The sequence below is a fragment of the Thiothrix eikelboomii genome (assembly GCF_900167255.1).
GTDB lineage: Bacteria > Pseudomonadota > Gammaproteobacteria > Thiotrichales > Thiotrichaceae > Thiolinea > Thiolinea eikelboomii.
Genome location: NZ_FUYB01000004.1, coordinates 230,687 through 278,739 on the forward strand (window position 1 = coordinate 230,687; position 48,053 = coordinate 278,739).

The 48,053-nt window shown below is 46.8% G+C and carries 43 protein-coding genes (1 of these 43 cut by a window edge); 19 read left to right on the forward strand and 24 right to left on the reverse strand.

Annotation, left to right across the window (positions count from 1 at the left end; all coding sequences use genetic code 11):
- Nucleotides 1–777: the 5' portion of an AAA family ATPase gene (locus B5D50_RS06870; RefSeq protein ID WP_078921845.1), read on the reverse strand. It extends 216 nt beyond the left edge of the window; 777 of the gene's 993 nt are visible here — the first part of the coding sequence; the start codon lies at nucleotides 775–777; its stop codon lies off the left edge, out of view.
- Nucleotides 778–1,002: 225 nt separating this feature from the next.
- On the reverse strand, nucleotides 1,003–1,194 hold the full coding sequence (locus tag B5D50_RS20745) for a DUF5131 family protein (protein ID WP_143594279.1): 192 nt from the start codon (nucleotides 1,192–1,194) through the stop codon (nucleotides 1,003–1,005).
- Between B5D50_RS20745 and B5D50_RS06880 the strand changes: the two genes are divergently transcribed.
- Together B5D50_RS06880 and B5D50_RS06885 are read left to right on the forward strand one after the other, a co-directional pair.
- Complete coding sequence (locus tag B5D50_RS06880; protein WP_078921846.1) at nucleotides 1,172–1,444, forward strand: HVO_A0114 family putative DNA-binding protein; 273 nt, start codon at nucleotides 1,172–1,174, stop codon at nucleotides 1,442–1,444. The two genes, B5D50_RS20745 and B5D50_RS06880, sit on opposite strands and share 23 nt — an antisense overlap.
- Nucleotides 1,445–1,493: 49 nt before the next feature.
- Entirely contained in the window at nucleotides 1,494–1,871 is a 378-nt protein-coding gene (locus tag B5D50_RS06885; RefSeq protein ID WP_234975822.1) for a helix-turn-helix domain-containing protein, read from the forward strand.
- Nucleotides 1,872–1,987: 116 nt separating this feature from the next.
- On the opposite strand, the gene aceF is transcribed toward B5D50_RS06885, so the two are convergent.
- Nucleotides 1,988–3,310: a dihydrolipoyllysine-residue acetyltransferase gene (gene aceF, locus B5D50_RS06890; protein WP_078921847.1), complete on the reverse strand. Its 1,323-nt coding sequence runs from the start codon at nucleotides 3,308–3,310 to the stop codon at nucleotides 1,988–1,990.
- 12 nt (nucleotides 3,311–3,322) lie between these two features.
- Entirely contained in the window at nucleotides 3,323–5,986 is a 2,664-nt protein-coding gene (gene aceE, locus B5D50_RS06895) for a pyruvate dehydrogenase (acetyl-transferring), homodimeric type (protein ID WP_078921848.1), read from the reverse strand.
- Nucleotides 5,987–6,190: 204 nt separating this feature from the next.
- Between aceE and rnt the strand changes: the two genes are divergently transcribed.
- Nucleotides 6,191–6,832 carry a ribonuclease T gene (gene rnt, locus B5D50_RS06900; protein ID WP_078921849.1) on the forward strand — a complete coding sequence of 214 codons (642 nt, stop codon included), beginning with the start codon at nucleotides 6,191–6,193 and terminating at the stop codon, nucleotides 6,830–6,832.
- The gene (locus tag B5D50_RS06905) at nucleotides 6,833–7,435 is read left to right on the forward strand and encodes a DUF938 domain-containing protein (RefSeq protein WP_078921850.1); all 603 of its coding nucleotides are present in this window, start codon (nucleotides 6,833–6,835) and stop codon (nucleotides 7,433–7,435) included.
- A 236-nt stretch (nucleotides 7,436–7,671) separates the two neighbouring features.
- Here B5D50_RS06905 and folK read toward each other — a convergent pair whose 3' ends face one another.
- The 11 genes from folK to B5D50_RS06960 form a co-directional block, all read right to left on the reverse strand.
- Nucleotides 7,672–8,169 (reverse strand): 2-amino-4-hydroxy-6-hydroxymethyldihydropteridine diphosphokinase, encoded by a 498-nt coding sequence (gene folK / locus B5D50_RS06910; RefSeq protein ID WP_078921851.1) that lies wholly within the window; start codon nucleotides 8,167–8,169, stop codon nucleotides 7,672–7,674.
- Nucleotides 8,166–9,437: a polynucleotide adenylyltransferase PcnB gene (gene pcnB, locus B5D50_RS06915; protein WP_143594280.1), complete on the reverse strand. Its 1,272-nt coding sequence runs from the start codon at nucleotides 9,435–9,437 to the stop codon at nucleotides 8,166–8,168. Before pcnB ends, folK begins: the two co-directional genes overlap by 4 nt.
- 134 nt (nucleotides 9,438–9,571) lie before the next feature.
- Complete coding sequence (gene rimI, locus B5D50_RS06920; RefSeq protein ID WP_078921853.1) at nucleotides 9,572–10,036, reverse strand: ribosomal protein S18-alanine N-acetyltransferase; 465 nt, start codon at nucleotides 10,034–10,036, stop codon at nucleotides 9,572–9,574.
- Between the two features lie 17 nt (nucleotides 10,037–10,053).
- Nucleotides 10,054–10,812 (reverse strand): uracil-DNA glycosylase, encoded by a 759-nt coding sequence (locus B5D50_RS06925; RefSeq protein WP_234975823.1) that lies wholly within the window; start codon nucleotides 10,810–10,812, stop codon nucleotides 10,054–10,056.
- A gap of 6 nt (nucleotides 10,813–10,818) precedes the next feature.
- Nucleotides 10,819–12,366, reverse strand: coding sequence for a 2-isopropylmalate synthase (locus B5D50_RS06930; RefSeq protein WP_078921855.1), 1,548 nt, complete (start codon nucleotides 12,364–12,366; stop codon nucleotides 10,819–10,821).
- A 386-nt stretch (nucleotides 12,367–12,752) separates the two neighbouring features.
- The gene (locus B5D50_RS06935) at nucleotides 12,753–14,216 is read right to left on the reverse strand and encodes a YncE family protein (RefSeq protein ID WP_078921856.1); all 1,464 of its coding nucleotides are present in this window, start codon (nucleotides 14,214–14,216) and stop codon (nucleotides 12,753–12,755) included.
- Between the two features lie 155 nt (nucleotides 14,217–14,371).
- A complete protein-coding gene (gene pssA, locus B5D50_RS06940) occupies nucleotides 14,372–15,217 on the reverse strand; it encodes a CDP-diacylglycerol--serine O-phosphatidyltransferase (protein WP_078921857.1) in 846 nt (281 codons plus the stop codon).
- Nucleotides 15,218–15,434: 217 nt separating this feature from the next.
- Nucleotides 15,435–16,331, reverse strand: a complete 897-nt coding sequence (locus B5D50_RS06945) for a hypothetical protein (RefSeq protein ID WP_078921858.1) — start codon at nucleotides 16,329–16,331, stop codon at nucleotides 15,435–15,437.
- Nucleotides 16,332–16,494: 163 nt separating this feature from the next.
- Nucleotides 16,495–16,998 (reverse strand): DsrE family protein, encoded by a 504-nt coding sequence (locus B5D50_RS06950; protein ID WP_078921859.1) that lies wholly within the window; start codon nucleotides 16,996–16,998, stop codon nucleotides 16,495–16,497.
- 133 nt (nucleotides 16,999–17,131) lie between these two features.
- Complete coding sequence (gene cysS / locus B5D50_RS06955) at nucleotides 17,132–18,514, reverse strand: cysteine--tRNA ligase (protein WP_078921860.1); 1,383 nt, start codon at nucleotides 18,512–18,514, stop codon at nucleotides 17,132–17,134.
- 63 nt (nucleotides 18,515–18,577) lie between these two features.
- The gene (locus tag B5D50_RS06960) at nucleotides 18,578–18,994 is read right to left on the reverse strand and encodes an OsmC family protein (RefSeq protein ID WP_078921861.1); all 417 of its coding nucleotides are present in this window, start codon (nucleotides 18,992–18,994) and stop codon (nucleotides 18,578–18,580) included.
- Between the two features lie 114 nt (nucleotides 18,995–19,108).
- Between B5D50_RS06960 and B5D50_RS06965 the strand changes: the two genes are divergently transcribed.
- The gene (locus B5D50_RS06965; protein WP_234975824.1) at nucleotides 19,109–20,053 is read left to right on the forward strand and encodes an alpha/beta hydrolase; all 945 of its coding nucleotides are present in this window, start codon (nucleotides 19,109–19,111) and stop codon (nucleotides 20,051–20,053) included.
- Between the two features lie 84 nt (nucleotides 20,054–20,137).
- Nucleotides 20,138–21,253, forward strand: a complete 1,116-nt coding sequence (locus B5D50_RS06970) for a GGDEF domain-containing protein (RefSeq protein ID WP_143594281.1) — start codon at nucleotides 20,138–20,140, stop codon at nucleotides 21,251–21,253.
- 87 nt (nucleotides 21,254–21,340) lie between these two features.
- On the opposite strand, the gene B5D50_RS06975 is transcribed toward B5D50_RS06970, so the two are convergent.
- Together B5D50_RS06975 and B5D50_RS06980 are read right to left on the reverse strand one after the other, a co-directional pair.
- Complete coding sequence (locus tag B5D50_RS06975) at nucleotides 21,341–21,790, reverse strand: ArsI/CadI family heavy metal resistance metalloenzyme (RefSeq protein WP_078921863.1); 450 nt, start codon at nucleotides 21,788–21,790, stop codon at nucleotides 21,341–21,343.
- Entirely contained in the window at nucleotides 21,787–22,101 is a 315-nt protein-coding gene (locus B5D50_RS06980) for an ArsR/SmtB family transcription factor (RefSeq protein ID WP_234975825.1), read from the reverse strand. Before B5D50_RS06980 ends, B5D50_RS06975 begins: the two co-directional genes overlap by 4 nt.
- Before the next feature lie 137 nt (nucleotides 22,102–22,238).
- Here B5D50_RS06980 and htpG point away from each other — a divergent pair, with 137 nt between their 5' ends.
- Entirely contained in the window at nucleotides 22,239–24,128 is a 1,890-nt protein-coding gene (gene htpG / locus B5D50_RS06985; protein ID WP_078921865.1) for a molecular chaperone HtpG, read from the forward strand.
- A gap of 83 nt (nucleotides 24,129–24,211) precedes the next feature.
- On the opposite strand, the gene B5D50_RS06990 is transcribed toward htpG, so the two are convergent.
- Nucleotides 24,212–26,161 carry an SLC13 family permease gene (locus B5D50_RS06990; protein ID WP_078921866.1) on the reverse strand — a complete coding sequence of 650 codons (1,950 nt, stop codon included), beginning with the start codon at nucleotides 26,159–26,161 and terminating at the stop codon, nucleotides 24,212–24,214.
- Nucleotides 26,162–26,364: 203 nt separating this feature from the next.
- Here B5D50_RS06990 and B5D50_RS06995 point away from each other — a divergent pair, with 203 nt between their 5' ends.
- Nucleotides 26,365–27,033, forward strand: coding sequence for a response regulator (locus B5D50_RS06995; protein ID WP_078921867.1), 669 nt, complete (start codon nucleotides 26,365–26,367; stop codon nucleotides 27,031–27,033).
- Nucleotides 27,017–28,270 (forward strand): sensor histidine kinase, encoded by a 1,254-nt coding sequence (locus B5D50_RS07000; RefSeq protein ID WP_078921868.1) that lies wholly within the window; start codon nucleotides 27,017–27,019, stop codon nucleotides 28,268–28,270. The genes B5D50_RS06995 and B5D50_RS07000 overlap by 17 nt, the downstream gene beginning before the upstream one ends.
- 55 nt (nucleotides 28,271–28,325) lie before the next feature.
- On the opposite strand, the gene B5D50_RS07005 is transcribed toward B5D50_RS07000, so the two are convergent.
- Nucleotides 28,326–29,429, reverse strand: coding sequence for an agmatine deiminase family protein (locus tag B5D50_RS07005; RefSeq protein WP_078921869.1), 1,104 nt, complete (start codon nucleotides 29,427–29,429; stop codon nucleotides 28,326–28,328).
- An 18-nt stretch (nucleotides 29,430–29,447) separates the two neighbouring features.
- Complete coding sequence (locus B5D50_RS07010) at nucleotides 29,448–30,563, reverse strand: agmatine deiminase family protein (RefSeq protein ID WP_234975826.1); 1,116 nt, start codon at nucleotides 30,561–30,563, stop codon at nucleotides 29,448–29,450.
- A gap of 562 nt (nucleotides 30,564–31,125) precedes the next feature.
- Between B5D50_RS07010 and murA the strand changes: the two genes are divergently transcribed.
- The 6 genes from murA (at nucleotide 31,126) to tilS (ending at nucleotide 37,764) form a co-directional block, all read left to right on the forward strand.
- The gene (gene murA, locus B5D50_RS07015) at nucleotides 31,126–32,385 is read left to right on the forward strand and encodes a UDP-N-acetylglucosamine 1-carboxyvinyltransferase (protein WP_078921871.1); all 1,260 of its coding nucleotides are present in this window, start codon (nucleotides 31,126–31,128) and stop codon (nucleotides 32,383–32,385) included.
- Between the two features lie 3 nt (nucleotides 32,386–32,388).
- Nucleotides 32,389–33,036, forward strand: a complete 648-nt coding sequence (gene hisG, locus B5D50_RS07020; protein ID WP_078921872.1) for an ATP phosphoribosyltransferase — start codon at nucleotides 32,389–32,391, stop codon at nucleotides 33,034–33,036.
- Nucleotides 33,033–34,100 carry a 3-deoxy-7-phosphoheptulonate synthase AroG gene (gene aroG / locus B5D50_RS07025; protein WP_078921873.1) on the forward strand — a complete coding sequence of 356 codons (1,068 nt, stop codon included), beginning with the start codon at nucleotides 33,033–33,035 and terminating at the stop codon, nucleotides 34,098–34,100. Before hisG ends, aroG begins: the two co-directional genes overlap by 4 nt.
- A 9-nt stretch (nucleotides 34,101–34,109) precedes the next feature.
- Nucleotides 34,110–35,408: a histidinol dehydrogenase gene (hisD, locus tag B5D50_RS07030; RefSeq protein WP_078921874.1), complete on the forward strand. Its 1,299-nt coding sequence runs from the start codon at nucleotides 34,110–34,112 to the stop codon at nucleotides 35,406–35,408.
- Between the two features lie 125 nt (nucleotides 35,409–35,533).
- Nucleotides 35,534–36,490: an acetyl-CoA carboxylase carboxyltransferase subunit alpha gene (locus B5D50_RS07035; protein ID WP_078921875.1), complete on the forward strand. Its 957-nt coding sequence runs from the start codon at nucleotides 35,534–35,536 to the stop codon at nucleotides 36,488–36,490.
- The gene (gene tilS / locus B5D50_RS07040; protein WP_078921876.1) at nucleotides 36,490–37,764 is read left to right on the forward strand and encodes a tRNA lysidine(34) synthetase TilS; all 1,275 of its coding nucleotides are present in this window, start codon (nucleotides 36,490–36,492) and stop codon (nucleotides 37,762–37,764) included. Before B5D50_RS07035 ends, tilS begins: the two co-directional genes overlap by 1 nt.
- Here tilS and B5D50_RS07045 read toward each other — a convergent pair.
- Nucleotides 37,761–38,603, reverse strand: coding sequence for a sulfurtransferase (locus tag B5D50_RS07045; protein WP_078921877.1), 843 nt, complete (start codon nucleotides 38,601–38,603; stop codon nucleotides 37,761–37,763). The genes tilS and B5D50_RS07045 overlap by 4 nt on opposite strands.
- A gap of 152 nt (nucleotides 38,604–38,755) precedes the next feature.
- On the opposite strand from B5D50_RS07045, the gene B5D50_RS07050 reads away from it, so the two are divergent.
- Entirely contained in the window at nucleotides 38,756–40,198 is a 1,443-nt protein-coding gene (locus B5D50_RS07050; RefSeq protein WP_078921878.1) for an OmpA family protein, read from the forward strand.
- Between the two features lie 110 nt (nucleotides 40,199–40,308).
- Nucleotides 40,309–43,374, forward strand: a complete 3,066-nt coding sequence (locus B5D50_RS07055; RefSeq protein WP_078921879.1) for a hypothetical protein — start codon at nucleotides 40,309–40,311, stop codon at nucleotides 43,372–43,374.
- Here B5D50_RS07055 and recG read toward each other — a convergent pair whose 3' ends face one another.
- Nucleotides 43,375–45,477 carry an ATP-dependent DNA helicase RecG gene (gene recG, locus B5D50_RS07060; protein ID WP_078921880.1) on the reverse strand — a complete coding sequence of 701 codons (2,103 nt, stop codon included), beginning with the start codon at nucleotides 45,475–45,477 and terminating at the stop codon, nucleotides 43,375–43,377.
- Nucleotides 45,478–45,584: 107 nt separating this feature from the next.
- On the opposite strand from recG, the gene B5D50_RS07065 reads away from it, so the two are divergent.
- Nucleotides 45,585–46,196 carry an RNA polymerase sigma factor gene (locus B5D50_RS07065; RefSeq protein WP_078921881.1) on the forward strand — a complete coding sequence of 204 codons (612 nt, stop codon included), beginning with the start codon at nucleotides 45,585–45,587 and terminating at the stop codon, nucleotides 46,194–46,196.
- A complete protein-coding gene (locus tag B5D50_RS07070; protein ID WP_159448594.1) occupies nucleotides 46,196–47,398 on the forward strand; it encodes an SUMF1/EgtB/PvdO family nonheme iron enzyme in 1,203 nt (400 codons plus the stop codon). The genes B5D50_RS07065 and B5D50_RS07070 overlap by 1 nt, the downstream gene beginning before the upstream one ends.
- Nucleotides 47,399–47,404: 6 nt before the next feature.
- Here B5D50_RS07070 and B5D50_RS07075 read toward each other — a convergent pair whose 3' ends face one another.
- Both B5D50_RS07075 and B5D50_RS07080 read right to left on the reverse strand, forming a co-directional pair.
- On the reverse strand, nucleotides 47,405–47,680 hold the full coding sequence (locus B5D50_RS07075) for an ankyrin repeat domain-containing protein (protein WP_078921883.1): 276 nt from the start codon (nucleotides 47,678–47,680) through the stop codon (nucleotides 47,405–47,407).
- A gap of 121 nt (nucleotides 47,681–47,801) precedes the next feature.
- A partial coding sequence (locus B5D50_RS07080; protein ID WP_234975827.1) for an IS1 family transposase occupies nucleotides 47,802–48,053 on the reverse strand: 252 nt, incomplete at its 5' end.

A 48,053-nucleotide genomic window follows, 5' to 3' on the forward strand; every position in this document is an offset into this window, starting at 1 on the left:
GTTTTTGAACAGAGTGATGATCTCTTCCTCTCCGGGTAGCTCATACCGAATCACGTCATCAAACCGCCGGAACAGTGCGTGATCAAGGATCTCCATATGATTAGTTGCACAAACAATCAGGCTATTGGAGTGATCTTGCTCAATCATTTGCAGAAAGCTGTTCAATATCCGGCGTGCTTCACCAACATCATTGCTTATGCTTCTTTGTGAACCTAGTGCATCAAACTCGTCGAAGAAGTAGACACCTCGCACGTCATTTATCGCATCAAAAACTTGCCGCAACTTGGCTGCCGACTCACCCATGAACTTGGTTATTAAAGCATCAAGTCGCACCTGGAACAATGGGTAGTCAAGCTCACCAGCAAGAATGGAGGCTGTAAATGTCTTGCCTGTTCCCGGTGGGCCAACCAGCATAATCTTACGTCTTGGTGATAGACCATGATTTTTTAGCTTGGTCATGAAGCGTTGCTCATGAATCAACCTTGCCAGCTTGAGCTTAATTTCTTCTTTTGCAATCAGGTCTGTAAGGCGGTGTTTAGGGTGGGAAGTGGACAAGAGACCAGCAGAATCCTGAACACCTCTGGAAATGAATATAGGGCTGTTTTTATTGGCATTTTTCTTGGCCTTTTCAACGATATTCCTTAGTTCCTGAGCCAGCAGTCCATGCCCATTTCTGGCTTCGTGCGCAGCAACCTGTAATGCGACAGACAAAAACCTGTCGTCATCCTTTTCCAGATGCGAGTACACAAGTGCCTTTAGTTGCTCTGAGCTAGCCATGATTCTCTAAGTTAATGTTTATTAAACAAATATTAAATAAAGCGTTAATGATATTCACTCTGTTATTTTGGCACGTTTCAGCTTAATTTGCTAAGGCCAAATTGACTCATGGCGGAGTTTACTGTACTGAGGGCATCTGAAAACCATCTGGACGGGGAGGTTATCCAGCCCTCGAAGGACTGTCTCATCTTATTCAAATATACACCTAATCCTCATGCAATACCTTCACCAAATCCCCGAAGGTACCTCTTCATGGAACAGGTCGCTGATGCTGTTCACGAAGTACATGGTTGCCCGCTTGCGCTCCAGTGGCTGACTCAATCGCCCTGGCATCAGGGATAACTGGAATCCATTCTCATACCTTGGTGTTCCCATAGCTTGCAGCAGGTGTGCCATGATTTCTGATCTACTCCGCATCAGTTTTGAAACTCCTGAACTGTTATGGCAAACCCTAACGATCAAACTTTGGGAAATCCTCAAAGCTATGACCGGATGCGGCGTTCTATCTATCCGTGAAGTGGCTCGGCGAGTGAACCGTGATATGAAAGCCGTACACGGCGACATTCACGCCTTGCTCAATGCTGGCTTGTTGAAAAAATCAGACGATGTTGTTTTATTCCCCTATAGCGGCATTCACGTTGATTTTATGCTGCAAGCTGCTGCCTGAGTGTCGTGGAAGGACTAAGCTCCTGGGTGCAATCGCCGTTAAAACTGCAATGGAACACTGGTGCTATGTTGCACCGCTGTTGCTGTTGCCCCAAACCGAAGATGACTACAACGCACTGGTTGAGGCCTTAGATACTGTGTTGGATGCAGGCGGGGCGGATGAAACCCATCCCCTCGCTGCACTGGCGGATCGCATGGGTGAATTGGTTTCCCAATACGAAGAGGCTCATTTGCCGCCAATTCCTGCCACGGGTATTGATGCACTGCGCTTCTTGATGGAAAGCCATAATGTCGGGCAAGCCGATTTAAGCGAAGTCGCCAGTCAAGGCGTTATTTCCGAATTACTCAGTGGCAAACGTGATTTGAATGTACGGCAAGTTCGAGCGTTGAGCGAACGTTTCAGCGTCCCAGTACAAGTGTTGATTTAACTCGCTGCCGCAACGGGCCACTTGGGTCTTGCTTCAACCGGAGAGTATCCGCACTGACTTCTGCCAGTGTCGGATTTCCCAACCATTGATTGTGCTCTTTAATATAGCTCTTCACCCTAAATCAATAGCCGCCGAATATCCCCTAGCATCTTTGCGAGAAAAGTCGTGAAGCGTGCACCATCTGCGCCGTCAATCACGCGGTGATCATAGGACAAAGATAGGGGCAGCATGAGTCGTGGGGCAAATTCCTTACCATTCCATATAGGCTGCAGGGAAGATTTGGAGATACCCAAAATAGCGACATCGGGGGCATTAATAATCGGAGTAAATTGAGTGCCACCAATTCCACCTAAACTTGAAATCGAGAAGCAACTACCTTGCAAATCAGCAGGTTTTAAGCGGCGTTCACGTGCTTTGGTCGAGACTTCTTTAAGGTCATCGGAAAGTTGCAGTAAGGATTTTTTATCCACATCACGAATAATCGGTACAACCAAACCATCCGGCGTATCAACGGCAATCCCAATATGATAATACTTTTTTTGGATCAGCATTTCGCCAGAAGGATCAAGCGAGGAATTAAAGCGTGGATAAGCTTTTAAGCCAGCGACTACGGCTTTCATGATGAAAACTAAGGGTGTGATTTTAGAGGATTTAATTTTTTCCTGCTCGAGGTTTAATTCTTGGCGGAAAGCCTCTAAATCCGTAATGTCTGCTTGATCAAATTGGGTGACGTGCGGAATATTTAACCAATTACGATGCAAGAATTCGCCCGTCAGTTGATGGATGCGATTTAAGCGTACTGTTGTCACTTCACCCCATTGACTGAAGTCGATTTCAGGCATACGCGGAATACCCAGACCGCTGTGGGGACTGGTGGCGGTTTTCGCTTGCAAGCCAAGCCCCATTACATCTTTGATATAACTTTTGACATCTTCTTGGGTAATACGTTGCTTGCGTCCGGTACCAACCACTCGACTTAAATCCACACCTAATTCACGAGCGAACTTCCGTACTGATGGGGTGGCATAAGCCTTTTTGAAGGCTTCATGATCAACCACGGTTTTGGCGGCCGAAGTAGTTTTAGGCTTATTAGGATTCGTATTTGTATTGGCTTTAGCATCAAGGGGGGCTAAAGGTGTGCTATGGGTCGTGGGCTGAGGATGAGTAATCGGAACCTGCGGTGGCTTTTTTTCAACGGCAGAATTCAGCTCTAAATAGAGGATGAGACTACCTTTAGAAACATGATCACCCTGTTGTATGCGTAATTCTTTGACCGTACCGGCAGCAGGAGAGGGGATCTCCATAGAGGCTTTATCTGATTCAACCGTAATTAATGAGTCCTCGGCCTGAATGCTATCACCCACTTTAACGAGGACTTCAATAATTTCTACTTCTTTAAACTCGCCAATATCAGGGACACGAATTTCTTGGATTGCCATGATCTCGCCTCCCTATACATACAAGGGGTTAGGTTTATTTGGGTCGATTTGATATTTCTCCATCGCTTCCATAATTTTTACGGCAGGTAAGGAGTTTTCATCGACCAAAGACTTGAGTGCTGCCAGGACAATGTAATGGCGGTCAACTTCAAAATGTCTACGTAATTGTGCGCGTGTGTCACTGCGTCCAAAACCATCCGTCCCTAAGACTTTGTAATGCATTGGTATCCAAGCCCGGATTTGATCTGCATAACTACGAATATAATCGGTGGCAGCTACGGCTGGTCCGCGCCGATCTTTTAAGCATTGGGTGACATAAGGTAGGCGCGCATCTTCAAGGGGGTGGAGCAGATTCCAACGTTCAATATCGCGGGCTTCGCGGGCAATTTCATTGAAACTGGTGACACTCCAAATATCAGCATCGACCCCCCATTCTTTATCAAGCATTTCGCCCGCCGCAATTACTTCACGGAGGATAGCACCTGAACCTAGGAGCTGGACTTTTTTCCGTTTTTTCCCACCACCACTAAATAAATACATCCCTTTAAGAATGCCTTCTTCTGCATGAGGCGGCATCGCTGGATGTTGATAGTTTTCATTCATCGCAGTGATGTAATAATAGACATCTTCTTGATTTTCATACATGCGTTTCATGCCATGCTGAATAATCACTGCCAGCTCATAGGCAAAAGTCGGGTCATAAGAAATGCAATTTGGGATTAAGCCCGCTTGTACTAAACCATGTCCATCCTGATGTTGTAAGCCCTCTCCAGCAAGTGTGGTACGTCCTGCTGTGCCACCAATTAAGAAGCCCCGTGCACGGCAATCCCCAGCTGCCCAAGCCAAATCGCCAATCCGCTGAAAACCAAACATCGAATAATAAATATAAAAAGGTACCATGCAGACACCATGCGTGCTGTAGGCAGTCGCCGCCGCGATCCAGCTGGAAATAGCCCCTGCTTCATTAATCCCTTCTTCTAGAATTTGCCCCGATTTATCTTCTTTGTAGAACATCACTTGATCTTTATCTTGTGGCTCATACAACTGACCAACGGAGGAGTAAATACCCAGCTGGCGGAACATGCCCTCCATGCCAAAGGTGCGGGCTTCATCGGGGACGATGGGGACAATATGCCGTCCAATCTGTTTATCACGAGTCAGTAACGTCAGTAGACGGACAAAGGCCATCGTGGTCGACATTTCACGTTCGCCACTACTTTCTAACAGGGTTTGGAACAGGATTAATTCAGGAACTTTTAAGGGGGCCGCATGAGTTTGTCGTTGGGGTAAATAGCCACCTAAGGCTTTACGTCGCTCATGTAAGTATTTGATTTCTTCGCTATCGGCAGCAGGCCGATAATATTTAGCCTCGGCAGCATCCTCATCACTTAAAGGAATATTGAAACGATTTTTAAAGGCAATCATTTCTTCATGAGTCAGTTTTTTCTGTTGATGGGTGCGATTTTGGCCTTCACCTGCAGCGCCCATTCCATAACCTTTTACGGTATGCGCCAGAATAACGGTAGGCTGCTCGGGATGGTTGACGGCAGCGTGATAAGCCGCATACACCTTGTGCGGGTCATGTCCGCCGCGATTTAAGCGCCAAATATCGGCATCACTCATGCGTGCTACCATCTCGCGTAGCTCGGGATAAGCCCCGAAAAAGTGCTCGCGTACATAAGCGCCGTCTTTAGCTTTGTAGTTCTGAAATTCGCCATCGACGACTTCCAACATGCGTTGCTTGAGCTTGCCATGAATATCTTTAGCTAACAGTGGATCCCAATACGAACCCCAGATTACTTTAATAACATTCCAGCCTGCACCCCGGAAAACAGCTTCCAACTCTTGAACGATTTTGCCATTACCGCGCACTGGGCCATCGAGCCGTTGCAGATTGCAATTCACTACCCAAATGAGATTATCGAGTTTTTCACGTCCTCCTAAGGATATAGCACCTAAAGTTTCGGGTTCATCCACTTCGCCATCCCCGACAAAAGCCCAGACATGCCGATTTTCAGTATCTGCAAGCTTACGATCTTGTAGGTATTTCATGAAACGTGCTTGATAGATCGAAGTGATCGGACCTAAGCCCATCGAAACCGTCGGAAACTGCCAATAATTTGACATGAGCCACGGATGCGGATAGGAAGATAAACCTTTACCGCTGGCTTCTTGACGGAAATTATCCAAATCCTCTTCGGTGAAGCGCCCCTCTAAAAAAGAACGTGCATACATTCCCGGAGCGGCATGCCCTTGGATATAAATCACATCCCCCCCATTTTGAGGCGAGGGTGCATGCCAGAAATGATTCATGCCCACATCGTATAAAGTCGCTGCTGAAGCGAAGGTTGCAATATGCCCACCTAACTCCGCACTTTTTCGATTGGCTCGCACTACCATTGCTACCGCATTCCAGCGAATCCATGAGCGCAACCGTAATTCTAAAGCAGGATTACCCGGTGTATATTTTTCTAAATGCGGTGGGATGGTATTGATATAAGCGGTATTGGCGGAATAGGGCAGGTTAGCCCCATTTTGCCGTGCCGTGCTAATTAGTTGCTCAAGTAAAAAATGCGCCCGTTCTAAACCCTCAGTTTCAATGACAGCCTCAAGGGAATCAACCCATTCGAGGGTTTCTTGGGCATCAATATCAGAGGGGATTTTGTCTAGGCTCATGGATGACTCCTTGCAACAATCAAGCGACTAACGCGGTTGCCAAAATAAGTTTAAGCGTTTGAACATAGCACTATCTTCTTTGAAAAGAAAGCGAGCCTAGAATTTGAAAATAAATAAATTTATAAATCAAAGTCTTATAAAAAACAAATCAAATTGGCTGCAATTTTCTACCTATTTTCAGCCACATCCGGTAAGCTCAGCCCTATGAGTGATGAAATTGAAATTATTCCACTGGCTAATCGGTTTCGCGGTTTTCTGCCGGTCGTAGTGGATGTAGAAACGGGTGGCTTTAACTTTCGTAAGGATGCTTTGCTAGAAGTGGCAGCTGTCCTCTTGCGCATTGATGAAAAAGGCGAGTTGTCGCGGCAGCGTACTTACCATTGGCATATTGAACCCTTCCCCAATGCGAATCTTGATCCTAAATCCTTAGAAGTGAATGGGATTAAGCCTTTCAGCCCCTTGCGCTTAGCGATGCCTGAAACCCGTGCTTTAGACGAGTTCTTTAAAATCGTGCGCCGTGAAGTTAAACTGAATCGTTGTAATCGAGCGATTTTAGTGGGGCATAATGCCCCATTTGATCTTAATTTTCTGAACGCAGCTTCTGAACGTAATGATTGCAAGCGTAATCCGTTTCATCCTTTTAGTACTCTAGATACAGTGACTTTAGGGGCGGTTGTGTATGGACAAACGGTATTGGCACGAGTTGCACAGGCCGCCGGTATGAATTGGAATGGTGAACAGGCACATTCTGCTGTCTATGATGCTGAGAAAACGGCAGATATTTTCTGTCATATTGTCAATACATGGCAGACTTTAGATGCTGCTTTTAAAGCGGTCGAAAATTAAATGAGACCCTATGCGGCGGCCTGTGATGAAAATCGTGAGCCGATTTTAGCGGTGCTTAAACCACTGTTGCATGAGTCTGAAGCTGTACTCGAAATCGGTAGTGGCACAGGGCAACATGCCGTGTATTTTGGTGAGCAACTCCCCCATTTAACGTGGCAAACCAGTGATCAACTGGACTACCATGCAGGGATCAGGGCTTGGTTGCAGTCAGCACAGCTACCTAATGTGTATCCACCTTTGCTATTGGATGTCCGTCAAACTGAATGGCCTAAGCTGCAGGTCGATGCGGTATTCTCTGCCAACACCTTGCATATTATGAGCGAGTCTGCTGTGCAGGCTTGTGTGGCCGGTGTGGGTAGTTTATTGCCAACCGGTGGCTTATTCATAGTCTATGGCCCGTTTAATTATGGCGGTCAATTTACGAGTGCGAGCAATGCACGCTTTGATCAATGGCTCAAGCAGCGTGATCCTGATAGTGGGATTCGCAATTTTGAAGATTTGCATGCATTGGCGGCTAAAGCGGGAATGGAATTACAGGCTGATTATGAAATGCCAGTGAATAATCGGCTATTGGTTTGGCGGAAAATAGCAACTAATACCTAATTTTTTCCATGCTAATGGCTTAAACGGTGATCGGACAAAACCTGCTAAACTCTTGCTATCTAGTTAGTAGGTAAATTCCCATGCTCAAATTTCCCTATAACTCATTATCGCCAAGTACTGATAGATAAATATACAAGAGCCGCAGCGTTTACGTTGTATCGCTGTTATCGCATTAGGCTTTGAGCGGGTAGTGTGGCGGGTGCTTGCGTGATTCTGCAAAGTGGTAATAAAGGCAATTATGATGATAACTTTATTAAATCCCCAGCATTCAGTTGTGCTTGGCAGTTTTTCAAGTTTCCCTGTTTGGGTAGTATCAAATCAGGTGCTATTTCCAAAAGCGGATAAACCACAAATGCCCGCTTACATAATTCAGGGTGCGGCACAATCAAATTACTATCTTGAATCACTTCATTGCCATACAACAATAAATCTAAGTCCAAAGTGCGTGGTCCCCAGCGCAAATGGGGATCACGTACTCGGCCATGTAAGCGTTCTATTTCCAAGAGCATTGCTAACAAAGCTTGAGCGCTTAAACGAGTGTTGAAACAAGCGACCGCATTCACATAATCAGGCTGGTCTTGTGGTCCGACCGGTTTACTTTGATAGAAACTTGAAACAGCTTGCAGCTCAATAGCGGAATGCTCAGCTAATTGCTTTAATGCAGCTTTTAAAATAGTCAGCGAATCACCCTGATTACTCCCTAAACCGATATAGGCTAAATGACTGAGGTTCATTCGGCGGCAACTGATTTGGTTTTTTTACGTTTAGTACGGCGTTTTTTACCACTGTTTTTGCACAGCATCGGGCGATCTTCGGGGGAGGTTTCTTGGAAACTCCTCCACCACTCACAATCATCAGCGACGATGGTCTCACCAGAGTTTGCACGTAAGCATAAAAAGTCATAAGCCGCCCGAAAGCGCGGATTATTAAACAGAATAGTCGCACGTCGTAAATCACGATGGCGAAAGCGAGCTTGTAGCCCCCAAATTTCGCGGGTGACATTACTGAAACGTCTTGGAATCGCCGTGATTTTTACCTGATCACGGAGCACATCCGTGGCTGCGATATGCAAGGCTTGTAACTCAGGATGCCCCTTGAGTTGAGCTTGTACCATCTGTGTATGTACTTGCTCCCACAGTAGTACTGCAAACAAGAAAGCAGGCATCACTGACTTACCTTCAGCTAGGCGATGATCGGTGTTGGTCAGTGCTGATTGCAGTAGTTTGCGATATTGCCCATCAACATCATGCGCCAGACTAGTAGCCGTGACAGGTAGCAAAGCGGAGAGTAAGTGATATTGCTCAAGCAGTAGGAAGGTTTTCCAGCCCTGACCACTGTGTAACAGCTTTAATAGTTCATCAAATAAGCGCGCTGGAGCGACTCCATGCAATAGAGAACCCATCGAGTAAATCAACTCACCCGTCGGCCCATCCAGTTCAAAATCTAATTTAGCCGCAAAACGCAAGGCGCGTAGCATCCGCACCGGATCTTCACGATAGCGTTGCTCAGCATCGCCGATTAAATGGAGGCGTCGTTTCGCCAAATCCTGCATGCCGCCAATGTAATCGAGCACATCACCACTGACAGGATCATAAAATAAGGCATTAATCGTAAAATCACGCCGCCAGACATCTTCTTCTAAACTGCCATAGACGTTATCGTGCAGAATTCGACCTTGCTCATTGACTTGGCCTTGCGCGCTTTCATCATGCGGTGCACGGAAGGTGGCGACCTCAATATAATCGCGCCCATAGTAAATATGCGCCAAGCGAAAGCGTCGCCCGATTAAGCGTGCCGAAGAGAAAATTTTGCGAACTTGCTCGGGATGAGCACCGGTCGCTATATCAAAATCTTTAGGGGTTAAACCAAGTAATAGGTCACGGACGCAACCACCTACTAAATAGGCTTCAAAGCCTGCTTTTTGTAGTTTGCGAATAATAGCATCAGCGCGTTCACAAATTTGTTCTTGTGCAATTTTATGTTCAGACGCGGGGATGCGCATTGGCTGCGCTAATCCTGTCAAATTATCGGAAGCTCCCTTCAATAGCCCTGTAGCAGACATCAATGTATTAAGGATGTTACCAAAAGTTGCAATAATAACACCGCCTGTGCAACACCACTAACCCTCGTTACGGTTTAAATTAAGGTTTTTGCCATTAAAATGGCAGATTCTCGTCCATTCTTTGCCGGATAGTAGTTTTTTCGCAAGCCAATTTCATTAAAGCCCTGTGATAAATACAAGCGAATCGCAGAGGTATTCGAGGGGCGAACCTCTAAAAAGCAATCTTGTGCGCCTAAGCTACGGCCAATTTGCTCAGCAGTCGCCAACAGGCGTTTCCCTAAGCCTTGATTTTGTCGGTTGGGTGCAACGGTGATATTTAGAATATGTAATTCGCCTACTGCAATGGATAAGACACAGTAGGCCAAGATTTCCTCATTCAATTCATGAAGATAAGCATGATAGCTACTCTGCTTGAGACAATCTTGAAAGATGCCTATAGTCCAAGGATAAAGATAGGCCGTTCTTTCAATGAGCATTAACCGTTCAAGATCAGTCGTGAGCATGGGGCGTAATGGGAGGAATGAGCTAGCTTCAGACATAAAATATAACAATAAATTTAATGGGTCGCTCTGAGTGAGCCTAGAAAATCCCGTGCTAATTGTAAATCTTGCCAAGCACGACGCTTTTCAGTGGGTTGGCGTAATAAATAAGCGGGATGATAAGTCACAATCACAGGGAGCTTGGTCTGCGGTAAAGTATGCACACTCCCGCGTAAACGCCCTAACGGCGTAGTCGTTTGTAGTAAATGATGCGCCGCAATCCGTCCGACAACCAAAATTAAGGCCGGTTGAATGAGGGCAATCTGCCGTTCTAAATAGGCTCGGCAATAGGCTGCCTCTTCCGGCTTAGGATCCCGATTATTAGGCGGGCGGCATTTGAGAATATTGGCGATATAAATCTCGGTACGGGCTATTTGAATAGCGGCGAGCATATTCGTTAAAAGTTGCCCTGATTTGCCCACAAAGGGTAGGCCTTGCCGATCTTCTTCAGCTCCGGGGGCTTCACCAATCACCATGCAACGGGCTTGTTGATTGCCTGAGCCAAAGACCGTTTGAGTACGGGTTTTGTGTAATTCACACAGTTTGCAAGCTTCAACCGCTGCTTGTAGTTCTGGCCAAGCGAGTGATGTGCAATCGACGGTGGATCTAACTACTGCAGGTCTAAGGGGAGTCACCTCCACCCCAGCAGGTTTTGTGCTAGGTGGAGGTGCTTCCTCAATCACTGGCACAGACTCAAGCGGCTTATCCATTGCTTTGGGCCGCCATAGGGGAATCCCCATGGCTTTTAGATAACGGCTACGAGTCGTCCAGTCCAAACTTGCTTATACTCCGCTGTGCTGGGGGTGAGCACGTTGTTGGCTTGAGGCCAATTTATTCAGACCATCCACATAGGCTTTGGCAGACGCGATGACAATATCCGTATCTGCACCATGCCCATGCACTAAACGTCCTGCTTGCTCTAAACGTATCGTGACTTCACCTTGCGAGTCGGTACCACTGGTAATAGCATTGACCGAGTACAATTGCAAAGCCGCCTCTTCACGAGTAATGGCTTGAATCGCTTTATACACGGCATCGACTGGACCGCCTCCACAAGCTTCAGCGCCTTGCTCTACTCCATTCACTTTTAAAGTCACAGTAGCCACGGGCGCTTCTCCAGTTTCTGAGCAAACCCGAGAAGACACTAATTCATAAGTCGCTTGCTCTTGAGCAGAACGTGACTCTAAGATCAACATCTGCAAATCTTCGTCGAAGATTTCATGTTTGCGATCAGCTAGGTCTTTAAAGCGTGAAAAGGCGGTATTGATTTCGGCTTCGGTTTTCAACTCAATGCCTAAATCCTGCAAGCGTGTGCGGAAAGCATTGCGCCCGGAGTGTTTGCCTAAGACAATTTTATTATCTGACCAACCCACATCCTGCGCCCGCATAATTTCGTAAGTTTCGCGATGCTTGAGGACACCATCTTGATGAATACCCGATTCATGTGCAAAGGCATTCGCACCCACAATGGCTTTATTCGGCTGAACAGCAAAGCCGGTCACACTGGAGACTAAGCGCGAAGTCGGCACAATTTGCGTGGTATCAATTTGGGTATCGACTGAGAACACATCATGACGAGTACGAATCGCCATCACGATTTCTTCTAAAGAGGCATTGCCAGCCCGTTCGCCTAAACCATTGATGGTACACTCAACTTGACGCGCACCTTGCATAACGGCAGCTAAAGAGTTGCCTACCGCTAGGCCTAAATCATTGTGGCAATGCACCGAGAAAACCGCTTTATCAGCATTCGGGATGGTTTGAATTAAACGCCCAACCATATCACCAAAAACCTGTGGAATTTGATAGCCCACGGTATCAGGAATATTAATGGTAGTCGCTCCGGCAGCAATGGCGGCTTCAATCACCCGACATAAGAACTCAAATTCAGAGCGCCCCGCATCTTCACATGAGAATTCAACATTATCGGTGTAGTTGCGGGCTTTTTTCACGGCATAAACGGCTTGCTCAACGACTTGATCAGGGGTCATCCGCAATTTGTTTTGCATATGAATCGGCGAGGTCGCAATAAACGTATGGATACGTCCAGAATTCGCACCTTTTAAGGCTTCGGCTGCCCGCTCAATATCAGCATCTAAGGCTCGGGCTAGGCCACAGACAGTACTTTCTTTGATTAAACCGGCAATCGCTTTGACGGATTCAAAGTCACCGGGGCTAGCAATGGGGAAGCCTGCTTCGATCACATCGACCCGCATTTTTTCTAGCATTTTGGCAATACGAATTTTCTCGGCTTGATTCATGGACGCGCCGGGGCTTTGTTCGCCGTCACGCAAGGTCGTATCAAATATAATTAAGCGTTGTTTAGACATGAGGTATCTCCAAAGAGTCTGCTAAGTGTCATCATAAAGTAAAACAGGGAGTGCGTGTTAACCTCGCCAGGTTAGTTACCTTATTCTGCCCGTAACGGCAGTCGGCATAGCAGAACAGCAGGCAGGAAGCAGCTTTGGCTAGAAAAGCCAACTGACAAAGAGTATGTCGTGCTGCAAGTATTCATCAAATCTCAAAACTTTAAATGCGTGCTCAGGAAACTACAATAAAATACCCTAAAGCTCAAGCTTTCTTAGATCTTTAGTGTATTAGAGCGTTAGCTGGATAGCTTGTTAGTTAAATAGCCTTTAGTTAGATAGATGAAACTCTGTTCATCTATCTTGATTTGTAGCTATTTGTCTAGCTAGGGAGTCACTACCCCTATGTGTCAAGCTCCGCTGAGACCACCCGTATAGCCGAGGGTCAACTCGCCGGGCTGAGAAGCTTGACGTGGCGTTCCACCAACATACAGCTCACCTTCCAGTTTGAGTTCATCCAAATTAATCCGAAAGAAAGTGCCACTATCCGAGGCAAAATTGTAGTAATACTGTTTATCTGGGCTAACCCGTGCAGTATGGGCTTGCAAAAATGCGCTTTGCTCAGGAATATCTTTGGCGACTTCGATATTTTTGATGAGCTGGTGAGTCGTCATATCAATCACTGAAACAAACGTATCCCAATGGTTAGTAACCACGGCGATGTTTTTATCAGGGATGAAGGTCGTGTGTCCTGCACCTTTGCCGACCGCAACGGTCGCGGTGATTTCCATATTTTCCCGATTAATCACATAGAGTTTGCCAGAATTATCACCAATATAAATCTCTTGACCATTAGGGTGTAAATCAAGGTGATGTGCACCTTGTTGGCTTAGCTCGCCCGGGAAAAGCGTCGTGCGCGTGAGTTCAAGATTCTTACCATTCAGCTGCAACTCTCCCACTCCGGCGGGAATACCTGCTGCAGGATTACCTTCTAAGGCAGCATAAAAAATACCAGTGGCTTTGTTTCCACTAATATCATGGATCGAAGAAGGGGCTGTCAGCGTGTCTTGAAGTTCAACCTCCCAAGAGTCTTTTACTTTATTGACCCCATATAAGGAGAGCGTATTGTTTTCACGGTCTAACAGGACAAACTGATTATCAGAAACCCAATCACCGTGGCCTGTTGCATTCTCACCATCATAGTTATTGATGCTACCTTCAGTAACTTGATTGCGACCCCCTGCCGCCACCAGCTCATCCTTGGTGTAGTCAATTAAGGCGAACATGGGTTTGTCTACCCCAGTCACTAAATTTAAGCCAAGCTGAGTGTTTTTTGCGCCAGTCCGGGGGTGGAAAGGGAGGTCAATCTTGTCTGCCGTGGTTTCAAAGGCTTTAGTGTCGGGGTTGCGTTCGAGAACAGTGATGTAATTACTTTCACGATTAAAGACATAGGATTTATCATCCGTCACATGATCAGCGGAGTAGACTTTTTTCCCATCAATGGGAATATCAGGGAGGCGCTCAAAACTAGAGAGCTTCATCGGAACAATCCGGCTATTGGTTGGGTCACCAAACAGCATCAGATCACCACGCGCCGTATCCCACGCCTGAGGGTCAGTGTTTGGTTGCACTGGGGTTTTGGGTGAGGGTGGTTCGGTGGGTTTAAGTTTTGCACAAAGCTGATCAAGTAGGTTCTTGATTAGACTCAATAACAGCAACTGTATTTGCTGACCCAAGGATGTGCTGGTGCCAACGGAGGCAAAATTGTTTGAAAACCCTACGGCTTGTGTTGAAAGAGGGTTAGAGCTAGAGCCTAGATTCTGGGCTGTACGTGCTGTACCCCGAGCTTGGTGGAATGAGTTATTTATGCGCATCAATGTTCTCTCCTGATAAGTATAACGTCCTAATAAATCGCAGGGGAAACAATGAACTAGCGGCTTGGAATCTACATGTCAAGACCGACAAACTGAAGCAGTTTCAGGATCGAAGGAGGATCTTAGTGATTGAGATCCTCGCTTCAATTTTAAGACTAAGATGAGCTAGGTGAGCTAGGTGAGCTAGGGGGTGGGGTAGTTGGATGTTCTTTCTTGCGCCGTTGCAGACGTCGATAACGACGTACTACCCAAATTAGTGGTCCTGACAATGAATAAATCACAAACACGGTGAATAAAACTTTGGGAGGATCAATCGTCGTGAGTGCGAAGATCAGTAAAACCGCAATCATGACCACAAAGGGGACTTTATTGCGTAGATCAAATTCCTTGAAGCTGTAATAACTGACATTACTGACCATCAACAGGCCTGCGGTCAGGGTCATTAATAAGGCGGGGAATTGCAGATTATTCCCCGAATAGTGCATGTCATTGAATACCCAAACCATCCCGGCCATTAAAGCCGCTGCAGTGGGGCTAGGCAAGCCAGTAAAATACCGCTTATCACTCTTACCAATATGTGTATTAAAGCGGGCTAATCGCAAAGCTGCACAAGCCACATACACAAAAGCCGCTAGCCAGCCGACTTTGCCCCAACCCGTCCCCATTTCGCCAAAATGAACCAATGACCACTGATACATGGTTAGACCGGGCGCGACGCCAAAGGAAATCAAATCGGCCATACTGTCATATTCAGCCCCAAAAGCTGTCTGAGTATTTGTCAGGCGTGCCACCCGACCATCTAAGCCATCCAAAACCATAGAAATAAAAATGGCAATCGCCGCCACTTCAAAACGATCTTGCATTGCGGCCACAATGGCATAAAAACCACTAAACATCGCGGCCGTGGTGAAAAGATTGGGCAATAAATAAATCCCACGACTACGCGGACGCCCCGTGGCTTGAGGGTTTTCAGGGCTAGCAGCCTGCTGTTCTGATTCCATTGAATAATTTCCTAGTGATTTTGTCATTATGATGATGCTAAGTAGAATAGCATTATGACAAGCCGTAGCTTAGAGGGTCAATTGTCAGTCTAGGTACTGAGTATAGCGCATCAGCAAGCTAACAAGCCGCTCATTTAGCAACTTGTTAACTTGATTAAGGCTTAAAATATTTTAAGCGGTTGAGCTGAAGCTTAATTCGGCTTAGGCTTAATTCGACTTAATTTAGGGCTAAGCCTAAATGCTTGGCCAAATCATGGATTAAGGTATCCGCTCCTGATAGTTGTTTTTGGAGGATTAAACCTTCTTCCATGTGGGCTACTAAGTTTTCAATCGCATTGATGTGCTTAATACGTAATTCTAAAATTTCCACACCGGTTTTAATTGGCGTCATTAATTGGGCGGCACGGTGAGTGTCTTGCTGAATGGCTTCGTTAACTTGGCTAATTGAGCGCATTAAGTTTTCACAACTATCCGCTTGAATCAATCTGCGGCCTAAATCCAAACCTTCATGATTATCAGTGAGTTCATGCCCTAAAGCATTGAGTTGCCGCATGTGATTACGTAATTCAGCAATGGCTTCACGTTCTGCACTGATCAGGGTTTGATTCGCGGCGAGTTTTTGTTGCAAATCCGTATAAGCGGCAACCACAGGTTCAAGACCCGCATGATCTAGGGATTTAAGTGCAGCGGAATAGGTCGACTCATGGCTAGCGGGCTCCATCGTTTCAGTTGCTTGCTCTGTAATTGTAGTCAAGGATTGGCCTGCTGGTTCTGGTGCTACGGTGGTTTGCATGGCTTCAGCCGTAGACTCGGGTTCTGCAAAAGAGGGGCTTAGTTCAGTAGGCGTGGTCGCCTCAGTGGTTGCTTCAGCTGTGTGGGTTGGCGCAGTCTCTGTTTCAGTGCTGGTGAAGATCGCATCAACAACGTCTTCTGTTTTGTTAAGATCGGTTGCTTCTAAAAAATGATCGCGTTGATAGGTCGGTTCAGTTCTGTTGGGTGGGTTTAAACCTAGCTCAGCAAACAGTGCGTCATGCGCACTCAACTTAGGTGCTAATTCCGATGTTGCTGGGTTATCCGTATCAGTTAAGATGGAAAATGGATTATTCTCTGGCATAGTGGTTCATTCTTTTTAATTATTAAAAGCTTTATTGAACGAGTTATGTTAATTGAACTTGTTCAATTCAGTGCTTAAACAGCTTGAGTCAAAACAGTTATCTTCAGTTTTGACTCTAAAAGATTAGCGGCGTGCGGTCAAATCCAAGGAGATAGTTGGTCGTTTACGGTTTAAGTAATTGATAGCCTTGTGCTTCAAGGCGACCCACCTCAGCTACCCCTGATGGGATCACGTCTTCAGCTTTAGCCTCATATAAATCAGCCATTTTAATTTTGCGGCCCACTAAAGTGTTGTAGCAAATTTGGAATTTCACACCTTTGGCTTTAAGTTCAGTGAGTTGCAACGGCAGCTTAGCATCATTGTCTAGTTCAACATCTTTAGCGACTTTTAATAGGCCTAGACCATCACCGTTCATAACGACTACGGCCTCAGTCTTTTTGCCAGTGCTCTCTAATGCTTTAATATAATTATTAACATTAGCAAGGATACCGAGATACTTTTTCTGATCACCTTCGGTGGATACATGCACCACAACTTTTTCAGCACCTGCATAATAGTCAGCAGGTACTTTAGGTGCGGGAACGCCGGGGTCAAATTCTTCAGCTAATACGTTGGAAACAGCAAAGGGCAGCGTTAAGGCTAAGCATAAAGCTATTTTTTTCAACATGTTGATCTCCTCCAATCCATAAAAGAACCCGTAGTAAATAGACCTACTCAGGATCACACTAACCTATTGAGTTTAAGCTGGAAATATCTCTTTAAACCAAGACCCTCAGTCAAAGCCAGCTGAAGTGATCTGCTTAAACGCGCCGCCAAGTGGTCAAGCCAGCTTGGTCTTCTAGTAAGATACCTTGAGCTTTTAATTCATCGCGGATGCGATCCGATTCCGCCCAGTTTTTCTGGGTACGCGCCAGCAGGCGCTGTTGAATTAAAGCTTCAATCGCCGCATCTGCTAAGCCTTCAATCCCTGAACCTTTGAACCAGCTTTCAGCCTCCCGCTCTAGTAGACCTAGAATACCCGCTAGCTTTTTTAATAAGGCCGCCGTTTCAGCAGCCGCAAGGTCATTTTGCTCCCGGCGGAAGCGGTTAATATCGCGGGCTAATTCAAACAGAATGGCAATGGCTTCTGGGGTATTGAAATCATCATCTAAGACAGCCCGAAAACGTTGCTCGGCCTCGCTATTCACAGGAGCTTCAGCGTTTGGCAAATCACGCAGGGCAGTATATAAACGTGTTAAGGCAGCTCGTGCGTTATCTAAAGGTTCATGGCTGTAATTTAAGGGGCTGCGATAATGGCTATTCAAAATGAAATAGCGAATTTCTTCCGCCTTATAGACTTGCAGTACATCGCGAATGGTGAAGAAATTATTCAGGGATTTCGACATTTTCTCGTCGTTAATCTGAATAAAGCCATTATGCATCCAGTAGTTCACATATTGATGTCCATTGCAGGCTTCACTTTGGGCGATTTCATTTTCATGGTGGGGGAATTTCAAATCATGCCCGCCCCCATGAATATCAAATTGTGTGCCTAACAAGCTGCTAGACATCGCTGAACATTCAATATGCCAACCCGGTCGACCTAAACCCCAAGGCGAATCCCAAGCAGGCTCACCGGCTTTAGCGGCTTTCCAGAGTACAAAATCCAGTGGATCGTGTTTGGCTTCATCAATCGCAATCCGTTCACCCGCCCGTAAATCTTCTAAGCGGCGGCCTGAAAGTTTGCCGTAGCCTTCAAATTTTGAAACATCATAATACACATCACGATTACTCCCGACATAAGCATAACCTTGTTCAATCAGAGTGCTAATCATGGCGAGCATGGCCGGAATATTGTCGGTGGCACGAGGCTCATGGGTCGGTGACAGAACACCTAAGGCCTGTTCATCCTCATGCATGGCCTGAATAAAGCGGGCTGTGAGTGCGGTAAAAGGCTCAGCGTTTTCATTGGCGCGCTTAATGATTTTGTCATCAATATCCGTGATATTGCGCACATAAGTGACTTCATAGCCCGCTGCTTTTAGATAACGATAGACCATATCAAACACCACCATGACGCGGGCATGACCTAAGTGGCAATAGTCATAGACCGTCATTCCGCAAACATACATGCGGATCTTGTTCGCCTCTAAAGGAATAAAGTCTTGTTTACGATTGTGCAGGCTATTGTAAATTTTTAGCATAAGAGTTATGAGAGTACGAGTATCAAGCAGAGTAGTTTCAAAATGAGTCGAAGCTAAGCGACATTAGTCGATCAGTTTACTTAAAATGGTGGCACCATGACTTAAGGTTTTCAAGACCGGACAGCGATCGGCAATGTCCAATAAACGCTGGCGTTGTTCCTCATCTAACTCGCCGACGAGTTTAATATCACGCTCAAATACGCTTTCTTTATTACCATCACGGCTATGGCGTAAGGTAATCACGGCATCTTGCAAGGGCCACTGTTTCCGCTCGGCATACATGCGAATGGTCATCGCAGTGCAAGCACCTAAGGCCGCTTTTAAATAAACATAGGGTGTTGGACCTAAATCGGTACCGCCTAAGGGGATGGGTTCGTCAGCGATGAGCTGATGATGACCTGCTTTAATATCACAGACATATCCATCGCTAGAGCGCAAATTGACCGTGACAGTATGCGGATCCTTGGCCTTCGTATTCATAGCATCATCCCTCTAAAGCGGTTAGTTTATAGCTGGTTTGACTTGCATGGTAGCGGAAAGGTGTTTGTCCTGCTAGGGTTAGCACCAGTACAACCGTGTATTCTGGGCTGAATCATGAATTTTCTGTATCACTCAAAAATTATCCTGAGCATCGTATTGATTGCCACTCTGTTGAGTGCTTGTACGACGGCCAGTGTGCCTTTAGGTAAAGCAAACCAACAGCCGAGCCTCATCCAGCAGCCTGTGTTTCGGATGAGTGATGGCACTGAGCTATTCGCACAACAGTGGCCTAGTCCGGGCAAGGCAAAAGCGCATTTATTATTGCTGCATGGATTCAATGAATACCCTGGGGCTTTTGATGAGGTCGGTCAAGCATTTGCACAGCAAGGGGTTACAGTCTGGGCTTATGACCAGCGAGGCTTTGGGCGTTCGCCTTATCGTGGGTTGTGGTCAAGTGCTGAACGCATGGCAACTGATGCTCGTCAAGTCACCCAAGTACTACGCAAAATGTATCCTAAGCAGCCTTTATATCTGGCTGGTACTTCAATGGGTGGAGCTGTCGCTTTATTAGCAGCAGGTAGTGGTGACTTAAAGGTTGATGGCATCATTCTGTTGGCACCAGCGGTGTGGACTAGTGAAACGCAACCCTTTTACCAACGCTGGTCTTTAGAGCTGGCTAAACGCTTTACACCTGCATGGTCGCCGACAGGGGAGGGTTTGAATATTCGCCCGACGGACAATATTGAGCTGCTTAAGCGCATTTGGCAAAGCCCGTGGATGATTCGCAAATCACGTATAGATACGGTAGCGGGTTTAGTGGAGTTAATGAACCAAGCCTCTGCTGCAGCATCGCAGGTGAAGGTACCGGTTTTATTGTTATATGGAGAAAAGGATCAATTAGTGCCCAAAAAACCGATTGATCAGTTGTGGGCGCGCTTACCCAAAACAGGCAAAACCCAGCAAATTCGGTATCCAAATGGCTGGCATTTGCTGATGCGTGATCTGCAAGGACCGAAAGTGATCGGTGATATGATGACTTGGATGGCCAAACCGCAGTAAGCTACGGTGAATTGTTTAGTTTTTAGACTTATTCGTGGTAAGGTAATCAGTAATAAAGAAAAATTCGATCTAGGCTTGGGGCAAATGACAACCACTGGATTTATACAGGCTTCTACAGACGAACTGCATGCACGTTACACTACGTGGTATAGCTATGCGCGTATGTTGCGCCGCTATCGTTGGGTGTATGGTGGTTGCTCTTTGTTAGTGCTACTGATGATTCTAAACTTGTATGTTTTCAGTTGGGAGTTAGGCTTAACTCAAGCTTTACTCTTAAGTTTGTTATCCCTACTGTTTCTAACGATTAGCTTGAGCTTTTTTATTGATGCTAGTTTTCCCTTAGAAAAATATGGGATAGAGACTGAGGCGCGTAAATTAATCAATTATAATATTTACCTGACAAGTTTAGCCAGTGGTTTATGGGGATGCTTGAGTTTAGTGCTTATTTATCATAACCCTAGCATTGACTATGAGTTATTCGCTTTAATTGGCGTATTGGTTTGTTTAAATATTCCTCGCTTCGCTATTCTACCTGTGATTTTTTATATACAAATCAGTTTGATTGTATTGCCCGGGCTATTTTTCATGCTGCTACAAGGGCGTTGGGTGAGTGCGCTAGTGATGATTTTTGCTTCGTTAACTCTCAGTATTGCGATTCATGCCTTGACCTTACTCTTAAAAACTCAGCAAGAGTATGAGCAGCAATTATTAGCGGAAATGCGTCAGCCGCAGAAAAATAATCTACTAAATCCTGCTGAATTCAATGTTTTACTCAAGCTTGAGTGGCAGTACGCTGCCCGTGAGCATCAATATTTGTCGGCGATTAAATTAGAACTCGAACCAGTTGATTTGAAGAAAGTGAATCAAATGGTCAGTATGATTAAATCGGCCTTGTATCGCTCATCGGATTGCCTTGCTTATCTCGAGGCTTCCACCTTCAAATTGCTACTCCCTAATACCTCTGCTGAGCAAGCTTTGTTGATTGCTGAGCGCCTACAAGGGCGCTTCGCTCAAGAAGATTTGGAGAGTGAGGAGGATTTGCGCCTAAATTTAGGCTTGGTGACGTGTAGCCCGCATTTGATTAAACACGAGGCGCAAACTCTCAATGCCTTCGACGAGTTTGTGGCGGGTTTAGACGCTAGCTTGGAAGAAGCCAAAACACAGGAAGGGCGCTTTGCTTTGCAAGCTTATACCGTCTGAGTCTTCTTGTAGTGCGAGTTTCATCCTAAGTCAGTTAAGCAGAGCCTCTAACGAGCTAGGTCAAGTGAGAGGCTCAAATGGTTAGCTCTAACAGCAAGTCGAGCCTGATCTAGGGTTGCTGGGGGTTGGTACACAGCAATTACTAGCAGCTTTAAGCGCTTCACTTCCAAATACCGGAATACTGTCTAAAGTATGGAAAGTTTCCCAAGCAATGCCTTGTGGGTCATTCACCCAATATTTATCGGATTTAGCATAGCAGCAAGCAGTGTCCATTTCTGCGATTACTTCGGCTTGCAATTGCTGCAAACGCTGATTCATAGCGGCTAACTCTTCTGCTGATTCAACTTGGAAGCCTAAATGGTTTAAGCCAAGCGCCGCGCCGCGTTTAGAAATCGCAAAATTAATCCGAGGATCTTCTAGCATCCATTTGGCATAATCCGTTTTAAGGACGCTTGGCTCGCTGGCAAATAGGGCTGAATAGAATTGAATACTTTCAGGCAGATTATCGACTGAGACGTGAATATGCATGCGTTTCATGGTTGAAGTTCCTCAGGCGGGCAAGCAGTATTAGTACACATTGAACCCGCACAACAGTTTTCCGTTAAATAAGCCAGCAGTTGGCTCATCGTCGAGAATTGGGCTGTGTAAATGATAAAGCGCCCCTCAGGGCGTGAATTTACCAAATGCGCATGCAGCAATTCCTTGAGATGAAAAGAAAGTGAAGACGGAGCTATCCCCGTTATTTCGCTAATCTTGCCAGCGGCTAAACCCTGTGGCCCGGCTTGTACCAGCACTCGAAATACCTCTAAACGTGATTCCTGGGCGAGGGCAGCGAGGGCGTTAATCATCTTCGTCTTTTCCATATTTCAATAATAGTTAAAATATGGAAATAATCAAGTTAATTTTTTACTCTTGAAATCCCATACTTTTACCCCATCTATTGCGCATTCTTGTTGAAACTAACCAATTAGAGGGACGAGCATCCATGAGTGCACCTGCAAAAGAGAATTTACAATTTCAAACGGAAGTGAACCAACTGCTGCACTTGATGATTCACTCGCTGTATTCCAATAAGGAAATTTTCCTACGCGAGTTAATCTCGAATGCGGCAGATGCCTGCGACAAGCTGCGGTTTGAAGCGATTGGCAATGACAGTTTGTATGAAAATGATAGCGATCTGCGTGTGGAGGTCGAGTTCGATAGTACCGCGCATACCATCACGATTCGCGATAATGGTATCGGTATGAACCGTGATGAAGTTGTCAGTAATATCGGTACGATTGCCCGCTCTGGCACGAAAGATTTCTTACAGAAGCTCACCGGTGATCAGAAAAAAGATGCGCATTTAATCGGTCAATTCGGGGTAGGTTTTTATTCAGCCTTTATCGTGGCGGACAAAGTGACTTTAACCACGCGCCGGGCCGGTGTGCCGAAAGATCAAGGCGTGCGTTGGGAGTCAGATGCGCAATCGGGTTATAGCTTAGAAACCGTCACTAAAGAAACCCGTGGCACTGAAATCATTCTGCACCTCAAAGAAGAAGAACAGGGCTTAGCTAATGATTGGCGCTTACGTTCGATCATCCGCAAATACTCCGATCATATTCCACTGCCGGTGAAAATGCTGAAAACAGCGGAGGAAGAAGGTCAAACTAGTACTGAATGGGAAGTGATCAATAAAGCGAATGCTTTATGGCGGCGCTCTAAAAACGAAATCAAAGATGAAGAATACCAAGAGTTTTATAAACATATCTCTCATGACTGGGAAGATGCTTTAGCTTGGTCACATAATCGGGTTGAGGGTAATTTAGAATATACTTCACTCTTGTATTTGCCCTCACGTGCACCGTTTGATCTCTACGAACAAAAACAGCAGCACGGGATTAAACTTTATGTGCAGCGTGTCTTCATTATGGATGATGCTGAGCATTTAATGCCACGTTATTTGCGCTTTGTACGCGGGGTGATTGATTCTAGTGATTTGCCGCTGAACGTATCGCGTGAAATTCTGCAAAGCAATAAAATCATTGATTCGATGAAAAGTGGTTCAGTGAAAAAGGTGCTGGGCTTATTGGAAACGATGGCGAAAGATGAGCCAGAACAATATCAAAAATTCTGGAAAGAGTTTGGGCGTGTTTTAAAAGAAGGACCTGGCGAAGATTTCAGTAATCGTGAGCAAATCGCTAAATTGCTGCGCTTTGCTTCGACGCAAACAGATAGCGCTGACCAAACCGTTTCGCTGGAAGATTATATCAGCCGGATGAAAGAAGGGCAGGAGAAGATTTATTATATTACCGCTGATTCGCATACCGCTGCGAAAAACAGCCCGCATTTAGAAATCTTCCGCAAGAAAGGGATTGAAGTTTTATTGCTGTCAGATCGTGTGGATGAGTGGTTGACCAATAGCCTGCATGAGTTTGCAGGTAAGCAACTGCAATCGGTCGCGAAAGGGGCTTTAGACTTAAGCAAATTGGACTCTGAAGCAGATAAAGAAGAGCAGAAAAAAGTTGAAGAGCAGTCTAAAAATCTGATTAATCAGATTAAAGACACGCTCAAAGACAAAGTTGAAGATGTCAGGGTTTCGCATCGTTTGACCAGCTCACCGTCTTGTATCGTTTTAAATGAGCATGATATGGCGTTGTATATGCAGCATTTACTCAAGCAAGCGGGGCATGAAATGCCTAGTACTAAGCCTGTGCTGGAAGTGAACCCTAACCATCCTTTATTGGCGCGGATGGAAGCTGAAACCGATGATGAGCGCTTTGCTGAATGGGCGAGTGTGCTGCTCGATCAAGCGATTCTGGCGGAAGGTGGTCAATTAGAAGATCCAGCGGGTTTTGTGCATCGCTTGAATAAATTGATGTTGGCAATGGGGTAATTTTATTACCGACACTTAGTAAAATAAAGGCTAACTAAAGGTTAGCCTTTTTATTGAATAGAGTAGGCTCGTAGGTCGTTAATTTAATGGTAGCCTAATACATTAACTGCTAGAATTAAAACGGTAATAAACAAAAGACTCATAATGCTGCCAGCCTTCATGAAATCAGTTACTCGATAGCCACCAGGCCCCATAATTAAAGCATTTACTTGATGAGTCGGTAAAATAAAGGAGTTTGAAGTCCCTAAAGCTACAATCAAGGCCATGACGGCTGGATTTGCGTCTACACCGATGGCAATATTAACAGCTAGAGGAACTAATAGCACCGTGGCACCCACATTAGACATCACGAGAGTAAAACTCATAGCTAATAAAGCGACGATAAATTGAATCACCCAAATCGGTTGTCCACCCGCGAAACTCAATACACCATCTGCTATCCACCTTGCAGTCCCACTCGACTCAACCGCTACCCCTAGAGGAATCAAACTGGCTAATAAGAAAACAGTTTTCCATGAAACCGCTTGATAAGCTTCTTCAATATTTAAAACTCCAGACCAAATCATTCCAATTGCGCCAGTCATTAAAGCCAAAGCTAAAGGCGTTGGCGTAAATAAAGCCAAGCTGAGGGCAAGTAAGAAAAAGCCGAGTGCCCAGTAAACTTTATGAGGGCGATTTTCTTCTTTACGCGGGTATTCAGTAGTAATGGTAATAAAATTATTATCTTTTTCAAGCCGCTCTAAAGACTCCCAAGTGGTATACACTAATAACATATCACCTGCTTGGAACGGAATGGCACGTATTTCAGGTAGATCTTGATCCTTGGCATAGAGCGTTTTGCCATTACGCAAAATACCTAATAGAGATAAGCCATAACGCTTGCGCATCCAAATATCAATAGCTGACTTATTGATGAGTGATGAGTTATTAGGAATCACTATTTCTGCAATACCTGATTTCTTATCAGATAATAAATCACCAAAACTAGGTGTGCCTTCGTGTTCTAGTAGCTGGGCAAGCTCAACAAAATCATCTTCACGATCAGGTAAGCTAATAATGCCTAGTACTTGCCCTATTTTAAACTCTAAGTTCCGATCTAAATCGTCAACCCCTGCCTTGATTCGATGGCCTTCTTTAATAGCAATCACACGCACATTGTATTGCGTTTCTACCTCTAGTAGCTTGCGATTAAGTAAGGGGCTTTTAGCCGTTACTTCGACTTCTGAAACTCGCATATCGAGCTGATAAGTCCGTCTTAAATAGTCTAAGGTAGTTTCTTTATTTTTATCACTCGGCGCAACCTTAGGTAGAACATAGTTGCCTGCTATAATAAAATAAGTAATGCCAACTATCACTAAGCTTAAGCCAATCGGAGTAACATCAAATAAATCCCAAGTATGCATTTTATTGCCTTCGGGTAAATAAGTATTAGAAGTCAAGATAAGATCATTTAATAAAATTAATGGACTAGATCCAATCATAGTCATCGTGCCACCTAGAATTGCACTAAATCCCATAGGCATTAATAAGCGAGACATTGGAATTTCTGCGCGATTAGAAATACGACTGACGACAGGTAAAAATAAAGCAGCAGCTCCGACGTTTTGCATGAAAGAAGAAATAAAGGCTACTGAGCCAGAGGTTAGTGGAATAATGCTTTTTTCTGTACTACCTCCAATTTTTAAAATAAATTCAGCGACCTTTCCCATAATGCCAGTTTTATCCAAGCCCGCACCTATAATCATGACGGCAATAATAGAAATGACAGCATTACTGGAGAACCCTGAAAATAGTTGTTTGGGGGGGACTAAAGCTTGATCCAAGCCTAAATAGGCTGCAGCAACACTCACGATACCAATGAGTACCATAATAGTTATTGCTGCTACATCAACCGTGACAACTTCTAAAGCAAATAAATAAACAGTCAGCGCCAAGATGAGTACTACCCATGCCACACTGGCTGTTGGTGCGATACTAGAAAAATAAATAGCGATTACTGCAAAAATTACCGCAGCCACTAGTTTTTTAGTCATAATGCTCCCCTCACTATTTCGAACCCTAAACCACTATCCATTTTATGTTAAAAGAGGGGATTTCCCCCTTGGCTAATAGGGATAATAGTTAAGATTTTATCTATTACTATTGGGGTGGGTGGTTAAACTTAGCTTAAGCTTAAGTTGGCCGCTGTTTATGTCTATTGATGGCTAGGCTGAGCCAGTGGCTCTAGGATATTGTCATGCGCATTCTAATTGCTGAGGATCATGCTGAGCTGCGTGCAGCGGTCGCTCGTCGCTTGCGAGCTGTCGGTAATAGTGTCGATGAAGTGGCCAGCCTGCGTGAGGCAGCTACTTATCTACAGAATGCGCAATATGCGGTGATCATTTTTGACCGAATGTTACCGGATGGTGATTCCCTTGCTTTGTTGCGTGAATGGCGGGCAGCAGGCCAGCGCAGCCCAGTCTTGCTACTGACGGCACTGGATCGTATCCAAGATCGAGTAGAAGGTTTGGAGTCGGGGGCAGATGATTATCTAGTCAAGCCCTTTGCAATGGATGAACTGCTGGCGCGAGTTAATGTATTAGCACGGCGAGGTGCACCTCCACGCGCAACCATTTTACGGATTGCCGATTTAGAGCTGGATAGTGGACGGCATGAAGTGCGCCGAGCCGGGGTAATGATTCCCCTACGTCCAAAGGAATATGCGGTGCTAGAGCTATTAGCTGTGCGTAGTGGGCGTGCGGTCTCTAAAAATGACATCCTTGAGTACGGTTGGGATACGCTAGATAGCCCCGGTTCTAATGTCGAGGAAACTATCATTGCTTCGCTACGCCGCAAACTCGGTGAACCTAGCTTGATTAAGACGGTGCGCGGTTTAGGTTATAAGTTGGATGCTGCTCTTGATTAAGCAAGGCCAGTGGAGGTCGTGGTTGCGGTTAGGGCTGCCTTTGTTGCTGGCTTGGAGTCTGGCTTGGCTGTTGGGGATGGCGGTACTGGCTAAAGTGGCGATTGACTTGCGGGCAGAACGGCGCGATGCCGATTTAGATACGCAATTAGCACTGTATGCGACCACGGTATATGGCCTCACTTGGTTTGATGCGCAAGGTCGTTTTCATGATGAGTTACTAAAGCTTGAACCGGACCTCTACCCCGCGCCCTATGATATTTGGGTGGTCGAGCCTGCAACTCCCGCGATTAATCATCTAGCACCCGTCACACCGCGTTTTGTTTTAAGTGATTTTAGTTTTCTGAATTTGGCAGTGATGAGGGAAAGGCATAAGGTCTACCGCAACGGTGTCGATGCACAGGGTCTTGCTTATCGTTTATACGCGATGCCAACCTATTCTGATCAGATGACTGAAACTGCGCCTAAAGCAATGGTGGTTGTAGTCGCTGATCCCCAACCCGGGCAGGCTGCATATCAAGCCTTTGTGCGGCGTATTGTGCTAGCAGCCTCACTCTTAGGGCTGATGGGACTGTTGGTTGGTTTGGGTTTGACCTATTGGAGTTTGCGCCCTGCTTGGGCTTCATTACGGCAGCGGGAGCGTTTTCTCTCGGCGACTGCGCATGAATTACGTACTCCGGTGGCGGCTTTGCGTAGCATTTGTGAATCGGCACAACGAGGTGATGAAGCGCCCCAACGGGCTCTGACACGCATGCATGAGCTGTTGCATACTGCCAGCCACACCTTGGAAGATTTGTTACTGTTTGCAAGACTGGATGCAGGCGCAACGCTGGAGCGTCAAGCCGTGCGCCTTGATTTGTTGGTTGAAACCCTATTACCTGAGGATGATTCAGTGCAACTAGAGGCAAGCACGAGTGTCGTCCATCTTGATCCGCGCTTAGCCAGTGTGGTGGTACGCAATCTGCTGGAGAATGCGCGTAAGCATGGTTCACGAGCAGGCAAGCCCATCATTAAGGTTCAGGTTGCTGATGGGCAAGTGAGGGTCGAGGATCAAGGGGCGGGTTTTCCAGTGGCTCTGTTGGCGCGTAAGCAAAGTGATTTTGTGATGTCGCCTTCACAAGGTGGTTCGGGTTTAGGATTGGCGATTGTGAATATGATTGTTAGGCTACATGGTGGGGCATTGCGTTTAGAAAATAAGCCAGAGGGTGGTGCACGAGTGACGGTAAATTTTCAAGCTTAGCCAGCTACTTGGTAAATAGCTGGCTGGCGTCTGGGGCTAGAATAGAGTTTGTTATTTAAACAGCAGGTTCTTGTTGGGTGGTGCAGTGAATTCCGCCACCTCCCGCTGCTATACCATCAATGTTGATTTGCACAATCTCCCGACTGGGAAAGAGTGCTTGTAAGGTGTCATGCGCTGCTTGGTCTGCTTGGGCATCACCAAATTCCGGCGCAATCACTGCACCATTACATACATAGAAATTCAGATAACCCGCTGCAAAATCATCATTAGCATATTTCTCCCGCACTTTCTTGGGTGTTTGCATCACAGCAAGTTCTAAGCGTCTGCCTTGTGCATCGGTAGCAGTTTTGAGGATGTCTAGGTGACGCTTGGTGACGGCATGATCAAAGGATTTTGGGTCAGGGTCAAAGCCTGCCACGACTACACCGGGCTTCGCAAAGCGCGCATAAAAGTCGGTATGCCCATCGGTGATGTCTTTGCCTTTGATACCTGGTAGCCAAATGATTTTTTCTAGACCTAGCAAGCGTTTTAATTCAGCTTCACAGGCTGCTTTGCTGACACCGGGGTTACGATTAGCATTTAATACACAGCTTTCAGTGATGATGGCGGTACCCTGCCCATCGACTTCGATGCTACCGCCTTCTAGCACTAAATGAGTTTCCAGCATGGCCACATTAGCCTCTTCAGTCACCCGCGCTGCTACCTTAGCATCACGCGCAAAGGCTTGTTTTTCTCCCCAACCATTAAAGTTGAAGTTAATGCCAGCTTTTTCACCTTTAGTATTACTAACAAACACCGGCCCGGTATCCCGCATCCATAAGTCGTCGAGGGGGGTAATCACGAGTTTTACCGCTGAAGATCCCAGCAGCCTAGTGGCAATCGCTGCATCTTTCTCGCGGACTAGCATGGAAACAGGTTCATAGCGAGCAATAGTCGTGGCGATAGTGGCAAGGTTGCGGCGTACTTCCGGTAGTAAGTGCTTGCCCCAGATAGACTTAGAAGCACCAAAGGCCATCCATGTACGCAGATGCGGATCACCCTCATCAGGCATCCTCCAACCACTGTTGGGAGTAGCAGCCAAGCCAAGGCGTGGTATGCTGAGTAAGCTACCAGCACCTAATAGCAAGCTGGAGCTGAGGAAATGGCGGCGGTTGATCATTAAATTATCTCCTAGTGATTAGTTAGCGAATGGTTGTTGTTGGGTGACACAATGCACCATTCCGCCGTTGGCATAAAGGTTGCGGACATCTATCCCCACAATGCTACGAGTGGGATAGAGAGCTTGGAGGGTATTTTTAGCAACACTATCATTGCTATCTTTGTATTCAGGCACGAGTACGACGCTGTTGCCGACATAGTAATTCACGTATGAACCTTTGTAACCTAGATTTTTGCCATAAGTGGTCACGACATTTTTAGCCGTTAGTGGCAAGATCACCTTCTGATAAGGCACGCCGTCAGCATTGCTAGTAGTGGCTAGTTTATTGATGTCAGCTGTAGAAATCCCCCAATATTGCAGGTCAGAAGTGCTCATCGTCACCAAGGTTTCGGGTGTGCCGAAGCGGGCAAAACCATCAATATGAGTATCGGTAATGTCTTCTTTGCCACCAGGTGCACCGTCCAACCAAATAAATTTACGTATCCCCAAATGGGTTGCCAACGATTGCTCTAAGGCGGCTTGGCTTAGATTCGGATTTCGCTTAGCTTCAAGGATAGCACTGCGGGTTGCAAGGAAAGTTCCTTGGCCATCCACTTCAAATGCACCACCTTCTAAGACAATCTTGTTCAGGTCAGTGCTTGTTAAGCCCAACTGTTGGGCGGCGGCTATCGGTACAGTATTATCTAGGGTATAAGGTGTATCACCCCCCCAACCATTAAATCCCCAATCAGTGATTTGTAAGCGGCCTGCTTCATCCAGTACAAAAATCGGCCCATTGTCACGTACCCAGACATCATTGGTTTTAGTGATCAAGAAACTTATGCTACCCAAAGGAATACCTGCTAGAGCCAACAGATTTTGGATGCGTTTTTTCTCGGTATTGTTGTAAGCCACAATGCGAACTTTTTCACTTTGTACCAAAGCTTTGGTCATGGCAACCCAAGTCGCATCGAGTCGGTTGCGGTAGCTGAGGCCATAGGTATATGGGTGAGGCCATTGCAACCAAGTGCTGTCATGTAGAGCCGTTTCATCGGGCATGGTGGTAGCAGCATGGACGCTAGGCATAGTATTCATACTCAGTGTGCAAAAGATAGCAGTCGCCAGTGGGCAGGTCAGCCAGTGAGGTAGTTTCACGGTCTTAGCTCTCATCAGATCAGTTAGTCGATAAAGCTAGACTACAGTCGAAAGCTGATATTTAGCTGACAGCATTCATCGAGATTTTGAGCTATCTGATGGAGTAGTTGCCTCGGTGAATCTTAGCGAAGATTTGTAGGTTTCAGCAATTTAGGATCAAGATGCATTTTTATGTCCCCATTGTTTTATTCATACTGCATCCTAATCCAAACCCTAGAGTAGAGTGCAAGTCGCTAAGCTGCTAAAAACAACAAGATAATTGGTAGTTTTCTTGCTGTAAGTGGCTCAAGATTTGAGATAAGTGGTATTTTTAAGCAGCGCTGTTGTGGTGTGAGTCAGCCGAGTTTTAGCGGGTGAGTTTGTGAGTGAAGGAGGCTTGCAAATAGCGGTGTCTAAGTTTTTTTGCTGGAGTTTTGTGTGAATTTTACTTGGGTTTTGCTGAGTTTTTTGCTTTTTAGCGGCTTAAGCACGGATTCCATGTGAATGCACCGCGTTTTTTCGTTATTATGCCATCCTTTCGCTGATACTCAGCCATTGGAACAGCAGACGGACTAGCCTAAGCATGCAAAAATTTATCATCGAAGGGGGCTGTGCCCTTGACGGCGAAGTCACCATTTCAGGTGCAAAAAACGCAGTTTTACCCTTACAAGCCGCGACTTTGCTGGCTGAAACACCCATGACCATTCGTAATGTGCCGCGTCTTAAGGATGTGCAAACCTTAGCTGCCGTCATCGAAGGGATGGGCGTTAAAGTCAGTTTTGATGCCGAGAATAATATTCATACCGATACCAGCAGCATCAATCGTTTTAGCGCACCGTATGAATTAGTCAGAACCATGCGCGCCTCGATTTTAGTTTTAGGCCCGATGGTGGCTCGTTTCGGTGAAGCCGAAGTGTCTCTACCCGGTGGTTGTGCGATTGGCACGCGCCCCGTGAATCTGCATATTGCAGGGTTGGAGGCGATGGGAGCAACTGTCGTGGTCGAAGAGGGTTATATTCGTGCGCGGGCGAAGCGCTTAAAAGGTGCGCATATCGTCATGGAAATGGTGAGTGTGACAGGCACGGAGAATCTGCTGATGGCAGCAGTCTTGGCTGAAGGTGAAACCATTATTGAAAATGCCGCCCGTGAGCCTGAAGTCACCGATTTAGCCAATTGTTTAAACCTGATGGGTGCAAAAATCCGAGGTATTGGCACGGATAAGTTGATCATTGAAGGCGTGACTAGCCTGCAAGGTATTGATTACACTGTTTTACCGGATCGAATCGAAACGGGTACTTTCTTAGCGGCTGCGGCTATCACTGGCGGGCGTGTCCGTGCTATTCAAGCCGCCCCAGATACTTTAGATGCAGTTTTGCATAAGTTCCGCGAGGCTGGTGCGTTAGTGCAAACGGGTGCTGACTGGATTGAAGTGGATATGCGCGGGCGTGTTTTAAAGGCTGTGGATATTCGCACTGATCCTTATCCTGCTTTCCCGACGGATATGCAGGCACAGTTCATGGCTATGAATGCGTGTTCTCAAGGGATTGGTGTGATTGTTGAAACGATCTTTGAAAACCGCATGATGCATGTGGCGGAATTGATGCGGTTGGGGGCGAATATTCGCTTGGAAGGGAATACCGCAATTGTAGCGGGCATGCCTTATTTAAAAGGTGCACCAGTGATGGCGACCGATTTACGGGCGTCGGCCTCCTTGATTCTGGCGGCTTTAGCGGCGCAAGGAAAAACGACGGTCGATCGGATTTATCACACGGATCGTGGTTATGAACGCATTGAGCAAAAATTGGCGGGCTTAGGTGCAAATATTCAGCGAGTGAATGGATAAGCAATGAGTAAAACGCTGACAATTGCCTTGTCGAAGGGGCGGATCTTTAAAGATACCGTGCCTTTGTTACGAGCTGCAGGGATTGAACCCTTAGATGATCCAGAAACGAGCCGCAAATTGGTGCTGGATACCAGCCGTGATGATGTAAAAATCGTGATTATCCGGGCAACGGATGTCCCCACTTATGTGCAATACGGGGCAGCTGATCTGGGGGTGGCGGGTAAAGATGTGCTGATGGAGCATGGCGGTGAGGGTCTGTATGAAATGATCGACCTAAAAATCGCTAACTGTAAATTGATGGTCGCAGGCTTTTCTAATCGACCTTTGCCGGATACGAATTTAAAAGTGGCGACTAAGTTTGTGAATTGCGCCCGCCGTTATTTTGCTAGCCAAGGTCGGCAAGTGGACATTATTAAACTTTACGGCTCGATGGAGTTAGCGCCTTTAGTCGGCTTGGCGGATTGCATTGTTGATTTAGTTGATACCGGTAATACCTTACGTGCGAATGGCCTCGCCCCCTTAGAGCACATGGCGGACATTAGCTCGCGCTTAGTAGTGAACAAGGCGGCGATGAAACTCAAGCATGACTCAATTCAAGACCTATTGACCCAGATACAGTCAGTAGTGGCGCAGAGGAATCAGCAAGTATGAAATATCAAACGGATGACTTACGGATTATTGGTGTGGATGAATTAATTCCCCCGAAAGAGCTACATGCAGAATTTGCCTTAAATCAAGTAGCCAGTGAAACGGTCTATAAAGGCCGCCAACAAGCTCATGAAATCATTCATGGCCGTGATGACCGCTTATTAGTGGTGGTTGGTCCCTGTTCGATTCATGATGTGGAGGCTGCGCTGGAATACGCGACACGCCTTACTGAATTACGGAAGTCTTTGCAAAAAGATTTGCATATTGTGATGCGTGTTTATTTTGAAAAGCCGCGCACCAGTATCGGTTGGAAAGGTTTGATCAATGATCCCAATTTAGATAATAGCTTCCAGATTAATAAGGGCTTACGGACTGCTCGTAAATTACTCTTAGATTTAGCGAATATGGGGCTACCAGCGGGGACTGAGTTTCTTGATTTGATTAGCCCACAATATGTCGCTGATTTAATTAGTTGGGGCGCGATTGGTGCACGCACAACTGAAAGCCAAGGTCATCGTGAATTAGCCTCGGGGATTTCTTGCCCGATTGGTTTTAAGAATGGGACTTATGGCAATGTGAATATTGCGATTAATGCGATTGCAGCTGCTTTACGTCCACATCATTTCTTGTCAGTGACCAAAGAAGGGAGTACGGCAATTTTTGCCACTCGTGGTAATGAGGATTGCCATGTGATTTTGCGAGGCGGCAAAGAGCCGAATTATGATGCCAGCAATGTGGCAAAAGCTGTCGCAGAGTTGCACAAAGAGGGTTTACCTCCTTATTTGATGGTTGATTTTAGCCATGCCAATAGCTGTAAAGATTATCGTCGCCAAGTCGAAGTGGCTGAGGATGTGGCGAGCCAATTAGCGGAGGGTCAGCGTGCGATTTGTGGGGTGATGATTGAAAGCCATTTAGTGGAAGGCAATCAAAAAGCAGATGGTAAGACCCGTGAAGAACTCGTGTATGGGCAAAGCATCACGGATGCTTGTATCAATTGGGAAACCACTGAGCGTGTCTTAAATACTTTAGCGGAAGCAGTACGGGTGCGCCGTACTCGGAAACCATAGGCTATCCTGATGAAGATTCAGCAATTATCCACCCAAGATCAAAACTTCTGGCAACAACTGGATGCTTTGTTGGCTTGGGACAGTGTATCCGATGAAGCTGTGTTTGCCACAGTCAATGAAATTATTAACCATGTACGCCGTCGAGGTGATGCGGCTGTCGTTGAATACACCCAGCGCTTTGATCGCCTGCAAGTCAGTTCTATGCAAGAGCTAGAAATTGCGCCAGAACGGCTACAGGTGGCTTTAGCTAATTTACCCAACGTGCAACGCACGGCTTTACAACAGGCAGCTGAGCGCATTCGCCGTTATGCCGAGCATCAAAAGCTTGAATCATGGTCTTATACCGAAGCGGATGGCACTCTCCTTGGGCAGCAAGTAACGGCTTTAGATCGAGTCGGTTTATATGTACCGGGTGGAAAAGCGGCTTATCCTTCTTCGGTGTTAATGAATGCGATTCCAGCGAAAGTCGCTGGCGTGCCTGAATTAATCATGGTCGTGCCAACGCCAGCTGGTGAGGTCAATGAATTGGTGCTGGCTGCGGCTGCGATTGCAGGTGTAGATCGGGTGTTTGCGATTGGTGGAGCACAAGCCGTCGCAGCTTTAGCCTATGGCACGGCCAGCATTCCTCAAGTTGATAAAATCGTCGGACCTGGGAATATTTATGTAGCCACGGCTAAACGAATGGTATTTGGTGCAGTCGGTATTGATATGATTGCCGGGCCTTCAGAAATTCTAGTCGTCTGTGACGGGCAAACTGATCCTGATTGGATTGCGATGGATTTGTTCTCACAAGCCGAACATGATGAGGATGCTCAAGCTATTTTAGTTTCACCTGACGCCAGCTTTATTCAAGCAGTACAGGCGAGTATTGAAAAACTGCTGCCAACGATGCCGCGCCAAGCGATTATTACTCATTCGCTCAGCGCACGCGGGGCTTTGATTCAAGTGCAGGACATGGACGAGGCTATCCAGTTAGCCAATTATATTGCGCCTGAGCACTTAGAATTATCCGTCGCTGATCCACAGGCTGTGCTGCCCGCGATCCGCCATGCAGGGGCTATCTTTATGGGGCGCTATACGGCGGAAGCTTTAGGTGATTATTGTGCGGGGCCTAATCACGTATTACCTACTTCACGGACTGCACGGTTCTCTAGCCCTTTGGGTGTCTATGATTTTCAGAAGCGTTCGTCTTTAATCAATTGCTCCGCTCACGCGGCCAGCGATTTAGGTAAGCTAGCTTCGGTACTCGCACGCGGTGAGGGTTTAATCGCACATGCGAACTCAGCAGAGTATCGTATTCAAAACTAAAGCGATAAAACTGTGCACCTAGGCCATCGTTGCGGTTAAAATATAGACCTAGGGTGTAGTACTCCGTATTAGCAAGTGATTAGACGTTATTACAAGTTATTAATTGGTCAGGACTTTTATATACAATGAACCCGGATTTTCTCGACTTTGAGCAGCCGATCGCTGAATTACAGGCAAAAATCGAAGAGCTACGTTTTGTAGACGATACGCAGATCAATCTCAGCGAAGAAATCGCCAAGTTAGAAGAAAAAGCGCAAACCCTGACCCGCTCTATTTTCGCTAAACTGACACCTCGGCAAATTTCCCAATTAGCCCGCCATCCGAAACGGCCTTATACCCTCGATTTAGTTAAATATTTATTCACGGATTTTACTGAATTACACGGTGATCGTGCCTTTGCCGATGACAATGCAATTGTCGGGGGGATAGCCCGTTTTCGAGGTCAATCGGTGATGGTGATCGGTCATCAAAAAGGCCGCGATACCACAGAAAATATTAAACGTAATTTTGGTATGCCTCGCCCTGAAGGTTATCGTAAAGCCTTACGTTTGATGCACATGGCAGAAAAGTTTCAATTACCGATTATTACCTTCATTGATACACCGGGCGCTTATCCGGGGATTGGTGCAGAAGAACGGGGTCAGAGTGAGGCGATTGCCCGTAATTTGTATGAAATGTCCCATTTACGCACGCCAATTATTTGCACGGTAGTCGGGGAAGGTGGCTCAGGTGGAGCACTGGCTATCGGTGTAGGGGATCGCGTGATGATGTTGCAATATGCCACTTATTCGGTGATTTCACCGGAGGGTTGTGCCTCGATTCTCTGGAAAAGTGCCGAGAAAGCCGCTGATGCCGCCGATGCAATGGGGATTACGGCGGATCGTTTGAAGTCTTTAGGCTTAATTGACCAAATCATTCCCGAGCCTTTAGGCGGTGCACATCGGAATATGTCAGTGGCGGCTCAAGCCGTGGGTGAAGCCTTAGAAGTTAATCTACGTGAATTAAAATCCATGAACACCGATAAGCTACTCGAAAAGCGTTATCAGCGCCTATTAAGCTTCGGTCAATACGAAGAGGCTTAATGGTTCAGGATCGTATTCTTGCCTTTCTGAACGCAGAGCCTGCTAACACTTATTATTTAGCTTATAGCGCGGGTCTAGATTCCCATGTGCTGTTGCATGCTTGTGCGGCAGTACAAGCGCAAGCTCCCAAGTCCTTCCATTTTCAAGCGCTTCATATTCATCACGGTTTGCAAGCCAGTGCAGATGCTTGGGTGCAGCATGCTGAGCGAGTTTGTGCGGCTTTACAGTTACCCTTAAAGCTTATTTACTTAAATCTAAAACCAGCCACTGGTGAAAGTGTTGAGGCGGTAGCAAGGCAAGCCCGTTATCAAGCCTTGAGTGCCTGTTTGGGCAGGGATGATTTGTTATTAACCGCCCATCATCAGGATGATCAAGCGGAAACTTTTTTATTAAATGCTTTACGTGGGAGCGGGGGCATGGGTTTAGCGGCGATGCCTGCCGTCCGTGCTTTAGGCTTAGGCAAGCTCGGACGACCGTTATTAACCTGTAGTCGAGCGCAATTAGAGGCTTATGCTCAGCAATATCAGTTGCAAGCGGTGCAGGATCCTAGCAATGAGCAGACGCAGTTTGATCGTAATTATTTACGCCACGAGATTATGCCGCGCTTGCGCAACCGTTGGCCAGCCGTCGCGCAAACCTTAAGTCGAGCAGCCACTTGGCAAGCTGAGCAGCAGCAAGTCTTAGATGACTTATTAGCCGAGCAATTAGCACAAGTTAAGGGAGGTCAACCAACTACCCTCTCAGTGGCTGCCTTAATGACCCAAACAGTCGCTATGCAGAAAGCTTTAATCAGACACTGGTTACAGCAATTAGGGTTTGCAGCACCCTCCGCAAAAAAATTACAGCATATTTTAACAGATGTACTCGCCGCCGCTCTTGATGCGAACCCTTGTGTGGCTTGGTTCGGTTGTGAGCTGCGGCGTTATCGGGATGATCTGTATGCTTTAGAGCCACTCAGCCCCCATGATAATCAACAAAGCATCGTTTGGGCGGATTTAGAGCAAGATTTAGTTTTAACGACACTCAAACGCTGCTTAAGCAGCCAAAGTTTACCCCCTCGTTTTAAGCTGATGGCCGCAAACTCACAACAACCCGTGACTGTGCGTTTTCGCCAAGGGGGGGAGCGAGTGCAGGGTACACAGGGTTCGCATTTAGCATTAAAAACTTTATTCCAAGCAGCCGGTATCCCCCCGTGGGAGCGAGAACGTATCCCGCTGATCTATTTAGGGGATGAATTACAGGTGGTGTTTGGTGTTTATCCTAAAGAGGTTTAGTCCGCCCCGCGTGCAATTGGGCGCTTTGGATCACGAATCCATTCACTCCACGAACCCACATATAAGCCTGAACCACTTAAACCCGCTATCTCCATCGCTAACACATTATGACAAGCACTAACACCTGAGCCACACAGGTGAACAATCTGCTCAGGGGGCAAACCCGCTAATTGGACTGACCATTCCTGCTGAAGTTGCTCGGCAGTTTTGAAGCGGCCTTGGCTTAAATTATCGGTTAACGGCCTATTTTTAGCCCCCGGAATATGTCCGGCAATCGGGTCAATCGGTTCTAGTTCACCCCGAAAGCGTTCTGCACTGCGCGCATCTATTAATTGATAGTGATGGGCTTGGCTTAATTGCGCAGTGGTTAGGACATAATCAGGATGTAGTTTGAGTTTAAAATTACCACTGAACTCAGGCTGACTGGGTGGGTGTTGCTCTAAACGACCACCTTGTTCTAGCCAAGCCGGTAGACCACCATCTAAGACCGCTATTGCCTGATGTCCAAGCCAACGCAACAGCCACCAAGTGCGTGCCGCAAAAGCACCACTAATATCATCATAAACAAATACTTGTGTATGTTCATTCAGTCCATAAGCTGCTAGTTTAGTCGCTAGCTGTTGTGGATCAGGTAGGGGATGTCGCCCAGTGGTTGGTGTCATCGGCGAGGAGAGATCATGATCGAGATGCAAATAAAATGCACCGGGAATATGACCTGCTTGATAAGCCCGTTTTCCGGCTTCGGGATCAGCTAAATTAAATCGGCAATCAAAAATAATCTGATCTTTTTGCCCTAGTCTTGCGACTAAGGTTTGAGTATTAATTAGGGTGTTATACATAGGGTTGCTAAGTCTGGGCTAATCAAGGTTTCTTCAAGAGACTTGTTATCATAGCGCTAAACGGCTGCTCTGTTATTAAACTTTTTATAGTGTTTATTTAACTGCACTATAATTTTAATCAGTTCTTTTGTGTAATCTATCAAGGAATAGCGATGAGTGAAAAACGTTCGTGTTGTTGTGGAGCATTGCCAGCCGTAGGGTGGTGGCTACTCACTGTGTTGGGTTTAGCTCTGCTGTTTTGGTTAATGGTTGCCTCACGCCAAAATTCAGTAGAAACTGACCTAACAGCCAGAGCCACGGACGGTTTAAAGGCGGCTTCTTTAGATGCAGTCCAAGTCAATCTGGGGCAGCGCGGGCGCGATGCACAGTTAACGGGTCAATTAGCGAGTGATGCTGAGCGCGAGCAAGCCGTAAAATTAGTAGAGGCTACTTATGGTGTGCGGGTCGTGGATAATGCGATTGAAGTCATAGCCCCAGTCGCTGCAGCGACCACGGTGACAACGGCACCGGCACTCGCTCCCCCTGCAGAAGCCACAGCCACTACAACTGCACCTACAACAGAGTCTACAGCAGCTGCGTCTACAACCACTGCAGCACCATCATCTACAGCAGCTGCGTCTACAACCACTGCAGCACCAGCATCTACAGCAGCTGCGTCCACAACCACTGCAGCACCAGCATCTACAGCAGCTGCGTCTACAACCACTGCAGCACCAGCATCTACAGCGACTGCCGCTCCTCGCTTTGCTCTACTACCACAAGCGGGGCAATGGGTGCTGCAAGGGGCTTTAAGTTCTCAAGCTGAAGTGAATCAAGCGGTAGCGAGCGCTGAGCAAATCTATGGGGCGGGTAATGTCATTAACCAATTAACTGTGGAGTCTGTTGCTCCGGCAGCTTGGTTAGCATCCTTAAGTGGCTTAAAAGAAGTATTGATGGGGATTGAGCAAGCAGGTCTGAAGTTTGCGGATAATACCTTCACTTTAATCGGCAGCGTTGGCTCAGAGCAAGCTAAAGCCGATGTGTTAGCTAAAGTCCAACAAGTGCTTGGGGTTAATCAGCTCGACAATCAACTCACCGTGAAACTCGCTGCACTGACAGTCACTCCCACGCCTACGGCTGAGCCTGCTGCACCTGCGCCGGTATCTGCCTCGACTGTAACGGCGGCTAGTCCAACTAGTCCAACCACTCCCGCTGCGGTTGCTTTAACTACAGAGCAACAGTCTTGCCAAGATCAAATCAATACTGTGATGACGGGTAAAGAGGTTTTATTTGAAACTAATCAAGCTAGGATCAAACAAGCCAGCCTCAGTCTACTGAATGACATAGCTAAAATTGTGAATCAATGTAAGGTCGTCTTAGCAGATAAATTAATTCGTGTGGGTGGACATACCGACAATATTGGCGAAGACGCCTATAATCAAAACTTGAGCCAAGAACGTGCGGATGCGGTAAAAGCTTATCTCAACCAACAAGGCTTGGATCTTGGCTTATTACAAGGTATTGGCTATGGTGAAACTCAGCCGTTAGCAAGCAATGACACTGAACAAGGGCGAGCGCAAAACCGTCGTATTTCCTTTGATATTATTCAAAAGTGAGGCCTTCCCATGATGTATCTGTTTTCTAAATTGTTTACTTGGTTGCTGCTTACCTTCATTTTTGGCCTAGTGATGGGTTGGTTCTCGCGTTCAGGTAAAGGAGAGTAAGGATGACTATGTTCTTAATTCAGTCATTATTATGGCTACTCGCAGCTTTTTTATTGGGTTATGGCCTCGCTCGTTGGTTCAAAGGGCGCGTTTGTAAGCGCAAGCCCAGTGAGCCACACACTCGATTGGATAAGGAAACCTCGCAGCTACGGGTTCCAGTCACCACGGCAGCAATCGCTACCGGTACAGCTGCTGCCGCCAGTTTAGCGACTAATCGTGAGTCAGCCCCTAAGCCAGCTCCAGCTCCAGTACAAGCACCGACTAAGCCAGTTGAGCTGAATAAGCCTGTACCTGTGGTCACAGCATCCGCACCCCTAGTAGAGGGTCGAACTCCTTCAGTCCCTACGGATAAGTCGGTTAAGGTTGTTGCAGAGAGTACTGCAGCGCTTGAGCTGCCTAAAGCTGAAGCTAATTTACCCAAGGTCGAGGTTAAAGCTGAGACTGAACTGTCTAAAGTTGATTTACCTAAAGTCGATCTAACCAACAGTGTTGAGCTTAAAACTGAGACTGAACTACCTAAAGTTGATTTACCTAAAGTCGATCTAACCAACAGTGTTGAGCTTAAAACTGAGACTGAGCTATCTGAGGCCGATCTAGCAAATGTTGAAGTCAAAGATATTAAAACAGGTGTGGTCGGCTTAGGCTCAGCGGCTTTGGCAGTCGCTGCGGTGAAATTAAATGCCCCCGATGGTGAGGTCGATCTGACTGTGACGGAGTTAATCAAACCACCCGACAGTGAGCTTGACCTAAAAACCTTGCAGATGAATCTGCCTACCTCCAATGCGGATTTATCAGCCGCTGAATGGCATAACCAAACAGCCAGTGTGGATGTGGTTGCTGTCAATGTGCCGCAGGTAACTGTGGATTCACCCGATCTTCCCGATCTTAACTTACCGCCGGTCGATGTAGGTTTGGCGGCTGCAAATCTCCAGACACCCGAAGGTAAAGCCGATCTGACGGCTTTACGGGTTGATCTCCCTGATGCTCCCCTCCATGTGCCGACTGCAGGCATTGACTTAGAGCATGCCAAGCTCAGTGCTGGTTTAGTTGAGCTGAATACACCGGAGGGTTTATATACTCTAGAAGGTGCACAGGTAGAAGCGCTAGATCATCCAGAGGGTGCAGTGGCTATCCGCTTAACTAAGCCAGATGGTGATGTGCAATTGGCTGCTTTTGCGACCGATCCAAGCGGCAAAGCGAGTTTAGCAGCGGCTGATAGCAAGAACGGTCTTGAATTACAAACCTTTGAATTAGGTTATTTGCAATCAGGCTTAGTGAATCAAGAGTGGTTGGCTAGTTTAAAAGCGGCTGCTGTAGCACAAGGTAATACGATTTTAGCAGGGGCTGCAGATCAGGCATTGACGCAAACCACGGCGTTAACCAGTACTGAAATTGGTTCTTTAGGTGCAGGCCTTAATCCTCAGTGGTTGGATGCTTTGAAAACAGCGGCGCTAAGTGCGGGTTTAGGCAGTGTCGTGGCTAAAGCAGGTAGTGTAGTCGCTGATACACCTAAAGCGGTGGATGAGTCTGATTTGATTGAACGCGCTAAAACAGTCGCTGTTGAATTAGAGCGGGCTAATGATTTGCTGAATGTTGAAATCGGCACAACGGGGCAGGGGTTAAACCCCGATTTCCTCGGTAGCTTGAAAACTGCCAGTGCTGTGACTGATACGAGTTCAACTAGTCCGAGTTCAACAGCGGCTACGACTCAGGTCAGTGCAGTCAGTGAGACCTCTCCCCATCTCACTGTAGCTGATGTGATGCTCTCTACAGCGGCAGATACTTTAGCGAATCAACCCAAGCCAGTGGATGAGTCTGACTTGATTGAGTCAGATAAAAATTTAGCAGAGGCAGTGCTCAATCCAACGGGACTGACAGCGACTGAAGTCAGCAGTTTACAGCAAGCTACCAACGGCGATGCCTTAACGGGCTTAACCTTGGCAGCCGCTAGTGCGGGTACGGTAGCTGCGGTGCAAGCCAATCTAGCCTCCGGTACACAACCGATGATTGTGGATGAGTCCGATGCGATTGAAGCGATTAAATTAGCTTGGGATGGTGAGCTTAGCCTTGCCGAGTTAAGTGCCTTAGAACACAGCTTGATGTTGCGTCCGGGTGAATCAGGACGTTTGGGCTTGGTTACTTGCTCAGTTCCTAGTGCAAATTGTGTCGCTTTAGGCGGTTTAGAGGGCGACCTGCATGCAGGAAGCGCCATGCGTTCGAAGTTGTTTGATATGGCTGTTACGCAGCAACCTGATGGCAATTATGTGTTTGCTACGCTGGCGAAGTGGTTGCCGGGCTGGGCGAAGTCCAGTGACTTATCGGCAGGGGTGACTAAGGATCTGTCTGCGCCAGCCGAGGATTTGATTTGTTTAGTTTGGGATCAAGAGCCGAGCGCGGTGGATTATGCGGCTGGTTATGAGCTGATTTTACGTGAGGGGCAATACGGCGATTTAGGCTTAGTGTCTTGCGCGGTGCCTGCGACGGGTGTCGTGAGTTTAGGCGGGATTGAGGGTGCTGTAGCTGAGGGGCAAACTGCTGTCTCTAAATTGTATGGGATCTTAATAGAGCGTGTAGGGGAGGTGTATACCTTCAAGCAATTCTCTAAGCCCAATACGAGCCGCTCTGAGGGTGCTGAGGATACTAACGCTAACGGTATAGAGAGCAATAAGGTAAATGAAACCTTGCCCCTAACTACCTCAGCCCCTATTGAAATGCTCGAGCCGGATCTAGCGTGGAGTGATGATCAAGTTCGCCGGGGGGTACAGCATTTGATTGCCACTAGCCAAGATCGGCGTGGTTCTAAGTTGGTTAGCCAATTATGGGATGCGGATAGTGGGTATGACTGCGGCCTGATTGAAGGTGAAGAAAGCCTAGTCCTCAAACCGGGTTTATATGGCAAACTCGGTTCGATTCATTGTGGTGTAACTAAACCCGGACGGGTCGTGGTCAGTGGTGATGTGAGCGCTTTAGCGGAAGGCGAGGGCGTGTTATTCCATCTTTATAATATTGTTGTTTGCCGTGATGATGACGATAATTATCGCTTTGAGCGCTTGAGAGATCTCCTCTAATTAGCTCTGAAAAAAGCGAATAGCACTATCCCCACCCGGCCGTTGCAACCAGCGCTGGGTGAGGGCTAGCGCCTTTTCTGGTTCATTGGCCACGATCTGTTTAGCGACTTCTTGTACCCTAGGCAACCAATGCTGATCCCGCAATAAACTGGCGAGCCTTAAGCGTAAATCACCGGTTTGTTTTGTCCCCAACACCTCTCCTGGCCCACGTAATTCAAGATCAATATTGGCAATTTCAAAGCCGTCAGTTGTTTGACACAAGGCTTCCAAGCGCTTTTGAGCGGTCTTGCCTAAAGGTGCTTGATACAGCAGCACACAACTACTTTCTGCACTACCCCGTCCGACGCGCCCACGTAATTGATGCAATTGTGAAAGACCTAAACGCTCAGCATTTTCAATAATCATAATTGAGGCATTAGGTACATCGACGCCGACTTCGATCACGGTGGTCGCCACTAAAAGCTGCAATTCATTCGCTTTGAAAGCCGCCATAATCCGTTCTTTTTCACTGGGATGCAGGCGTCCATGAATCAGGCCAATTGTGACATCGGGTAGCTGCTCGCGTAACAGTGTCGCGGTGTCCTCGGCTGCTTGGCACTGTAAAACTTCCGATTCATCAATCAGGGTACAGACCCAATACACTTGGCAACCGCGTTGACAGGCTTTTTCGGTACGGCGAATTAAGCGCTCCCGCTGGTCATTATTCAATTGTACGGTTTTGATCGGAGTACGACCGGGTGGTAATTCATCAATAATCGAATAATCCAAATCACCATACGCGGTCATGGCTAAAGTGCGCGGAATCGGTGTAGCCGTCATCACTAATTGATGCGGATAATAATCGCCTTGCTTACCTTTTTCACGCAACTCCAAGCGTTGATGCACGCCAAAGCGGTGCTGCTCATCAATAATGATTAAACCTAGTTGTAAGAATTCGACGGTTCGTTGGAAGAGGGCATGTGTACCAATCGCAATATGCCCTATCCCGAGCAATAGATTTTCAACTTGGCGACGGCGTTGTTTAACGGTCTGATTACCTGAAATATACACGACATCTAAACCAAGAGGTTCGAGCCAAGTACAGAAATTGCGGTAATGCTGCTCAGCTAATAATTCAGTCGGTGCCATCAGTGCGACTTGATAGCCATTGGCTATTGCCTGCAAGGCAGCGGCGACGGCGACCAAGGTTTTCCCCGAGCCGACATCGCCTTGTACTAACCGATTCATGGGGCTACCTAAGCCTAAGTCGTGACTAATTTCATTAATCACCCGAGTTTGAGCTGATGTTGGGGCAAAGGGGAGGCGCTTCAGTAATTGCTGAAAGAACTGATTCGGTGCTTGCATGCGTGGTGCTTGGACTTGATTGATTTGATGGCGTGCTTGTTGTACTCCCAGTTGATGGGCTAGTAATTCCTCAAAAATTAAGCGCTGTTGTACTGGATGGCGACCATCTAATAATGGGCGGCTGGCTAGTTCGCTAGGGGGTTGATGTAAAAGCCGTAGGCAATCAGCCAAGGGGGGGAACTGATATTCCCGAATCAGTGGTTGGGGTAAAAGTTCTTCGAGTTGATCGACTTGTTCTAAGGCGAGTTTAATCAAGCGATTGAGGCTACGCTGTTGCATGCCTTCAGTACTGGGGTAAGTGGGGGTCAGGGTATTCTCTAAAGGAGGTAATTCACCTGCATTCACCAGTCGATATTCTGGATGAACCATTTCCAATTTACCCCCCGCTTGGCGTACTTCACCAAAGCAGCGAATGGCAGCACCTTTACTCAGGCTATGCTTTTGCCCATTGGTAAAGTGAAAAAAGCGTAAGGTCAGCCAACCCGTGCCATCGGAAATATGACAAAGCAACATTTTACGTGCACGAATCACCACTTCAGTGAGTTCAATTTCCCCTTCTACGGTAACTTCTTGCTCAGTGCGTAAACTACCAATCGGATAAATGCGGGTTCGATCCTGATAACGCAGTGGCAAATGAAATAATAAATCGACGACCCGTAAAATACCTAAGCGCAACAACTTTTCGGCCGTGGCTTCATTGACACCTTTTAAGGCAGTGACAGGTTGATATAAAAGCTTAGGCGTGGCTGATTCGGTCATAGTTAGCAGTTTACTACAGATGTATAGTTGTTGTGCTCGCTCAGTTCTAAACCGCCTAAATTCGCAGAAATGCGCTAGTATCCAAGCAGTCAAGGCAATAATGAGCGATGAGTGCAGGATTGAGCCGCTTAAACCCAGAGCAAACACTAGATACACCGCAATGCCGTGAAATGCTAGGCCAATTCGTCGAGCAGCGCGGTGATAAAGGCGCACAATTGTTATCAGTGCTGTCGCGCTATATTCAGTCGTGCACCTATCGGCATTATCCGCTGAGTGTTGAGGATCAGCAGGAAATTCTACAAGAAACCGCCATTAAGATTCTCAAGCATCATCAGCAATTGCAAGGTCAATGCAGTGCTTGGCTATTTTCTATTGTACGCAATGAATATATTGACCGCCTGCGCCACTATCAAGCTAAGAAAAAAGTCTTTGAACCGGATCAGGATGGAAATTTAGTGCCAATGGCTGAGGCTACAACGATCTCGCTCGCCTTGGCGGATCAGGAGTTATATAACCAAGTCGATTGTTTAGAGCGGGTATTTGATGAAATTGCCCGCCAGCCTACAGGTGCGATGGATATGGTGATTTATACTGATTATGTGCAAGGCTTGAGTCATGCCCAGATTGCAGAACAGACCGGGCGCACCACCGGAGCGATTGCTAAACGTTTGTCAGGCTTGCGGGAGCGAGTTTGGCAGTTAAAACAGGAGCTATGCTGATGGCAGAACATGAGCATGACCCCACCGATCACACCGATCAAGAGGCTTGGGATGCAGTGGTATCAGGGCGACGTTTGCCGGTTGCGGGTCAACCTGCGGATGAAGACGCTGAAGCGGTGCGCCAAGTTTTATTGTGGCGGCAAGCACGTATTCAAGCCACCGTCATTCAACCCGAGCAAGCGGCGGCCTTTTATCAACAGGCTGAACGAATTCGGCGCGAGCGTTGGCGAGCGTCATCGCCCAAGACTTTAGGTTTACTCGTATTGGTCGGTATGAGCTTGTTGAGTCTGGGTTTAGGTATAGGTTGGTGGTTATCGCAGTCGACTGCAACCTCAGTGGCCGTGTTGCCTAAACCTGCTGCTGTAACCCTGCCCACTTTGTTGCCGATGCATCCCTCTGCGACGTCTCCCAGCGACTTACCCGATATGCTGGAGCTACCTGCAGGTAGCTTTACGATGGGCTGTACGGCGGGTTGGGATGATCAACTCGGTGGCTGTCGTGAGAATGAATACCCTGCTCATCCGGTGTCGGTGCAGGCTTTTGCGATTTCGCGCCATGAAATTACCGTGCAACAGTTTACGCGCTTTGTTGAGGCCACTCAGTATGTCACGACCGCAGAATTTCAACATCAAGGTTGTGCGATTCAGGATCTGGCTAAGTCGACCGTGTGGGTGATCAGTGCTCAACATCATTGGCGCAACCCAAGCTTTTCCCAACAGCCAATACATCCGGTCGTGTGTGTAAGCTGGCAAGATGCACAAGCTTATACGCAGTGGTTATCTAAGGAAACAGGGCAGCGCTATCGTTTACCAACTGAGGCTGAATGGGAATATGCTGCCCGTGGTGGCAAAATCACAGCATTTTACTGGGGCAATCAGCCAGATCGACATTTTGCGAATGTCAGTGGGGTAGAGGGTGTTGATCAATGGATGCACACCGCACCCGTTGGGCAGTTTGCTGCGAATCCATTTGGTTTGCATGATATGGCAGGCAATGTTTGGGAGTGGACGCTGGATTGCTGGCAAAGTTATCAACTGACCGCCAGCACCACGAACACTTGTAGCCAAACCGCCTTCCGAGCACGGCGGGGCGGTGGATGGGATAATGTCCCCGCCAGTACTCGGTCAGCAGCCCGTAGCCCCGCATCTTTATTGGATCGCAGTTATGTGTTGGGGTTTCGAGTGGTGAAAGATTTACCTTAATCAGCACTAGCTCGCACTGCATTGAGCTTGAGATTTTGCCCCAGCTTGACGTAGCGCAGCGATGATTTTTTCATCGCCTTTATCAATCGCTAAATCTAAAGGCATATTGGTTTTGCAGGCTTGACCACGAACATCTAAGTTAGGATTAGCGCCTGCACGCAGTAGCAAATGGATGACTGGTAAATTACTACGCTCAATCGCTACGGTTAAAGGGGTTACTCCATCTCTGACTTGGCTGGTCGCATTTGGATTCACGCCATTTTTTAATAACCAAGTTAACATTTTTAAGTCATCCGCCTGCTGTTTGGCATCAGATCCATAGCTAATGTAATTCTCAAGCGGATTATACTTTCCTAAATCTAAAGGAATACCTAGGCGCTGTAAAAAGCTGAGCGTTTTTGGGTCATGTATTCAACCAGTTGAACGAGTGTCTAGCGATATACTCACCGACGACCTTATCATGTACCTCGACCGACCTAGAAAAACAAATCGTCTTCCGCGCTAAGCGCTTTAAATGAGTTCTCAAGTTCAAATTCTGTCGCTCAATGCTCTGAGTGTAACGTTTAGTGATGAGATGTTGATCCTCTGGCAGTAACCGTTCATAAGCCCCCCAATCATCGGTGCAATACAAGCGAAAGGTGAATCGCTCTAATAA

Excerpts from the sequence above, each read along its gene's own strand:
- B5D50_RS06960 (WP_078921861.1), bottom strand. The coding sequence starts at position 18,994 with ATGAATACGAAGGCCAAGGATCCGCATACTGTCACGGTCAATTTGCGC.
- B5D50_RS07045 (WP_078921877.1), bottom strand. The coding sequence starts at position 38,603 with ATGTATAACACCCTAATTAATACTCAAACCTTAGTCGCAAGACTAGGG.
- B5D50_RS06935 (WP_078921856.1), bottom strand. The coding sequence starts at position 14,216 with ATGCGCATAAATAACTCATTCCACCAAGCTCGGGGTACAGCACGTACA.
- cysS (WP_078921860.1), bottom strand. The coding sequence starts at position 18,514 with ATGCTAAAAATTTACAATAGCCTGCACAATCGTAAACAAGACTTTATT.
- B5D50_RS07050 (WP_078921878.1), top strand. The coding sequence starts at position 38,756 with ATGAGTGAAAAACGTTCGTGTTGTTGTGGAGCATTGCCAGCCGTAGGG.
- hisD (WP_078921874.1), top strand. The coding sequence starts at position 34,110 with ATGAAGATTCAGCAATTATCCACCCAAGATCAAAACTTCTGGCAACAA.
- B5D50_RS06930 (WP_078921855.1), bottom strand. The coding sequence starts at position 12,366 with ATGTCTAAACAACGCTTAATTATATTTGATACGACCTTGCGTGACGGC.
- B5D50_RS07070 (WP_159448594.1), top strand. The coding sequence starts at position 46,196 with ATGGCAGAACATGAGCATGACCCCACCGATCACACCGATCAAGAGGCT.
- B5D50_RS06980 (WP_234975825.1), bottom strand. The coding sequence starts at position 22,101 with ATGATTAACGCCCTCGCTGCCCTCGCCCAGGAATCACGTTTAGAGGTA.
- B5D50_RS06995 (WP_078921867.1), top strand. The coding sequence starts at position 26,365 with ATGCGCATTCTAATTGCTGAGGATCATGCTGAGCTGCGTGCAGCGGTC.
- B5D50_RS06885 (WP_234975822.1), top strand. The coding sequence starts at position 1,494 with ATGGAACACTGGTGCTATGTTGCACCGCTGTTGCTGTTGCCCCAAACC.
- recG (WP_078921880.1), bottom strand. The coding sequence starts at position 45,477 with ATGACCGAATCAGCCACGCCTAAGCTTTTATATCAACCTGTCACTGCC.
- tilS (WP_078921876.1), top strand. The coding sequence starts at position 36,490 with ATGGTTCAGGATCGTATTCTTGCCTTTCTGAACGCAGAGCCTGCTAAC.
- murA (WP_078921871.1), top strand. The coding sequence starts at position 31,126 with ATGCAAAAATTTATCATCGAAGGGGGCTGTGCCCTTGACGGCGAAGTC.
- aceF (WP_078921847.1), bottom strand. The coding sequence starts at position 3,310 with ATGGCAATCCAAGAAATTCGTGTCCCTGATATTGGCGAGTTTAAAGAA.
- B5D50_RS06965 (WP_234975824.1), top strand. The coding sequence starts at position 19,109 with ATGAATTTTCTGTATCACTCAAAAATTATCCTGAGCATCGTATTGATT.
- B5D50_RS06905 (WP_078921850.1), top strand. The coding sequence starts at position 6,833 with ATGAGACCCTATGCGGCGGCCTGTGATGAAAATCGTGAGCCGATTTTA.
- B5D50_RS07005 (WP_078921869.1), bottom strand. The coding sequence starts at position 29,429 with ATGATCAACCGCCGCCATTTCCTCAGCTCCAGCTTGCTATTAGGTGCT.
- B5D50_RS06880 (WP_078921846.1), top strand. The coding sequence starts at position 1,172 with ATGATTTCTGATCTACTCCGCATCAGTTTTGAAACTCCTGAACTGTTA.
- B5D50_RS06945 (WP_078921858.1), bottom strand. The coding sequence starts at position 16,331 with ATGCCAGAGAATAATCCATTTTCCATCTTAACTGATACGGATAACCCA.
- rimI (WP_078921853.1), bottom strand. The coding sequence starts at position 10,036 with ATGTCTGAAGCTAGCTCATTCCTCCCATTACGCCCCATGCTCACGACT.
- hisG (WP_078921872.1), top strand. The coding sequence starts at position 32,389 with ATGAGTAAAACGCTGACAATTGCCTTGTCGAAGGGGCGGATCTTTAAA.
- rnt (WP_078921849.1), top strand. The coding sequence starts at position 6,191 with ATGAGTGATGAAATTGAAATTATTCCACTGGCTAATCGGTTTCGCGGT.
- pcnB (WP_143594280.1), bottom strand. The coding sequence starts at position 9,437 with ATGCGCATCCCCGCGTCTGAACATAAAATTGCACAAGAACAAATTTGT.
- folK (WP_078921851.1), bottom strand. The coding sequence starts at position 8,169 with ATGAACCTCAGTCATTTAGCCTATATCGGTTTAGGGAGTAATCAGGGT.
- B5D50_RS20745 (WP_143594279.1), bottom strand. The coding sequence starts at position 1,194 with ATGCGGAGTAGATCAGAAATCATGGCACACCTGCTGCAAGCTATGGGA.
- B5D50_RS06975 (WP_078921863.1), bottom strand. The coding sequence starts at position 21,790 with ATGAAACGCATGCATATTCACGTCTCAGTCGATAATCTGCCTGAAAGT.
- B5D50_RS06970 (WP_143594281.1), top strand. The coding sequence starts at position 20,138 with ATGACAACCACTGGATTTATACAGGCTTCTACAGACGAACTGCATGCA.
- B5D50_RS06990 (WP_078921866.1), bottom strand. The coding sequence starts at position 26,161 with ATGACTAAAAAACTAGTGGCTGCGGTAATTTTTGCAGTAATCGCTATT.
- aroG (WP_078921873.1), top strand. The coding sequence starts at position 33,033 with ATGAAATATCAAACGGATGACTTACGGATTATTGGTGTGGATGAATTA.
- B5D50_RS07055 (WP_078921879.1), top strand. The coding sequence starts at position 40,309 with ATGACTATGTTCTTAATTCAGTCATTATTATGGCTACTCGCAGCTTTT.
- htpG (WP_078921865.1), top strand. The coding sequence starts at position 22,239 with ATGAGTGCACCTGCAAAAGAGAATTTACAATTTCAAACGGAAGTGAAC.
- B5D50_RS07065 (WP_078921881.1), top strand. The coding sequence starts at position 45,585 with ATGAGTGCAGGATTGAGCCGCTTAAACCCAGAGCAAACACTAGATACA.
- B5D50_RS07075 (WP_078921883.1), bottom strand. The coding sequence starts at position 47,680 with ATGTTAACTTGGTTATTAAAAAATGGCGTGAATCCAAATGCGACCAGC.
- B5D50_RS07000 (WP_078921868.1), top strand. The coding sequence starts at position 27,017 with ATGCTGCTCTTGATTAAGCAAGGCCAGTGGAGGTCGTGGTTGCGGTTA.
- pssA (WP_078921857.1), bottom strand. The coding sequence starts at position 15,217 with ATGGAATCAGAACAGCAGGCTGCTAGCCCTGAAAACCCTCAAGCCACG.
- B5D50_RS07035 (WP_078921875.1), top strand. The coding sequence starts at position 35,534 with ATGAACCCGGATTTTCTCGACTTTGAGCAGCCGATCGCTGAATTACAG.
- B5D50_RS06950 (WP_078921859.1), bottom strand. The coding sequence starts at position 16,998 with ATGTTGAAAAAAATAGCTTTATGCTTAGCCTTAACGCTGCCCTTTGCT.
- aceE (WP_078921848.1), bottom strand. The coding sequence starts at position 5,986 with ATGAGCCTAGACAAAATCCCCTCTGATATTGATGCCCAAGAAACCCTC.